Origin of the sequence: Rhodanobacter sp. OR92 (assembly GCF_000427545.1) — a bacterium.
Classification (GTDB): domain Bacteria; phylum Pseudomonadota; class Gammaproteobacteria; order Xanthomonadales; family Rhodanobacteraceae; genus Rhodanobacter; species Rhodanobacter denitrificans.
This window is the reverse complement of sequence record NZ_KE386558.1, coordinates 146441-204111: the sequence shown is the minus strand read 5'-3', so window position 1 is coordinate 204111 and position 57671 is coordinate 146441. Positions and strand designations below refer to the sequence as shown.

Annotated in this window: 47 protein-coding genes and 1 riboswitch (1 of these 48 cut by a window edge); of the genes, 33 read left to right on the top strand and 14 right to left on the bottom strand. The window is 69.6% G+C overall.

The window, feature by feature from the left end; translation table 11 throughout:
* Window positions 1–40: the 3' end of a transcriptional regulator NrdR gene (gene nrdR / locus RHOOR92_RS0117185; protein WP_007507202.1), read on the top strand. It extends 473 nt beyond the left edge of the window; the window shows 40 of its 513 coding nt (coding positions 474–513); the start codon falls outside the window, past its left edge; it ends in the stop codon at window positions 38–40.
* Between the two features lie 91 nt (window positions 41–131).
* Window positions 132–1229, top strand: a complete 1098-nt coding sequence (ribD, locus tag RHOOR92_RS0117180; RefSeq protein WP_338053105.1) for a bifunctional diaminohydroxyphosphoribosylaminopyrimidine deaminase/5-amino-6-(5-phosphoribosylamino)uracil reductase RibD — start codon at window positions 132–134, stop codon at window positions 1227–1229.
* A gap of 71 nt (window positions 1230–1300) precedes the next feature.
* Here ribD and RHOOR92_RS0117175 read toward each other — a convergent pair whose 3' ends face one another.
* Entirely contained in the window at window positions 1301–2311 is a 1011-nt protein-coding gene (locus tag RHOOR92_RS0117175; protein ID WP_027485422.1) for an NAD(P)-dependent alcohol dehydrogenase, read from the bottom strand.
* Window positions 2312–2401: 90 nt separating this feature from the next.
* On the opposite strand from RHOOR92_RS0117175, the gene RHOOR92_RS0117170 reads away from it, so the two are divergent.
* The 8 genes from RHOOR92_RS0117170 to RHOOR92_RS0117135 all read left to right on the top strand — a co-directional run bounded on the left by RHOOR92_RS0117170 (window position 2402) and on the right by RHOOR92_RS0117135 (window position 9176).
* Window positions 2402–3313: a LysR family transcriptional regulator gene (locus RHOOR92_RS0117170; protein ID WP_007507196.1), complete on the top strand. Its 912-nt coding sequence runs from the start codon at window positions 2402–2404 to the stop codon at window positions 3311–3313.
* Window positions 3314–3419: 106 nt separating this feature from the next.
* Window positions 3420–3600: riboswitch (FMN riboswitch) on the top strand.
* A gap of 136 nt (window positions 3601–3736) precedes the next feature.
* Window positions 3737–4378 (top strand): riboflavin synthase, encoded by a 642-nt coding sequence (locus RHOOR92_RS0117165; RefSeq protein ID WP_027485423.1) that lies wholly within the window; start codon window positions 3737–3739, stop codon window positions 4376–4378.
* 144 nt (window positions 4379–4522) lie between these two features.
* Window positions 4523–5614: a 3,4-dihydroxy-2-butanone-4-phosphate synthase gene (gene ribB, locus RHOOR92_RS0117160; protein ID WP_007507190.1), complete on the top strand. Its 1092-nt coding sequence runs from the start codon at window positions 4523–4525 to the stop codon at window positions 5612–5614.
* 83 nt (window positions 5615–5697) lie between these two features.
* Complete coding sequence (gene ldcA / locus RHOOR92_RS0117155) at window positions 5698–6642, top strand: muramoyltetrapeptide carboxypeptidase (protein WP_027490811.1); 945 nt, start codon at window positions 5698–5700, stop codon at window positions 6640–6642.
* A gap of 110 nt (window positions 6643–6752) precedes the next feature.
* On the top strand, window positions 6753–7214 hold the full coding sequence (gene ribE / locus RHOOR92_RS0117150) for a 6,7-dimethyl-8-ribityllumazine synthase (protein WP_007507187.1): 462 nt from the start codon (window positions 6753–6755) through the stop codon (window positions 7212–7214).
* Window positions 7214–7666 carry a transcription antitermination factor NusB gene (gene nusB, locus RHOOR92_RS0117145; RefSeq protein WP_007507185.1) on the top strand — a complete coding sequence of 151 codons (453 nt, stop codon included), beginning with the start codon at window positions 7214–7216 and terminating at the stop codon, window positions 7664–7666. Before ribE ends, nusB begins: the two co-directional genes overlap by 1 nt.
* A gap of 20 nt (window positions 7667–7686) precedes the next feature.
* Window positions 7687–8655 carry a thiamine-phosphate kinase gene (thiL, locus tag RHOOR92_RS0117140; protein WP_027490810.1) on the top strand — a complete coding sequence of 323 codons (969 nt, stop codon included), beginning with the start codon at window positions 7687–7689 and terminating at the stop codon, window positions 8653–8655.
* Window positions 8652–9176 carry a phosphatidylglycerophosphatase A gene (locus tag RHOOR92_RS0117135; protein ID WP_027490809.1) on the top strand — a complete coding sequence of 175 codons (525 nt, stop codon included), beginning with the start codon at window positions 8652–8654 and terminating at the stop codon, window positions 9174–9176. Before thiL ends, RHOOR92_RS0117135 begins: the two co-directional genes overlap by 4 nt.
* Window positions 9177–9217: 41 nt before the next feature.
* Here RHOOR92_RS0117135 and RHOOR92_RS0117130 read toward each other — a convergent pair whose 3' ends face one another.
* Window positions 9218–10168, bottom strand: coding sequence for an NAD-dependent epimerase/dehydratase family protein (locus RHOOR92_RS0117130; protein ID WP_007507178.1), 951 nt, complete (start codon window positions 10166–10168; stop codon window positions 9218–9220).
* Between the two features lie 138 nt (window positions 10169–10306).
* Window positions 10307–11314 (bottom strand): NAD(P)-dependent alcohol dehydrogenase, encoded by a 1008-nt coding sequence (locus RHOOR92_RS0117125; protein ID WP_007507176.1) that lies wholly within the window; start codon window positions 11312–11314, stop codon window positions 10307–10309.
* A gap of 98 nt (window positions 11315–11412) precedes the next feature.
* On the opposite strand from RHOOR92_RS0117125, the gene RHOOR92_RS0117120 reads away from it, so the two are divergent.
* The 3 genes from RHOOR92_RS0117120 (at window position 11413) to RHOOR92_RS0117110 (ending at window position 13324) form a co-directional block, all read left to right on the top strand.
* Window positions 11413–12387: an aldo/keto reductase gene (locus RHOOR92_RS0117120; protein ID WP_007507174.1), complete on the top strand. Its 975-nt coding sequence runs from the start codon at window positions 11413–11415 to the stop codon at window positions 12385–12387.
* Between the two features lie 71 nt (window positions 12388–12458).
* Complete coding sequence (locus RHOOR92_RS0117115) at window positions 12459–12659, top strand: hemin uptake protein HemP (protein WP_007507172.1); 201 nt, start codon at window positions 12459–12461, stop codon at window positions 12657–12659.
* 95 nt (window positions 12660–12754) lie between these two features.
* Window positions 12755–13324 (top strand): hypothetical protein, encoded by a 570-nt coding sequence (locus tag RHOOR92_RS0117110; protein WP_007507170.1) that lies wholly within the window; start codon window positions 12755–12757, stop codon window positions 13322–13324.
* A 28-nt stretch (window positions 13325–13352) separates the two neighbouring features.
* Here the strand turns inward: RHOOR92_RS0117110 and RHOOR92_RS0117105 are convergent, their stop codons facing one another.
* Genes RHOOR92_RS0117105 through RHOOR92_RS0117090 form a run of 4 tightly spaced genes read right to left on the bottom strand, consistent with a single transcriptional unit; the run spans window position 13353 to window position 19149 of the window.
* Entirely contained in the window at window positions 13353–15452 is a 2100-nt protein-coding gene (locus RHOOR92_RS0117105) for an FAD-dependent oxidoreductase (RefSeq protein WP_027490808.1), read from the bottom strand.
* Between the two features lie 4 nt (window positions 15453–15456).
* Window positions 15457–16764, bottom strand: coding sequence for an amino acid permease (locus RHOOR92_RS0117100; protein WP_027490807.1), 1308 nt, complete (start codon window positions 16762–16764; stop codon window positions 15457–15459).
* A gap of 19 nt (window positions 16765–16783) precedes the next feature.
* Entirely contained in the window at window positions 16784–18082 is a 1299-nt protein-coding gene (locus RHOOR92_RS0117095) for an amidohydrolase family protein (protein WP_027490806.1), read from the bottom strand.
* Entirely contained in the window at window positions 18079–19149 is a 1071-nt protein-coding gene (locus RHOOR92_RS0117090; RefSeq protein ID WP_027490805.1) for an SRPBCC family protein, read from the bottom strand. Before RHOOR92_RS0117090 ends, RHOOR92_RS0117095 begins: the two co-directional genes overlap by 4 nt.
* Before the next feature lie 169 nt (window positions 19150–19318).
* Here RHOOR92_RS0117090 and RHOOR92_RS0117085 point away from each other — a divergent pair, with 169 nt between their 5' ends.
* Complete coding sequence (locus RHOOR92_RS0117085) at window positions 19319–20365, top strand: P1 family peptidase (RefSeq protein WP_231378423.1); 1047 nt, start codon at window positions 19319–19321, stop codon at window positions 20363–20365.
* A gap of 11 nt (window positions 20366–20376) precedes the next feature.
* Here the strand turns inward: RHOOR92_RS0117085 and RHOOR92_RS0117080 are convergent, their stop codons facing one another.
* The 7 genes from RHOOR92_RS0117080 to RHOOR92_RS0117050 are packed head-to-tail and all read right to left on the bottom strand — an operon-like array spanning window position 20377 to window position 30847.
* Window positions 20377–22413 (bottom strand): S9 family peptidase, encoded by a 2037-nt coding sequence (locus RHOOR92_RS0117080; protein ID WP_027490803.1) that lies wholly within the window; start codon window positions 22411–22413, stop codon window positions 20377–20379.
* A complete protein-coding gene (locus tag RHOOR92_RS0117075; RefSeq protein ID WP_027490802.1) occupies window positions 22410–24950 on the bottom strand; it encodes a CehA/McbA family metallohydrolase in 2541 nt (846 codons plus the stop codon). Before RHOOR92_RS0117075 ends, RHOOR92_RS0117080 begins: the two co-directional genes overlap by 4 nt.
* A gap of 4 nt (window positions 24951–24954) precedes the next feature.
* Entirely contained in the window at window positions 24955–26289 is a 1335-nt protein-coding gene (locus tag RHOOR92_RS0117070; protein WP_027490801.1) for an acetyl ornithine aminotransferase family protein, read from the bottom strand.
* 5 nt (window positions 26290–26294) lie between these two features.
* Window positions 26295–27089, bottom strand: coding sequence for a 3-oxoadipate--succinyl-CoA transferase subunit B (locus tag RHOOR92_RS0117065; protein WP_007507152.1), 795 nt, complete (start codon window positions 27087–27089; stop codon window positions 26295–26297).
* A complete protein-coding gene (locus tag RHOOR92_RS0117060) occupies window positions 27086–27937 on the bottom strand; it encodes a CoA-transferase (protein ID WP_027490800.1) in 852 nt (283 codons plus the stop codon). The genes RHOOR92_RS0117065 and RHOOR92_RS0117060 overlap by 4 nt, the downstream gene beginning before the upstream one ends.
* Complete coding sequence (locus RHOOR92_RS0117055; protein ID WP_027490799.1) at window positions 27934–29517, bottom strand: aldehyde dehydrogenase family protein; 1584 nt, start codon at window positions 29515–29517, stop codon at window positions 27934–27936. Before RHOOR92_RS0117055 ends, RHOOR92_RS0117060 begins: the two co-directional genes overlap by 4 nt.
* 10 nt (window positions 29518–29527) lie before the next feature.
* Window positions 29528–30847: an aminotransferase class III-fold pyridoxal phosphate-dependent enzyme gene (locus RHOOR92_RS0117050; protein WP_027490798.1), complete on the bottom strand. Its 1320-nt coding sequence runs from the start codon at window positions 30845–30847 to the stop codon at window positions 29528–29530.
* 101 nt (window positions 30848–30948) lie between these two features.
* Here RHOOR92_RS0117050 and RHOOR92_RS0117045 point away from each other — a divergent pair, with 101 nt between their 5' ends.
* The 19 genes from RHOOR92_RS0117045 to RHOOR92_RS0116955 all read left to right on the top strand — a co-directional run bounded on the left by RHOOR92_RS0117045 (window position 30949) and on the right by RHOOR92_RS0116955 (window position 57489).
* Window positions 30949–31767, top strand: a complete 819-nt coding sequence (locus tag RHOOR92_RS0117045) for an IclR family transcriptional regulator C-terminal domain-containing protein (protein ID WP_027490797.1) — start codon at window positions 30949–30951, stop codon at window positions 31765–31767.
* Window positions 31760–32962 (top strand): 3-oxoadipyl-CoA thiolase, encoded by a 1203-nt coding sequence (pcaF, locus tag RHOOR92_RS0117040; protein ID WP_027490796.1) that lies wholly within the window; start codon window positions 31760–31762, stop codon window positions 32960–32962. The genes RHOOR92_RS0117045 and pcaF overlap by 8 nt, the downstream gene beginning before the upstream one ends.
* Window positions 32959–34356 (top strand): M20/M25/M40 family metallo-hydrolase, encoded by a 1398-nt coding sequence (locus tag RHOOR92_RS0117035; RefSeq protein ID WP_027490795.1) that lies wholly within the window; start codon window positions 32959–32961, stop codon window positions 34354–34356. The genes pcaF and RHOOR92_RS0117035 overlap by 4 nt, the downstream gene beginning before the upstream one ends.
* Before the next feature lie 100 nt (window positions 34357–34456).
* Window positions 34457–36496: a tetratricopeptide repeat-containing sulfotransferase family protein gene (locus RHOOR92_RS0117030; RefSeq protein WP_027490794.1), complete on the top strand. Its 2040-nt coding sequence runs from the start codon at window positions 34457–34459 to the stop codon at window positions 36494–36496.
* A gap of 77 nt (window positions 36497–36573) precedes the next feature.
* On the top strand, window positions 36574–39015 hold the full coding sequence (locus RHOOR92_RS0117025; RefSeq protein ID WP_027490793.1) for a TonB-dependent receptor: 2442 nt from the start codon (window positions 36574–36576) through the stop codon (window positions 39013–39015).
* 267 nt (window positions 39016–39282) lie between these two features.
* Window positions 39283–40554: an efflux RND transporter periplasmic adaptor subunit gene (locus tag RHOOR92_RS0117020; protein ID WP_015446963.1), complete on the top strand. Its 1272-nt coding sequence runs from the start codon at window positions 39283–39285 to the stop codon at window positions 40552–40554.
* 177 nt (window positions 40555–40731) lie between these two features.
* Complete coding sequence (locus tag RHOOR92_RS0117015) at window positions 40732–41448, top strand: ABC transporter ATP-binding protein (protein ID WP_015446964.1); 717 nt, start codon at window positions 40732–40734, stop codon at window positions 41446–41448.
* Window positions 41449–41551: 103 nt separating this feature from the next.
* Complete coding sequence (locus RHOOR92_RS0117010; protein WP_027490792.1) at window positions 41552–42862, top strand: ABC transporter permease; 1311 nt, start codon at window positions 41552–41554, stop codon at window positions 42860–42862.
* Between the two features lie 10 nt (window positions 42863–42872).
* Complete coding sequence (locus tag RHOOR92_RS0117005; RefSeq protein ID WP_007507127.1) at window positions 42873–44114, top strand: FtsX-like permease family protein; 1242 nt, start codon at window positions 42873–42875, stop codon at window positions 44112–44114.
* A 135-nt stretch (window positions 44115–44249) separates the two neighbouring features.
* Complete coding sequence (locus RHOOR92_RS0117000; protein ID WP_027490791.1) at window positions 44250–45563, top strand: ABC transporter permease; 1314 nt, start codon at window positions 44250–44252, stop codon at window positions 45561–45563.
* Window positions 45564–45648: 85 nt separating this feature from the next.
* Complete coding sequence (locus RHOOR92_RS0116995) at window positions 45649–46905, top strand: ABC transporter permease (protein ID WP_007507123.1); 1257 nt, start codon at window positions 45649–45651, stop codon at window positions 46903–46905.
* A 117-nt stretch (window positions 46906–47022) separates the two neighbouring features.
* Window positions 47023–48330: an ABC transporter permease gene (locus RHOOR92_RS0116990; RefSeq protein WP_007507121.1), complete on the top strand. Its 1308-nt coding sequence runs from the start codon at window positions 47023–47025 to the stop codon at window positions 48328–48330.
* Window positions 48331–48340: 10 nt separating this feature from the next.
* Complete coding sequence (locus tag RHOOR92_RS0116985) at window positions 48341–49573, top strand: FtsX-like permease family protein (protein ID WP_007507119.1); 1233 nt, start codon at window positions 48341–48343, stop codon at window positions 49571–49573.
* A 145-nt stretch (window positions 49574–49718) separates the two neighbouring features.
* Complete coding sequence (locus tag RHOOR92_RS0116980) at window positions 49719–51041, top strand: ABC transporter permease (RefSeq protein ID WP_007507117.1); 1323 nt, start codon at window positions 49719–49721, stop codon at window positions 51039–51041.
* 77 nt (window positions 51042–51118) lie between these two features.
* The gene (locus RHOOR92_RS0116975; protein WP_027490790.1) at window positions 51119–52333 is read left to right on the top strand and encodes an FtsX-like permease family protein; all 1215 of its coding nucleotides are present in this window, start codon (window positions 51119–51121) and stop codon (window positions 52331–52333) included.
* A gap of 74 nt (window positions 52334–52407) precedes the next feature.
* Window positions 52408–54240: a DUF885 family protein gene (locus RHOOR92_RS0116970; protein ID WP_027490789.1), complete on the top strand. Its 1833-nt coding sequence runs from the start codon at window positions 52408–52410 to the stop codon at window positions 54238–54240.
* A gap of 76 nt (window positions 54241–54316) precedes the next feature.
* Window positions 54317–55666: a sigma-54 dependent transcriptional regulator gene (locus RHOOR92_RS0116965; RefSeq protein ID WP_007507111.1), complete on the top strand. Its 1350-nt coding sequence runs from the start codon at window positions 54317–54319 to the stop codon at window positions 55664–55666.
* Window positions 55667–55745: 79 nt separating this feature from the next.
* The gene (locus tag RHOOR92_RS0116960) at window positions 55746–56072 is read left to right on the top strand and encodes a hypothetical protein (RefSeq protein ID WP_027485715.1); all 327 of its coding nucleotides are present in this window, start codon (window positions 55746–55748) and stop codon (window positions 56070–56072) included.
* Window positions 56073–56103: 31 nt separating this feature from the next.
* The gene (locus RHOOR92_RS0116955; RefSeq protein ID WP_027490788.1) at window positions 56104–57489 is read left to right on the top strand and encodes an ATP-binding protein; all 1386 of its coding nucleotides are present in this window, start codon (window positions 56104–56106) and stop codon (window positions 57487–57489) included.
* The last annotated feature ends 182 nt before the right edge of the window (window positions 57490–57671 follow it).

Genomic DNA, 57671 nt, shown 5'->3' with positions numbered 1-57671 from the left:
GTTGCCCCTGCTCGGCGGCGGCAAGCGGGCAGGCAAATGACGATGGCAGGAGCGCACCCCGTGCGCGATGCTTTCCGTCGCGTGACGAAGAGCCTCACGCACGGGGTGCGCTCCTGCCAAGGCACGGCGGCGTGACCGCCACTTTCTCGGCGACTGATCATCTCCACATGGCGCATGCCTTGCGCCTCGCCGAGCGCGGCCTGTACACCACCCAGCCGAACCCGCGCGTGGGCTGCGTGATCGCGCATGGCGACGCGGTGGTCGGCACCGGCTTTCATCGGCGCGCCGGCGAGCCGCACGCGGAAGTGTTCGCGCTGCGCGAGGCGGGCGAACGGGCGCGCGGCGCCACCGCCTACGTGACGCTGGAGCCGTGCGCGCACCACGGGCGCACGCCGCCGTGCGCCGACGCGCTGATCGCCGCCGGCGTCGGGCGGGTGGTCGTCGCGGCGGAGGACACGTTCCCGCAAGTCGACGGCCGCGGCATCGGCAAGCTGCGCGATGCCGGCATCACGGTCGCATCGGGCCTGATGCGCGAAGCGGCGCGCGCGCTGAACGTCGGTTTCTTCAGCCGGATCGAGCGCGGGCGCCCGTTCGTGCGGCTGAAGCTGGCGATGAGCCTGGACGGCCGCACCGCGCTGGCCAGCGGCGAATCGAAGTGGATCACCGGCGAAGCCGCGCGCGCCGACGTGCAACGCTGGCGTGCGCGTTCAAGTGCCGTCCTCACCGGCAGCGGCACCGTACTGGCCGACAACCCGCACCTCACCGTGCGGTTGCCCGACGGCGAAGAGTTCGCGCCGCCGCTGCGGGTGGTCTTCGACCGCCAGTTGCGCACGCCGGCCGGCAGCCGCGTGCTGGACGGTTCGGCGCCGACGTTGCTGCTGCATGGCGCGGCGGCGACCTGCAGCGACGACCGCTTCGAGCGGGTCGAGCGGGTGGCGCTGCCCACGCCGGGCGATGCGCTCGACCTGCGCACCGTGCTGGCCCTGCTGGGCGGGCGCGGCTGCAACGAGGTTCACGTGGAGGCCGGCCCGACCCTGGGTGGCGCCCTGTTCGCCGCCGGCCTGGTCGACGAACTGCTGCTCTACGTGGCTCCGCTGCTGCTGGGTGATCGAGCGCGGGCACTGCTGCAGCTGCCGCCGCTGGCCGACATGGCTGCGCGCTGGCGCTTGCAGGTGATCGACCAGCGCATGCTGGGCGCGGATATCCGCCTGCGATTGCGCCCGGGCTGATCCGCCGCATCGCTGCCATGCGGGCGCACGCGGCGGCGCAAGCCGCCGGGCAATCGCGCGTGGACGAATGCTCAGCGCGTGAAGTCGATCGCAAGCTTGCCGAAGTGGCGGCCGGCGCCGAGCTGCTCGAAGGCCTCGCGCAGCTGGCCGAAGCCGTAGACGTGGTCGATCACCGGCTCCAGCCCGCCAGCCTCGATGGCGGCCACCATCCGCTCGTGGGCTTCCAGCGATGCCACCGACAGGCCCTGCAGGCGCACGCGCTTGAGCACCATTGGGGTCAGCGGCAGCGTCGCCTCGTTGCCGCCGAGCCAGCCGAGCACGGCGACGACGCCGTGCATGCGCACGGCCTGCAGCGATTGCGCCAGCGTGGCCGCGCCGATCGTCTCGACGACCAGGTCGACTCCCGCGCCGCCGCTCGCCTCGCGTACCAGCGCACCCCACTGCGGGTGCTTCGCGTAGTTGATGCCGACGTTCGCGCCCAGCGCCGTAGCGCGTTCGAGCTTGTCGTCGCTGGACGACAGCACGATCGCCTGTGCGCCCCGCAACCGCGCGAACTGCAGCGCGAACAGCGACACGCCGCCGGTGCCCAGCAGCAGCACGGTCTGCCCACTGGTCACGCGGGCCATCTCCAGCGCCTGCCAGGCGGTGAGCGCGGCGATCGGCAGCGTGGCCGCCTGCACGGCAGAGAACCGGGCAGGCGCACGTGCCAGCGAGTACTCGTCGAAGCAGGCCAGCTCGCGCATCACCCCGGGCTCGGGCCCGCCGATCTCGGCGCCTTCCCATTCCGGCCGCATGGCGCCGGCGATCCAGCGCGACTTGTAGAACGTGGTGACGCGGTCACCGGGCTTGAAGCGGGTCACCGCCTCGCCCACTTCCTGCACCGTGCCGGCACCGTCGGACACCGGCACGATCGGCAGCCGCACGCCACGATAGAGCTGACCGTCGACCAGCATGCGGTCGCGGAAGTTCAGCGAGGCCGCTTCCATGCGCACCAACACCTCCTTCGGGCCGGGGCGCGGGGCGGGCAGGTCGGTCGATTCGAGATGGTCCAGGCCGAAGGCGGAAAGCTGGATGGCGCGCATGGGGGCGACTCCGTGGTGGGAAGGTGGGCATGGTCCCGCCGTCGCCGTTCGGTGATAATCCACACAAATGGATAATCTTCTGTTCGCTGAATGAATCAATCATTCGACCTCACGCCCGCCCGTCTGCGCGAACTGCGCGCGTTTGCGGCGGCCGCGCGACGGCTCAACTTCTCGCGCGCGGCGCTGGAGGTGGGCTGCACGCCGTCGGTACTGAGCCGGCGCATCGCGACACTGGAGGAGGCGGTCGGTGCGCGGCTGTTTTTGCGCACCACCCGGCGCATGGCGCTGACCGCGCGCGGCGAGCAGTTGCTGACGCAATGGCAGCGCATGGAAACGGTGATGGCCGAGTTGGCCGCCGACCTGCGCCCGCCCGATGGCGAACTGGGCGGCCGCCTCTGCGTGCACCTGCCGGCCAGCTTCGGTCGCTATCGCATGGCCCCGCTGCTGGCCGCTTTCATGCGCGAACACCCCGGCGTGCGCATCGACGCGGTATACGACGATACCTACGTCGACATGGTGTCCGGCAGGGTGGATCTGGCCGTGCGGCTGGGGCACCTGGCCGATGTGCAACTGGTGGCGCGCCGGGCCGGCACGATGCGCCTGTATCCCTGCGCCTCGCCCGGTTACCTGGCCTCGGCGCCGCCGCTGCGCGACCCGGCCGACCTCAAGGCGCACCGCTGCATCACCTTCACCGGTTACCGCCGCGGCACGCTGTGGTCGTTCAGCCGGCAGCGCCAGCGGCGCGCGGTACGCATCGAGCCGGTGCTGAGCTGCAACGATGCGCAGGCGATCCGCGACGCGATACTGGCCGGCGTGGGCATCGGCCTGCAGGGTAACTACATGGCCGACGCGCTGGTTGCCGAAGGCCGCATGGTCGAGCTGCTGCCGCGATGGCAGCTGCCGGCGTTCCCGGTGCACCTGCTGTGGCTGCCCGGGGCGGACCGCACGCCGGCGCTGCGGGCCCTGATCGACCACCTGGCCACGGCGCTGACGGTGCAGTGAGGGTGTGGCCGCGATCGTGCACGGGGCGGAACGCTGTTTCCCGTCCTGCCGCCGGCTCCGGCCGGTGATGGTGCTAGACTTCCGGCGCCGGTCAGCCGGCATGACACGACGTCTTCAGGGCGGGGCGAAATTCCCCACCGGCGGTAGGCCCCGGTTTTCACGGTTTGGGGCGAGCCCGCGAGCGCTTCCGGCCACGCCGGAAGGTCAGCAGATCCGGTCGAATGCCGGAGCCGACGGTTGGCAGCGGGTGACCGCTTCCTCACAGTCCGGATAAAGCGAAGACGGTTCGGCGCACGGCCTCGCGGCCCGGCGCCGGGCCTTATGCCTTGAGGCGTTTTTCGCAGCTGCGCCACGCGGGAAACGACGCATGGAATCCATCGCCTTTTTTGCACGGCCCACCGCCTTCCGATCGGAGGTGCGCTGATGTTCACCGGCATCGTCCAGTCCGTGGGCCGCGTCGCGCGGCTCGAACCGCGTGGCGGCGACGTGCGCCTGCACGTCGATACCGCCGACCTCGATCTCGCCGACGTGCAGCCGGGCGACTCGATCGCCGTGTCCGGCGTGTGCCTTACCGCGATCACGCTGGAACCGCGCGGTTTCAGTGCCGACGTTTCCAACGAGACGCTGTCGCTGACCTCGCTGGGCCAGCTCAAGCCGGGCGACCCGGTGAACCTGGAGAAAGCGCTGCGCCTGGCCGACCGGCTCGGCGGGCACCTGGTTTCCGGCCACGTCGACGGCCTCGGCAAGGTGGTGTCGATCGCGCCGGACGGACGCTCGCAGCGCTGGACGTTCGAGGTGCCGGCGGCGATCTCGCGCTACATCGTGGCGAAAGGCTCGGTCTGCATCGACGGCACCAGCCTCACCGTCAACGAGGTCGCCGGGCATCGCTTCGGCGTCAACCTGATCCCGCACACGGTCGAGCACACCGCGTTCCACGCGCGCCGCGTCGGCGACGCGGTGAACATCGAGGTGGATGTGGTGGCCCGCTACATCGAGCGGCTGCTGTCGTGGGGTGAGCCGCCGCGTATCGACGAGGCGTTCCTCAAGCAGCATGGCTTTGCCTGACAGCAAGCCCATCTCCCGCCGGGAGAGGGCTGGGGTGAGGGTCCGCGCGAAGCCACGATACCTCGCTCCGCCCGTACCCTCATCCGCCCCTTCGGGGCACCTTCTCCCAAGGGGGAGAAGGGAACCACCACACGGATACACGCCATGCCATTCAACACCATTCCCGAGATCCTCGACGACATCCGCGCCGGCCGCATGGTGGTGATCCTCGACGACGAGGACCGCGAGAACGAAGGTGACCTGATCATGGCCGCGCAGATGGTGCGGCCGGAGGACGTCAACTTCATGGTGCGCGAGGCGCGCGGCCTGCTGTGCCTCACGCTCACCGAGCAGCGCACGCGCCAGCTCGGCCTGCGCCCGATGGTCAGCGACAACACCTCGGCCTACCACACCAACTTCACCGTCTCGATCGAGGCGGCCGAGGGCGTCACCACCGGCATCTCGGCACACGACCGCGCACGCACCATCCAGGTGGCGGTGAAATCCGATGCGAAGCCGCAGGACCTGTCGCAGCCGGGCCACATCTTCCCGCTGACCGCGCAGCCGGGCGGCGTGCTGACCCGCGCCGGGCACACCGAGGCCGGTTGCGACCTGGCCGCGCTGGCCGGGCTGGAACCGTCGGCGGTGCTGATCGAGATCCTGCACGAGGACGGCTCGATGGCGCGCCGACCGGAGCTGGAGATCTTCGCGCGCAAGCACGGCCTGAAGATCGGCTCCATCGCCGAGCTGATCCGCTACCGCCTGGAAACCGAGAAGACCGTGCAACGCGTGCACGAGGAAGACGTGGATACCGAGTTCGGCCCGTTCCGGCTGGTGGCGTACCGCGACGCGATCCGCCGCGGCCTGCACTACGCGCTGGTGCGCGGCAAGGTCAACGACGGCGCGCCGGCGCTGACCCGCGTGCACGTGCGCAACACCTTGTCCGACGTGCTGCACCTGAAGCGCGATGATCTCGGCCTCACCGTGACCGCGGCACTGCGCCGGATCGCCGACGAGGATCGCGGCGTGCTGCTGGTGCTGTCCGGCGAGGACACCCCCGAGGCGCTGCTAGCCCGGCTCAACCGCCAGCCGGGCAAACTGGCGCCGGAGGAGGCGCAGCAGCAGGAGTGGCGCCAGCTTGGTCTCGGCGCGCAGATCCTGGCCGACCTCGGCGTGCACCGCCTGCGCGTGCTCGGCACCCCGCGCAAGATGGTTGGCCTGGGCGGCTTCGGGCTGGAAGTGGTGGAGTACGTTTGATTCGCCACTCCCGCGCCACCGCGGCGCCATGCGGTGGTGGCTTCATCGCCGCATAATCGGTCTTCATGCCACCGACCCCGCCCATGCCCGACACCCGTATCCGCCTGATCGCCCCCTCCGGCTATCCGCACGATCGCGCCGCGATGGCGCGCGGCGTGGCGCGGCTGCGCGAGGCCGGTTGCGTGTTGAGCGGGCTGGAGGTGCTCGATCGCAGCGAGCAGCGCTACGCCGGCAGCGACGCGCAGCGCGCCGCCGACCTCAATGCGCTGGCCACGGCGGACGCCTTGCCGGACATCGCGTTGGCGATCCGCGGCGGCTACGGCGCCACCCGCCTGCTGGCGCAGCTGCACTATGGCGCCCTGCGCGAACGGCTGAGCGGTAGCCATACCCTGCTGGTCGGCCACAGCGACTTCACGGCGCTGCAGTTGGCGCTGCATGCGCAGAGCGGCCTGTGCACGTTCAGCGGCCCGATGCTGGGCGCCGACTTCGGCGCCGAAACGCTCAGCGAGTTCACCTGGCGGCAGTTCTGGGGCACCGCGCGCTCCCCCTCGGCGCAGGTCGAGTGGGCCACCATGCCCGACGCCGAGCTCGACGTCGCGGGGCCGCTGTGGGGCGGCAACCTGGCGGTGCTGTGCAGCCTGCTCGGCACGCCGTATTTCCCCGGCACCGACGGTCGCGGCATCGACGGCGGCATCCTGTACGTCGAGGACGTCGGCGAGCCGCCGTTCCGGATCGAGCGGATGCTGTACCAGCTGCACCTGTCCGGCGTGCTGGGGCGCCAACGTGCGCTGCTGCTGGGCCACTTCAGCCAGTGCCGGCCCAGCGCCTACGACAACGGCTACGAGCTGGCCGACAGCTTCGCGCAGATCCGCCGGGCCAGCGGCGTGCCGGTGCTCGGCGGCCTGCCGATCGGCCACGAGCCGGACAAGTGCACCCTGCCGTTCGGCGCGCCGGCGCGGCTGCAGGTCGCCGGAGGCAACGCGCAACTGTCTTTCAGTGGCTATCCGCATTTGACGCCCGGCGGCTAAGCGCTGATCCTCCCCCGCGAGCAGGAGAGGGCGTCCGTCAGGCAGGATCTCCGCCAAACCCGTAAAATGCTTGTTCTGCATGGGCCGCGCGCCCACCCAAGGAAACCGCAATGAAGACCATCGAAGGCGACTTCGCCACTCCGAAAGGCCGCTTCGCCATCGTCGCCGGCCGTTTCAACGGCTTCGTCGTGGAACCGCTGGTGGCTGGCGCGCGCGACGCGCTGCTGCGCCACGGCGTGAAGGACGACGCGATCGAGCTGGTGCGCGTGCCGGGTGCATGGGAGATCGCGCTGGCCGCGCACAAGCTGGCCGGTTCCGGCAAGTACGTGGCGGTGATCGCGCTGGGCGCGGTGATCCGCGGCGCCACCCCGCACTTCGATTTCGTCGCCGGCGAATGCGCCAAGGGCCTGGCCAAGGCCGCGCTGGATGCCGGCGTGCCGGTGGCGTTCGGCGTGCTGACCACCGACAGCATCGAGCAGGCGATCGAGCGCGCCGGCACCAAGGCCGGCAACAAGGGCGCCGACGCCGCCATGGCCGCACTGGAAATGGTCAACCTGTACGGGAAGCTGTGATGCAGCACGCCCCGCAAGGCATCGACCTGGCCGCGCGCTCGCGCGCCCGCCGCCGCGCGCTGCAGGCGCTGTATGCGTGGCAGCTCAGCGGCAGCCACATGAACGCGGTGATCGAGCAGTTCCGCCACGAGCAGGACATGGAAGTGGCCGACCTGGACTACTTCGAGGACCTGCTGCACGGCGTGGAGAAGAACCTCGATGTGCTGGACGGGGCGCTGCGTCCGCACCTCGACCGCGAGGTGGCGCAGGTCGACCCGATCGAACGTGCCGCGCTGCGGCTGGCGGCGTACGAGCTGAAGTTCCGCCCCGACGTGCCGTACCGCGTGGTGATCAACGAGGCGATCGAGGTCACCAAGCGCTTCGGTGCCGACCACGGCCACAGCTACGTCAACGGCGTGCTGGACAAGCTGGCCGGCGACTTGCGCGCGGTCGAGAAGCAGCACGGCCGCTGAGCAGCGGACCGCTTCCGTCCATGGAATTCCGCCTGATCGAGCGCATCCGCGAACTTACCGCGCAGGCGCGCGAGGACGTGCGCCTGGGCATCGGCGACGACGCCGCGGTGCTGGCGCCGCCGCCGGGGAAAGAACTTGTGGTGGCGATCGACACCCTGGTCGAGGGCGTGCATTTCCCGCGCGGCACCGCGCCGGCCGACATCGGCTGGAAGGCGCTGGCGGTGAACCTGTCCGACCTCGCCGCGATGGGTGCCAGCCCGGCCTGGGCGCTGCTGGCGCTGACCTTGCCAAACGCGGACGCGGCCTTCGTCGAGGGTTTTGCCGAAGGCTTCGCGCAGCTGGCGCGGCCGCAGCGGCTGGCCCTGGTCGGCGGCGACACCACCTGCGGGCCGTTGACGATCAGCGTGGCCGTGCACGGTTTCGTGCCGCCGGGTCAGGCGCTCACCCGCGCCGGCGCACGGGTCGGCGACGCGGTGCTGGTCACCGGTACGCTGGGCGACGCTGCCGCCGGCCTGCATGCCTTGCAGCATCCGCCGCGCGACGACGACGGCCGCGCTGGATTGCGCGGCTTCCTGATCGAGCGGCTGAACCGGCCGACGCCGCGGCTCGCCACCGGCACCGCGTTGCGCGGGCAGGCCACGGCCTGCATCGACGTCTCCGACGGCCTGCTCGCCGACCTCGGCCATATCTGCACCGCCAGCGGGGTCGGCGCGGAGATCGAGGCGGCCTGGCTGCCGCGCTCGTCGGCCTTGCTGGAACTGCACGACGACACCACCGCGCTGCACTTCGCGCTGAGTGGTGGCGACGACTACGAATTGTGCTTCACCGTGCCGGCCGCTCGCGTGGCCGAGTTGCAGGCCGGCCTGGCCCGGCTCGGCTGCGGCGCGACGAAGATCGGCCGCATCGTGGAAGGCGAAGGCGTGCGCGTGCGTGCCGCCGATGGCTCGTGGCTGGCGGTGGATCGACCGGGCTGGGAGCATTTCGCGTGAGTGCGAAGAAGAGCTTGAGCGGGGAACAGCGGCGCGCGCTGCTGGCCACGCCGGCCGGCTGGCTGGCCTGCGGCTTCGGTTCGGGCCTGGCGCCGGTGGCGCAGGGCACGTTCGGTTCGCTGGCTGCGCTGCTGCCGTGGCTGCTGCTGCGCCAGTTGTCGCTGCCGATCTATCTGCTCGTGTTGCTTGGCGGTTTCGCCATCGGCGTATGGGCCTGCAACGTGGCCGGCCGTGCGCTCGGTGTCGACGACCACCGCAGCCTGGTGTGGGACGAATTCATCGGGCAGTGGATCGCGCTGCTGCCGTTGCTGGTTCCCGCGCTGCTGCCGCCCAGCGGATTCGCATGGTGGATGGTGCTGGCCGGCTTCGTGCTGTTCCGCCTGTTCGACGTGTGGAAGCCGTGGCCGATCCGCTGGCTGGACCGGCGCGTGAAGGGCGGCATGGGCGTGATGATCGACGATGTGGTCGCCGGCGTGTTCGCCGCGATTGTGCTGGCGCTGGGGCTGTACCTGCAGCGCTGACGGTCGTGTCAGTGCCCGGGGTGGGGCGGCTTGGCTGCGGCTCAGTCCAGGCAACCCAACCCGCGCAGTGTCGCCTCGACCGCCTGGTCCAGATCCGTATGGGGTTCCGCTCCGAGCAGCGCCACCAGCTTGCGGTTGTCCAGTTGCAGCGGCAGTTGCCACAGATAACGCATCTCGCGCAGCTCGCGGAACAGTGCGACGAACGGTGCGGCCAGCGTGACCAGCCACCACGGGAAAGCGCGCAGCGGCAGCTCCGGATGGTCGGTGGCACGCCGGATCGCGTCGGCCATGGCGTTGCCGTCGACCCAGTGGCCGCCGAAATGGAAGCACTCGAACGCGGCCAGTTCGCTCTCCCGTTCCAGCAGGCGCGCCACGGTCTCGCCGACGTCGGGCAGGTAGGCCCAGGCATGGCGCAGCCCGTGTTCGCCTGGGTAATTCACCGCACGCACCGGCCGTCCCGGTTTCACCATCGCCGCGAACCAGTTGTTGCTGGCGCGGGGGCCGAAGAAATCGCCGCAGCGCAGGATCAGCGCGCGCACACCCTCGGCTGTCGCCTGTTGCAGGCGGCGTTCCATGGCCACCCGGATCGCGCCCTTGCGGGTCAGCGGTCGCTGTGGCGAATCCTCGTGCAGCAGCGGCAGTGCGTCCGGTCCGTAGTTGTAGACGTTGCCGGGCAGCACGATGCGCGCGCCGGTGGCGCGCGCGGCAGCGAGGGTGTGCTCGAGCATCGGCAGGGACAACTTGTGCCAGTTGCGGTAGCCCGGCGGATTGACCGCGTGGACGATCGCCTCGACGCCATGCGCCGCCTGCGCCACGTCGGCAGCGTGCATGGCGTCGCCGGCGTGCCATTCGATCTGCGCCGGCAGCCCCGGCCGGGAAGCGTCCCGGATCAGGGCGCGCACCTGCCAGCCGCGGCGTAGCAGCGCCGCCGCGATCTCGCCGCCGGCACCGCCGGTGGCGCCCAGTACCAGGGCCTTGCGTGGCGTGTTCATCGCGTGCTCCTTGAAAGTGACCCGGCATGAGTGCCCCGGGCACGAAGGATAATCCGCGATGGTTGCGCTTTCCCTGCAGGAGCGCGTGGCCGTCGGCGAGCGGCGGGCGCCGTTCGCCGCAGGAAGAGGTTCGGCCGGCTACGCCTGCAGCACAATGCGGTAGCGCGCCTTGCCGTCCGCAAGGTGCTGCAGCGCCTCGTTGACCTGCGCCATCGGGAGCATCTCCACCTGCGGGCGGATGTCGTGGCGGGCGGCGAAGTCCAGCATGCGGGCGATGTCGACCGGCGAGCCGGTGGGCGAGCCGGAGACTTCGCGCTGCTTGCCGATCAGGCTGAATGCCGGCACCGGGATCGGTTCCAGCACCGCGCCGACCACGTGCATGCGGCCCTTCGGCGCGAGCGTGCCGAGCAACGCGTTCCAGTCCATCGCCACGTTGACGGTGACCAGCAGCAGGTCGAGCGAGCCGGCGATCGCCTTGATCGCGTCGCTGTCGCGGCTGGCGACCACGTGGTGCGCGCCGAAGCCGCGTGCCTCGTCGGCCTTGGCCAGGGTGGAGGTGAACGCGGTGACCTCGCAGCCCCACGCCGCGGCGAACTTCACCGCCATGTGGCCGAGCCCGCCGATGCCGACCACGCCGACCCGCGCGGTCGGCTTGATGTCGTAGGCCAGGAACGGCTTCAGCACGGTGATGCCGCCGCACAGCAGCGGGCCGGCGCTGGCCAGGTCGATGCCCTCGGGCAGCGGAATCGTCCACGCCCAGTGCGCGCGCAGCTTGTCAGCGAAGCCGCCGTGGTGGCCGCCGATGGTCGCCACCGATTGCGCGCACAGGTTGTGGTCGCCGGACAGGCACGGCCGGCAGTGCATGCAGCTTTCCGCGGTCCAGCCGATGCCGACACGCTGGCCGATCGACAGCCCCTTCGCCTGCGCGCCCAGCGCGACGACCCGGCCGACCACTTCGTGCCCGGGGATGAACGGGTAGCGCGAGCCGCCCCATTCATTGCCGATCATCGACAGGTCGGAATGGCAGATGCCGCAGTAGTCGACCGCCACCTCGACTTCCTCGGCGCCCAGTTCGCCCACGTCGAACGTGGTCAGCTTCAGCGGTTGGCCGGCCGCGCTGGCGGCCCAGCCCGTGATCGAGGACATGGCGAACTCCTGTAGTGGGGGGAAACCCAAGACTACGCCGTTGTGCCGCACGCGTGGATTGGCCATGCTGGCGGTCTTTCCCGTCAAGGAGCAGCCCCATGCTTTACCGTCGCCTCGGCACCTCCGGCCTGCAACTTTCCGCGTTGTCGTTCGGCGCCTGGGTCACCTTCGGCCGGCAGGTGGGGCGTGGCGAGGCGCGCGAGCTGCTGGCGCTGGCGCACGACCGCGGGGTGAACTACTTCGACAACGCCGAGACCTACAACAACGGCGTGGCCGAGCAGCTGATGGGCGACGTGCTGGCCGACCTGCGCTTTCCGCGCGACAGTTATTGCGTGTCCAGCAAGGTATTCTTCGGCGCGGTCGACAAGCCGCTGCCGACCCAGCGCGGGCTGTCGCGCAAGCACGTGATGGAAGCCTGCCACCAGGCGTTGCAGCGCCTGCGCATGGACTACCTGGACCTGTACTTCTGCCATCGTCCCGATCCGGACACGCCGATCGCCGAAACCGTGGCGGCGATGGATACCCTCGTGCGCCAGGGCAAGGTGCTGTACTGGGGCACCAGCGAATGGCCGGCCGAGGCGATCCACGAGGCGCACCGGGTCGCCCGCGAGAATCATCTTTACGCACCGGCGATGGAGCAGCCGCAGTACAACCTGCTGCACCGCGAGCGGGTGGAACTGGAGTACGCGCCGCTGTACGAGGCCTATGGCATGGGCACCACGATCTGGTCGCCGCTGGCCTCGGGTCTGCTCAGCGGCAAGTACAACGACGGCGTGCCGGCCGATTCGCGCCTGGCCCAGCCCGGTTACGAGTGGCTGCGCGAGAGCGTGCTCGGCCATGGCGACGAACGCCTCGGCAAGGTGCGCGCGCTGCAGCCGATCGCCGCCGAGCTGGGTACCAGCCTGGCGCAGCTGGCGATCGCCTGGTGCCTGCTCAACCCGCACGTCTCCACCGTGATGCTCGGCGCCAGCAAGCGCGAGCAGCTGGCGCAGAACCTCGATGCGTTGGCACTGCTGCCGCGGCTGGATGCGGCGCTGGCGCAGCGGATCCGGCAGGTCGTCGAGGCGGGCTGAGCGGGGGGTGGTTGACAGTCAAATGAGAATCATTATCATCAAAGACGTCACCGCTTCCGCTGGATGTCCCGATGCCTGTCCTGTCCCTGCGCCAACCGCTGTCGTCCCGTTCACTCCCGCGGCCGGCCTTGCCACCGCCGATGCCGGCCCCGGCCCGGTATGTCTCCAGTCATGCGCTGCTGGCCGGTGAGCGCGAGCTGGTGATCCGGCACCAAGGCAGCGAGTACCACCTGCGCCTCACCCGCAACGACAAACTGATCCTGACCAAGTAGCGGGGGCGGTCGGTTTCCCTGGCGCGCGGGCGGGAGTCCGCGCGTTTTCCTCGGGCCCCGTGCTTCTCGCCGGTGCGTGTTGCTGGAGGCGTGCGATGTTCATTCCCTGGTCGCGACAACGGCAGGCCCGATGCCTGCAGGCTTCCGATACGGGCGCCTGCCGGCGCTGGCTGCGAACGGCGCCGGCGCCGCTGCTGGCGGCACTGCCGGCGCTCGACCGCGTGCTGTACATGCCGCTGGCGGCGTGCGGGCCGGAGCTGTCGGCCTTGCCGGGCGGGCTGCTGGTGGAAACGCCGGCGCTGGCCCTGCTGCTGCGCGTGCGCTGGCTGATGGCGGTCAGCGTGATCGCGGTGGACGGGCCGCGCGAATGGGTCGACGGCCTGGATCGATCCGGCCGCCCCTGCGTGCGCCTGCATCTGCTGCCGGACACCGACTACCTGGGCTGGGATCGGCTGCTGGCCAGCGGCGAGCCGGCGCCGGCGATGCCGGATACGCCGCACTTGCCGGCACTCGACGCATGCCCGCTGCGTTTCCATCGACGCCGGCTGGCCGGCCTCGACGTGCTCCGTGGCGAAACGGTCGACGGGCTGTCGCCGCTGGGTCGGCAACTGGCCGGGCAGATCGCCCATGCGCACACCGGCCAGCGCGAACGGCAGTTCCGCTAGCCGCGGCCGGCGCCGCGCGTGGCGGTGCTCACCGAGCCTGCTGCACCGGTGTCTCGCGCAGCAGGTCGCCGGCGTCGGCGGTGTGGAAGTGCCGCTTGAACGCGACCTCGCCGACGGCCGGTTCCTCCAGCTCGCGCGCGTAGCGGTGGCCGGCGTAGACCGCGTGCGCGATCAAGCCCGGCGCTTCGGCGTCGCCGATGCAGCGCACGCTGCGGATGCCGGCATCCGTCCACTCGGCCTCGCGGCGGCAAAGGTCCTGGTACAGCGCATCGTCAGGCAGGCGCGCGGTGACGGTGAGCACGGCGTCGCAGGTCAGTTCCCGCTGGCGGTGGGTCCAGACGTCCTCGACGGCAAGCGTGGTGCCGGCATAGCCGACGATGTCGTGCGAGACCAGCGCCTCGATGCCGAGTGCGGCCATCCGCTTGCGCATATGCCGGTAGTCCAGCGTGTTCAGCGTCCACGGCGCGAGGCTGTCCTCGGGCGTCAGGTGGATCACTTCGCCGCCGCGCCGGCGCAGCAGCTCGGCCGCCACGCTGGCGTGGTAGTAGCCGTCGTCGTCGAACACCACCACCTTGCCTTCCGGCAGGCGGCCGCCCATCAGGTCGTCCACGGTGAACACCCGCGGGTTGCCGGCGAAGCCGTCGATGGTGCTGCCGTGGCTGCGGCCGCCGCCATCGCGGCGCCAGTGGCAGCCGGTGGCCAGCACCACGTGTTCGGCGCCGAAGTCCAGCACGTCCTGTGCGCCGAGCGGCGAATCGAGATAGACGGCCACGTTCGCCAGCTTGTGGATCTGGCCCACGCGCCAGTCGCGCACGCGCGCCCACTCGGCCAGCCCCGGCAGGCGCGATTCACGGCTCACGCGGCCGCCGAGCTCCTTGCGTGCCTCGGCCAGACTTACCTCGTAACCGCGCTGGCCCAGCGCGCGCGCGGCTTCCAGCCCGGCGGGGCCGGCGCCCACCACCAGCACGCGCGCGGCGCTGCGTTTCGGCGCGATGCGCTCCGGGTGCCAGCCCTTGCGCCATTCCTCGCCCATGGTCGGGTTCTGCGTGCAGCGGATCGGCGAGATGGTCATGTCGCCGGAGACGCAGACGTTGCAGCCGATGCATTCGCGGATGTCGTCGCTGCGGCCTTGCTCGATCTTCTGCGGCAGGAACGGGTCGGCGATCGACGGGCGCGCGCAGCCGATCAGGTCCAGCACGCCGCGCTTCAGCTGCGCCACCATGGTGTCGGGCGAGGTGAAGCGGCCCACGCCCACCACCGGCTTGCTGGTGGCTTGCTTGACGAAGGCGATGAACGGCTCCTGCGCGCCTTCGCCGGCGAAGCGCGAGGGCACCGAGTCGTTGTACCAGGCGGCGAGGTTCACGTCCCACAAGTCGGGCAGCTCGGCCAGCATGCCGACGATCTCCTTCGCCTCGGCCAGCTCCACGCCGCCGGGCCCCAGCCCTTCCTCGACCGCGAAGCGCAGCGCCACCGCGCAGGTGTCGCCGACCGCCTCCTTCGTGTCCTGCAGCACCTCGCGCAGCAGGCGCACGCGGTTCTCCAGCGAGCCGCCGTATTCGTCGCCGCGCTGGTTGCGCCGGCGCTGCAGGAAATGCATCGCCAGCGACAGGTCGTGCGCCGCGTAGACGTAGATGATGTCCATCCCCGCGCGCTTGCCGCGGATCGCCGCCTCACGATGCCAGCGCCGGTATTCGCGGATGTCGTGCTTCGTCATCGCCCGCGCCTGGTGCGGGTAGCCGTACTTGGTCGGCTGGTGCGAGGGCGCGATCAGCACCTCGCGCGAATACAGGTTCGAGGCCGTCGGGCCGTTGTGCGACAGCTCCAGCGCGGCCAGCGCGCCGTGCGCGTGCACCTTGTCGCACATCAGCGCCAGCGCGGGAATGTCGCGGTCGTCCCACAGCCGCGCCTCGACGTAGGGGGTGAGGTCGCCGCTGGGATGGATCTCGCATTCCTCGGTGGAGACCACCGCCCAGCCGCCCGCGGCCTTCATCTCGCGCATCGCCGCATGCGCCAGCGGCATCGCGTGGCCCATGCCGTTGCAGTGCGGCACCTGGAAGAAGCGGTTCTTCGCGGTGACCGGGCCGATCTTCACCGGTTCGAACAGGATGTCGTGGCGCGGATCTCTCATCGGCTCAGGCCTTGGCGGGTTGGGCGGCCTTGCGGCGACGCAGGCGCATGAACGCGTACAGCGGCAGGCCCGCGGCGATCAGGCCCAGGCCGAGCACCAGCGGTTCGTGGCCGATGCCGACGAAGGCGAACACCACGTACAGCGCACCGATGATCGCGACCGGCAGCACGGCGTGCCGCGCGGCACCGCGTCGCCACAGCACCGCCAGCGCGAGGGCGCAGCACAGGTACAGCGGCAGGTTCGCCGCGGTCACCACCCGGGTGATGAAGGTGAAGGCCGACACCAGCGACTTGCTGTAGCTCATCCAGACCATCACCGAGGCGAGCGCGCCGGTGACGATCAGCGCCACCGCCGGCGCGTCGCGGCGATTGGTGCGCGCAAACGGCGCCGGCAGCACGCCGTTGACGGCCATCGTGCGGGTCAGCTCGCCCACCAGCAAGGTCCAGCCGTTGAGTGCGCCGAGCCCGCTGACCACCACAAACAGCGCCAGCCAGCGCCCGGAGCCGGCACTGCCGAAGCGCTCCATCAGCAGCGAGAACGGCGCGCTCGCATTGGCCAGTTCCTGCTGCCGGATCAGCAGCAGGGGCACGGTGGAAACGATGATGTAGATGATCGCGGTCAGCACCGTGCCGGTCATCGTCGCGCGTGGAATCGTGCGCCCCGGGTTTTCCACCCGCGCCGCCGGCACGCTGGCCGATTCGATGCCGAGCATTGCGAACAGCGCGATCGTCGATGCCGCCATCACGTCGTGCAGGGTGACCGGCGTGGCCGGCGGATGCGCGACATAGCTGGCCGGGGAGGTGAGCAGCACCCAGCCGCCGAGCAGCGCGATGGCGAGCATCGGCAGCAGTTTCAGCGCGGTGGTGACGATCTGCACGCTGCCGCCGGTGCGTACGCCGAACAGGTTGATGATCACCAGCGACCACAGCAGGCCCAGCGCGAACAGCGCCGGCTGGATCACGTTCAGGGCCGGGAACACGACCGTGATGTAGCCGACCACGCCGGTCGCCAGTGCGGCATTGGTGAGCCACAGCGACACCCAGTACGCCCACAGCGCCATGTACGCCGGCAGCTCGCCGAGGGTGCTGCGGATATAGCCGTACGGGCCTTCGGCGTTCGGCAACGCGTGCGCGAGATGCGAGAACACGCGGGCCAGGGTCAGGCAGCCGAGCAGGGTGATCGTCCAGCCGATCAGCGCGTTGAACCCATACGGCGCGAGCGATGCGGGCAGCAGGAAAATGCCGATGCCGATGACGTTGCCCACGACCAGGGCGGTGCAGGTCCAGAAGCCGATCTTCTTGCTGTCGTTCATGTCCGCACCCGGTGGGGTTCTAGTCGAGGGGAACCGGCTGGCCGGCCTTGATCACGCCGCGCACCTGGCGCAGGCATTCGATGTCGTGCAGCGGATCGCAGGCCAGCGCGACCAGGTCGGCGGCCTTGCCGGGCGCGATCGAGCCGAGCTCGCGTTCCTTGCCGAGCAGGCGCGCGGCGTCGATGGTGGCCGAACGGATCGCCTGCAGCGGAGTCATCCCGTAGCGCACCATGTAGGCGAACTGGCGCGCATCGTCGCCGTACGGGTAGACGCCGGCATCGGTGCCGAACGCCAGATGCACGCCGGCCTTGACCGCCTTGCGGAAACCCTCGCGCTGCGCCTCGGTGGTCTCGATGTTCTTGCGCAGGATTTCCGCCGACCAGCCTGCCGCGCGGCCGACGCTGTCGATGTAGTCGCCGTCGTAGATGTCCATCACCAGCCAGGTACCATGCTGCTTCGCCAGCGCGATGCCTTCGTCGTCGATCAGCGAGGCGTGTTCGACCGAGCGCACGCCCGCGCGTATCGCGCGCTTGATGCCTTCGGCGCCATGCGCGTGCGCGGCAACGAAGGCGCCGCGCTTCGCGGCTTCCGCCACCGCGGCATGGATCTCGGCTTCGCTGTATTCGGATTGCCCGGGTTCGGTGCCGGCGGTCAGCACGGCGCCGGTGGCGATGACCTTGATCAGGTCGGCGCCGCCATCGAGCACGATGTCGACATGCCGGCGCACGTCGTCCACGCCCCTGGAGACGCCGCGGCGGAATACGTCCGGCACGACGGTGCCCGGCGGTAGGCCGGTGATCTCGCCGCCGCCACCGGGCACGGTGATGTAGGCGCCGGCGACGAACATGCGCGGTCCGGGCACGTAGCCGGCGTTGATCGCGTCGCGCAGGGCGACGTCGGCGAAGCCGCGGTAGGCGCCCACGTCGCGCACGGTGGTGAAACCGGCGCGCACGGTGTCGCGTGCGTTCTTCGCGCCGATGAAGGCGTCGCGTGCGGGGTTGCTCTTCAGCGGCGCGCCGGGGTCGGCCATCTGGCCTTCGTCGGCGAGATGGGTATGCATGTCCATCAGGCCCGGCACCACGGTCCAGGCCGACCAGTCGAGCACGTGCGTGCCCGCGGCGGCAGGCGTCCACGGCGCGACCGCGACGACGCGGCCGTGCTCGATGGTCACCGCCTGGTCGGCGAGCAGGCGGCCGCTGTCGACGTCGAGCAGGTGGCCGGCGCGCACCACGGTGCGCTGCGCATCCTGGGCGTGGGCGAACGGCGCGGTGGCCAGCGCCGCGAGCGCGAAGCACAGGCCGTACAGTCTCGTGCTCATGCGGATTCCCCGGTGTCATGGGCATAGGCGGCGCGCAGCAGGTTCTGGAAATGCCAGACGCCGCCTTCGCGCTTCGGGCATAGCCGCCCGGCGCTGTAGAAACCGGACGCCAGGCCCTTCTGCACCGCTTCGCAGATCGTGATGTCCTCGGCCTGCACCTCGTCGCTGAACGACTGGTCGGCGGCGATGCGCGCCTGCGCCTGCTCGTCCTGCGCGTAGTAGTAGTCGAACTCCACCCGGCAGCGGCCCGGCCCGAGCGGCAGGATGCGGTTGGTCTGCATGCGGCCGGGCATGATGTTGAGCATCACGTTGGGATAGATGAAGTAGTAGAACGCCTGGCCGTCGCCGTAGATGTCGCCGCTGTTGCGCAGCGGCGAGGACTGCAGCGAATGCCATGCGAACAGCTCGGTGTCGTAGGCGCGGTAGTCGAGCACGCGGGACAGGCCCGGGTGCACGTGCGGCAGGTGGTAACCCTCGAGGAAGTTGTCGACGTAGACCTTCCAGTTGCACTCGAGTTCGTAGCTGTCGCGGCGCAGGTAGCGCATCGCGGCCAGGTCGATCGGTGCGATGCGTTCGGCGATGCCGGCGTAGACCTCGTCGAACGCCGGCACGTCGTCGCTTAGCGCCACGAACACCAGGCCCTGCCATTCGTGCACGCGCAGCGGCGGCAGGCGGATGTCCTCGACCTTGAAATCGCGGGCGTCCTGCATCTCCGGTGCGCTGCGCAGCTGGCCGGCGAGGGTGTAGGTCCAGCCGTGGTACTTGCAGTGCAGCGCCTTGGCGCCCTTGCCGTTGCACAGCGCCAGCGGCCCGGCGCGGTGGCGGCAGACATTCGGGAACGCGCGCAGCACGCCGTCCTGGCCACGCACCAGCAGCACCGGCACGCCGGCGATCTGCTCGACCGCGTGGTCGCCCGGTTCGGCCAGCAAACCCTGGTGCGCCACCAGCTGCCAGCTGCGTGCGAACACCGCACGCTGCTCCATCGCCAGCATCGCGTCGCCGAAGTAGTAGTTGGGGGAAAGGGCGCGCGCGCGGTCGAGATCGTCGGGCAGGGTGTCAGCTTGCATGGTGGGCTCCACTCTCGGGATAGACTGGTGCGACGAACGGCCATCCATCGGAGTCTGCATGCCCCGCTTCCGTCTCGCACTGGCATTGTGTGTCCTGTGCGGCGTCGTGTCTGCAGCCGAACCGCGAGCGCGCGATCTTGGCGTGCCGTTCGACGGAACGCCGGGACCCTTGAATGCGATCACCGACGTCGCTGGGGTCGCGGTCGGCCAGGTCACCCTGATCGAGGATCTCGCCAACGGCCGCAAGGTGCGCACCGGCGTCACCGCGATCCTGCCACGCGGGCACGCCAGCTACGAACTGCCGGCATTCGGTGCGTGGTTCGCGCTCAACGGCAACGGCGAAATGACCGGCACCGCGTGGCTGGAGGAATCCGGCCAGCTGGAAGGCCCGGTGATGCTGACCAACACCCACAGCGTCGGCGTGGTGCGCGATGCGGTGATCGCCGAGCGGGTGCGCGCGGGCGGCGCCGACGCGTCGGGCTACTGGTGGTCGCTGCCGGTGGTGGCCGAAACCTGGGACGGCGAGCTCAACGACATCAACGGCTTCCACGTGCATCCCGAGGATGCCGCGCGGGCGCTGCACGAGGCGAAAGGCGGGCCGGTCGCCGAGGGCAACGTCGGTGGTGGCACCGGCATGATCTGCCACGAGTTCAAGTGCGGCATCGGCACCGCCTCGCGGCGCGTGCGCGTCGGCGCGCGCGACTACACGATCGGCGTGCTGGTGCAGGCCAACTACGGCCTGCGCGACAGCCTGCGCATTGCCGGCGTACCGGTGGGCCAGTACCTGCGCGACGACCGCATCTACAGCGCGCCGAATCCCGCCGCGGGCGACACCGGCTCGATCATCATCGTGGTCGCCACCGACGCGCCGCTGCTGCCGCAACAGCTGAAGCGCATCGCCAAGCGCGCCGGCATGGGCCTGGCGCGGATGGGCAGTTATGCCGGCAGCGGCTCCGGCGACATCTTCGTGGCGTTCTCCACCGCCAACGCCGAGGCGCTGCGCGACCAGCCGCTGCAACAGGCCAGCTTCATCGGCAACGACCATCTCGACGGCCTGTTCGAGGCGACCGCGCAGGCGGCCGAGGAAGCGATCGTCAACGCGATGGTCGCTGCGCGCGACATGCAGGGCGACGGTGGGCACTACGCCAGGGCGATCCCGCATGCGGCGCTGGTCAAGCTGCTCAAGCGCTTCAACCGCTACCGTCCGCCGCACTGACGCCGTGCGGTTCACGGGCCGCTGCCAGCAGGCTTCAGGAAACGGTCGTACCAGGCCAGGTTGCGCTGCATGCGGTCGCGCAGGTAGCCCGGCACGCTGATCTCGTGGTGCTGGCCAGGGTAGACCACCAGCTGCGTCGGCACGCTGCGCGAACGCAGCGCCTGGTACATCTGCTCGGCGCCGATGCACGGCACGTTGAAGTCGATCTGGCCGCACTGGAACAGGGTCGGGGTGGTGATCTTGTCCGCGTGCAGGAACGGGTAGCTGGCGCGGTCGTACGCGGCGCGGTTGGCCCAGGGCGTGCCCAGTTCCAGCTCGTACTCGCGGGTGTACTCGTCGTCGCCGTACATGCCGTAGGTGTTGCCGGTGCCGGCGCCGCTGATCGCCGCCTTGAAGCGCGTGGTGCGGGCGATCACCTGGTCGGTGAGGATGGCGCCGTAGCTCCAGCCGCCGATGCCCAGGCGATCCGGGTCGGCGATCCCGAGCTGCACCGCGTGGTCCACGCCGGCGAGCAGGTCCTGCGTGTCCTTGTTGCCCCAGTCGGCGTAGATGGCGCGTGCGAAGTCGAAGCCGCGGCCGGAGCTGCCGCGCGGGTTCACCGCCAGCACGGCGAAGCCGTTCGCCGCATAGACCTGCCAGTCCTCCATGAACTCATGGCTGAACTGGTACACCGGGCCGCCGTGCACGCGCAGGATGGTGGGGTAGCGCCGGCCCTGCACGTAGCCGATCGGCTTCACCAGCAGGGCGTCGAGTTTGGTGCCGTCGGCGCTGGTGAAGTGCAGGGTCTCGGTGCTTGCCAGCTGCTTGCCGGCCAGCCATTCGTTGTGGTCGGCCAGCGGGCGCAGGTGGTCGCCGTCGAGCGCGGCGAGGTTGTACGGATGCAGGTCGTCGCCGCCGAGCACGGCGATGCGGCCGTTGCGCGACACCGACAGATCGACATCGAAACGATCGCCGTGAGTCAGCTCGGTCACCTTGCCGCTGGCCACGTCGATGCGCGCCAGGTGGGTGATCTCGGCCTGCTCGATCAGCGCGTAGACGCTGCGCCCGTCCGGCGACCAGTGCGGATGGGTGAAGCAGCGGTCGATCGGCGCGGGGATCATCGTCTTGCCGCTGGCCACGTCGATCACCGCCAGCTGCCAGGGCGCGTAGTAGATCCACTTGTCCTCGCCGCTTTGCAGGTAGGCGATGCGCTTGCCGTCCGGCGACCAGGCCGGGCGCGAGGCCCAGTACGGATCGAGGTCGGAGCCGGGGAAGGTGGTGAGCTGGCGCTCTTGCGCACCGGCGCGGGCGTCGATGACGTAGATGTCGAAGTTGAGGGTGCGGTCCGGGTCGGCGCCGCGCCGGGTGACGTAGGCGATCTGCCGGCTGTCCGGCGACCATACGGGCAATTGCTCGTCGTGCATGCCGGGGGTGAGCTCGGCGGCGGCGCCGCTGGCAAGGTCGACCAGGTACAGGTGCTTGTGGCGCGCGCCCAGCCAGCCGGAGTCGTCGTCCTTGAACTGGAAGCGGTCGGTGACGATCGGCGGCGGGTTCTTCGGCTTCGACGTGCCGGCGGGACGCTCGGGATCGAAGGCGATCACCGCCAGCTGCCTGCCATCCGGCGACAGCGCGAACTCTTCCACGCCGGCGGGAAGACGCGTCACTTGCCGCGCCTCGCCGCCGTCGGCGGGCATCGTCCACACCTGCGTGCCGTTGTCGTTGTCGTCCTTGCCGTCACCGGGCTTGCGGTCGGAGAGGAAGGCGATGAAGCGGCCGTCGCCGGACCACTGCGCCTGCGATTCGTCGGTGTCGGGCGTGTGGGTGAGCTCGGTGCGCGCGCGGCCGTCGAAGCCCACCCGCCACAGGTCCGACTGCGGCTGGTCGCGTTCGGCATTCGTGGTGGTGACGGTGTAGACCAGCCAGTGGCCGTCGGGCGACAGCGCCGGGTCGGCGAGCACGGCGAGGCGGTTTATGTCGACCGGGGTGAACGGTGTCTTGTCGGCGGCGAAGGTGGCCAGCGGCAGCAGCGCCAGCGCGAGCAGGGCCAGATGCTGCAGGCGGCGGATCATCGGCCGGCCTCTGCCGTCGACGGCGCCTTGCCGGCGGCCAGGGCGCGATAGGCCTCGCGGGCCTTGCCCAGGTAGTCCAGCGTCATGCGCTTCTCCGCCGCGGTGTTGTAGTCGTCGCGCGCGGCGGCGGCCTCGATGGTGCGGTCCATCCACCTGGCGAACCACGCGGCATCGTCGCGCGCACTGGCGGCGAGCACGTGGTCGCCCAGCCATACCGGGTTGGTGGTGGCGTAGGGGTAGAGGTCGAGCACTTGCGGGTCCGCGCCGTCGTTCCACGCGCGCAGCAGCACCCAGCCGCCGTCGAGGTCGAGATCGCCCTCGGCGTCGAGATGGCGGCGGTCGCCGCCGAGCGTGAAGGTCTTCACCACCTGGCCGTTGTGCACCAGCTCCAGGTGATCCACGGCCACCGGCGAGCGCAGCGCCACGCGGTAGTGGTGGCGCCCCGGGGCGAGCTGCGTGCCCGGGCGGGCGCCGTCGAGCAGGAGGCCGAGCAGCGGGCCGTTGCTGGCGAAGCCGTGACCGGCCTTCAGCGCATCGAGCGCGCTGGCCGCGTCGCGCTTGCCGCCGGTGTCGAGGAACACGCGGTTCATGCCGACCGGGCCGCGCAGCGAGGCGTAGTTGGCCATCGCGTCGGTGCCCGCGCCGGTGGGCAGGCGGAAGCCGAGGTTGAGCAGGCGGTACCACACGGTGGCGGTGGCCTTGTGGTCGGAGAAGCCGATCACCTCGATGTAGTCGACCTTGCCTTCAATGACGTCGGCGGGCAGCTCGTTGCTGAGCACCGGGTCGTGCGCCGGGTCGGGCAGCACGTCGAACGGATGCACGTAGCCGATCAGGGCGCCCTGCGCGTGGGCGAGGTCGGCCACGGCGGCGTTGGTCGGCCACGGGCTGGCCATCGCGGTGTGGCGGTAGGCCGAGTAGCCCTGGGTGATGTAGTGGTCGTCGAGGTGCAGCAGACCGAGGTGGCCCCAGAAACTGGTGTGGTACTCCTGCCCGTGCAGCACCAGGGTCTGCGCGGTGCTGGCCGGGTCGGCGTCGGTGCGGAAGCTGGCGATGTCGGGCATGCGCTCCTCCTTGTTCACCACCAGGTCCCAGGCGATGTCGAGATCCTCGGCGCGCGCCTGCAGCGCGAGGTGCGCGGGCGTGTTGCGGTAGTGGCCGCCGTAGTTCATGTGGATGTGCAGATCAGCGCTGACGAAGTGGCCGTAGGTGGCCGGCAGCGCGTCTGGCACCAGCGTGGCGGTGAGTTGCGTGGCGTGGCCGTTCGACAGCTCCACCGTGCGGCGCCACGGTGCGTAGGCGAAGCCATGCTGCACCCAGATCGCGGCCTGGCCGGCCGGCAGGTCCAGCGCGCACGGCGGCGCGCAGTGGAAGTAGTGCGTCTCGCTGCGCTGCAGGGCGCGGTCGAAGCCGTCGTCGGCCGAGACCCAGGCGTGCGGCGGCGCATAGGCGCGGCCATCGCTGGCCACGATCGCCACCCGCGCCGGCGTGCGCTGGCCGTGCTCGTCGACGATGTCGAGGGTGAGTTTCGCCTGCGGCGACCGGTAGTGGCGTTGCGTCGCCACGACATCCTGGCTGGCGCCGCCCAGCGTCTCGATCACGCGCAGCGCGGTGTCGCCATCGCGGTTGTCGATGACGGCAATGCGCGAGCCGTCCGGCGACCAGCGCGCGTTGCGGCGGTCGAACGCGCCGAAGCTCAGCGGCAGCGGCGCGGCGCCGTCGGCGGTGGTCAGCCACAGCTGCTGGTGCTGGCGGCCGTGGTAGCTGGCGTAGAGCAGGCGCTTGCCGTCAGGTGCCAGTTCGGGCCGCGCGCTCCAGCTGGTTTCCTCGCTCAGCACGCGGCGACGCTGCGCGGGGTGGTCGACATCCACGGCGAAGATGTCGCCGGTGCCCCAGCCGATCTCCGGGTTGCTGACGTAGTAGATCGTCTTGCCGTCCGGCGACCAGGACGGATTGATGGCGTGGTCGAAGGCCGAGTAGTAGTAGCGGTCCAGCGTGCTCTTGCGCTCGCCCAGCAGCAGGTGCGGGTGGTGCAGGCCGGCGGCGTCGATGTCCGCGAGGAACAGGTTGAAGTGGCCGGTGCCTTCAGTTGATACCCAGGCGAGCCGCTTGCCGTCGGGCGACAGTCGCGGTTCCACGTTCACCGCGCCCTGGTCGGTGAGGCGCTGCTCGCGGCCGCTGGCCAGATCCAGCCGCCACAGCTCCAGCGCGTTGCCGTCGTAGCGGGTGAATACCACGCTGCGGCCGTCGTGCGACGCATCGGGCTGGTAGTCGTAGGCGGCCTTGGGATGAGTCAGTTCGGTGGTGCTGGCGTCGCCGATGCGCTGGCGCCAGAGCGAGCCGCCCATGCTGTAGATGAGCGTGTCGCCGTCGGGCAGGAAGCTGGCCGAGGACGGGCCGCTGGTGAACTGCGGTAGGTACAGCTCGCGCCAGTAGTAGCTGTGCGGCAGGTCGACCTGCTTCAGCACGGGCTCGCGCGCGGCCTGCGCCGCGCCCGCGAGGAGGAACAGGGCGAGCAGGGCGGTCAGGCGGCGCGACATGGCGTCAGCTCCCCGTCAGTGCTTGATCGAGGCTGCTACGCAGCAGGGCGATCGCCTCGTCGACCTCGCCGACGCTGACGTTCAGCGGCGGCATGAAGCGCACCGTGCTGGTGCCGCAGGAAAGCAGCAGCAGGCCGTTGTGGAAGGCCCGCTGGACCACCGCCTCGCACAGCGCCGTGGCCGGCGTCTTCTTGCCGTCGTCCTCGATCAGCTCCATGCCGATCCACAGGCCCTTGCCGCGCACCTCGCCGATGCAGGGATAGTCGCGCTGCAGTTCGCGCAGGCGCGCCATGAAGTGGTCGCCGACCCTCGCGGCGTTGTCCATCAGGCCGCCGCGTACCAGGTCGAGCGTGGCGTTGGCGGCGGCGCAGGTGACCGGGTTGCCGCCGTAGGTGTTGCCGTGCGCGCCGCGCTTCCACTGCGACATGATGGATTTCTTCGCGATCACCGCGCCGATCGGCAGGCCCGAGCCCAGACCCTTGGCCGAGGTGATGATGTCCGGCTGCACGCCCCAGTGCTCGCAGGCGAACATCCTGCCGGTGCGGCCGATGCCCGACTGCACCTCGTCGAAGATCAGCAAAATGCCGTGCTCGTCGCACAGCGCGCGCAGGCCGGCGAGGAAGCCGTCCGGCGGGGTGAGATAGCCGCCTTCGCCCTGCATCGGCTCGATCAGGATCGCCGCCACTTCGCTCGGCGGCACGCTGCGCTGGAACAGCATGCGGATGTAATCGAGCACCGCCGCGCCCTGGTCGTCGCCGGCGAACAGCGGCCGGTACGGGTTCGGATACGGCACGTGGGTGACGCCGGCCAGCGTGGGCGAGAAGCCCTTCTGCTGGGTGTACTTGCTGGAGGTGAACGACAGCGAGCCGAAGGTGCGGCCGTGGAAGCCGCCGAGGAAGCCGATGAAGCGCGGCCGCCCGGTGACGTAGCGCGCCAGCTTCAGCGCGCCTTCCACCGCCTCGGTGCCGGACTGGCAGATGAAGCTCATCGCCGGCGCGCCCAGCGGCGCGACCGCGGCCAGGCGCTCGCCCAGGCCGGTCATTTCCTCGTGCCAGTAGTCGCTGGAGATGTGCAGGAACTTCGCCGCCGCGTCCTGCACCGCCTTGACCACCTGCGGATGCGCGTGGCCGGTGGCGCACACCGCGATGCCGGCCATGAAGTCGAGGAAGCGGTTGCCGTCGACGTCCCAGACCTCGGTGCCGCGGCCGTGCGACATCACGAACGGGTAGTCGCGCGGGTACGAGGGCGAGATCACCTCGGCATCGCGGGCGATCATCGCCTGCGCCTTCGGGCCGGGCAGGGTGGTCTTGATGTGGGTCGGGTTCGGCGTGGCGTTCATCGGGATCATCCGTTCTGAAGGGGGATGCGCACGGGGCGCGCATGCGCCTCGCGCGTGCGGGCATGCAGCGCGCGCAGGGTGTCGAGTTCGTGCGCGCTCGGCGGCGCGATGGTGTCGATGCGATCGGCCAGCTGCAGCGGCCAGCCGATCGCGGCGCGGGCCTCCTCGACGGTGGCGCCCTCGAACAGCGCCACCAGCTGCAGTTCCTCGCTTTCCGGATGCGGCGCCAGCATGCCGAAGTCGGTGATCACCGCGCGCGGGCCGCCGCCGGCGGCACCGCTGCGTGCGCGGGCGCCGTGGCCGTCGAGGTAGCCGGCGCTGCTGCGGAAGGCGAGCCGCTCGACGAAGCTGCGTTTGGACGCCCGCAGCATCACGAACACCTGCCTGGCGTGCTGGGCGATCTCCGGCGCGCCGCCGGCGCCGGGCAGTCGCGTGGACGGCGTCTCGTAGGGCCCGATCACGGTGCTGTTGAGGTTGCCGTGGCGGTCGATCTGCGCGGCGCCGAGAAAGCCGATGTCGACGCGGCCGGCCTGCAGGTAATAGCTGAAGATTTCCGGCAGCGGCACCACGCAGGCCGCGGTCTGCGCCAGCTCGCCGTCGCCGATCGACAGCGGCATCACGTCCGGGCGCGTGCCGATGGTGCCCGACTCGTAGATCAGCACGATCTGCGGCGCGTGGGTGAGCCGGGCCAGGTTGCAGGCGGCGCTGGGCAGGCCGATGCCGACGAAGCAGATGTCGCGGTTCTTCAGCAGGCGCGCCGCGGCGACGGTCATCCACTCGTCGCGGGTGCAGGCGCTCATGCGGCCTCCTGCGGCAGGCTGGCGAGAAAGGCGCGATGGTCGCCGGTGGCGAGCACGTGCCGGTGCATCCAGGCGAGAAAGCGCGAACGGTCGCGCGCGATCTCGTCCCACTGCTTGTAGAAGGTGTTGTCGCGGGCATAGTGGCCCTGCGCGTACGAGGGGTAGGCGCCGCCGGGGCAGTGCGCCACCGCGGTGATCACCCAGTGCGGCAGCACGATGCCGTTCATCGCCGGCGGCAGCGCCTCGACGATCTCCTCGACCGTGACGATCAACGTCGTGGCCGCCAGCGCCGCCTCGCGCGTCGCGCCGAGGATGCCCTCGATCGCCACGTTGCCGGCGCGGTCGGCGCGCTGCGCGTGCAGGATGGTGACGTCCGGATTCAACGCAGGCACCGCCGCCAGCACCTCGCCGGTGAACGGGCAGGCCACGCGGCGGATGTTCGGGTTGTGCGCAGGCAGGTCGGTGTCCAGATAGCCGCGCAGCACGCCGAACGGCAAGCGCGCCGCGCCGGCGCAGAACGCGGCGGCCATGCCGGCGTGGCTGTGCTCGTCCAGCTCGAGGGCCCGCGGCCAGTGGTTTTCCACCGCGTCACGCAGGCGGTGCAGCGAGCCGACGCCGGGATTGCCGCCCCAGGAAAAGGTGAGCTTGCGCGCGCAGCCGATGCCGATCAGCTGGTCGTAGATCAGGTCGGGCGTCATCCGGATCAGGTGCAGCTCGCGCCGGCGCTGGCGGATGATCTCGTGCCCGGCGGCGAACGGGATCAGGTGGGTGAAGCCTTCGAGCGCGACGCTCGCGCCGTCGCTGACGAAGCGCTCGATCGCGTCGGCAAGCGGCAGGATCATGCTCACTCGACCACCGTGCGCGACTGCTCGCGCAGGTATTGCGCGAGGTAGTGGAACGACGCGATCGCCTTGCCGCTGGAGCCCGAACCCTTCCAGCCGCCGAACGGCTGGTAGCCGGGCCACGCGCCGGTGGTGGCGCCCTGCGGACGGTTGGCGTAGGTCACGCCGGCCTCGATGTGCTCGTGGAACCACGACACCTCGTCGGTGCCGCCGTAGAACCCGGCGGTGAGTCCCATCGGCGAATCGTTGGCCAGCCGCATCGCCTCGTCGCGGTCGCCGTAGCGATGCACGGTGAGGATCGGCAGGAACATCTCGTGCTGCCACAGCGGATGCTGCAGCGGCACCTCGGCCAGCATCGGCTCGACGTAGTAGCCCCGTGCCAGCGCGGTGCGACCGCCGCTGCCCAGCCCGATCCGCGCGCCGCCGCAGAGCACGTTGGCGCCGGCGTCGCGCAAGGCATCCGCGTGGTGCTGGTAGTTCTCGTAGGCGGTGGCGTTGACCACCGGCCCCAGCCAGTTTTCGTGCCGGCGGGGATCGCCGATGCGGATGGCGGTGGCCTGCGCATGCAGGCGCCCGATCAATGCGTCGGCCACGCTTTCATGCACGTACAGGCGCGACAGCGCCGAACATTTCTGCCCGCCCATGCCGTAGGCCGAACGCACGATGCCGGCCGCGGCGCGGTCGAGGTCGGCGCGCTCAGTGACGATGCACGGATTCTTGCCGCCCATCTCGGCGATGCACGGCCGCGGATACGCGCCTCCGGCCATCTGCCGCATCAGGTGCCGGCCCACCGCCACCGAGCCGGTGAAGGTGATGCCGGCGGTGAGCGGGTGCTGCGCCAGCGCCTCGCCGATCTCGCGCCCGGCCCCGGAGAGGTAATTGAACACGCCCGGCGGCAGGCCCGCGTCGCGGATGCAGTCGGCCAGCAACCGGCCCGCCCACGGCGTATCGCTGGCGCCCTTGAGCACCACCGTGTTGCCGGTGACCAGCGCCGCCGCCACCGGGCCGCCGGCCAGCGCCAGCGGAAAGTTGAACGGCGCAATCACCACCCACACGCCGTATGGCCGCATCACGCTGGCATTGTGCGAGGCGAAGCCCGTCACCGGATCGTCCGGCAGCACGTGGTCGTAGCCGGCATGGCTTTCGAAATCGTCCGCATAGCGGTGGAAGAAATCCACCGTCTCCTGCGCTTCGCCGAGCGCTTCCATGCGGTTCTTGCCGACCTCCAGTACCATCGCGGCGGCGATGTCGTAGACACGCTCCTCCAGCAGCTCGCCGACCCGGTGCAACAGGCGCGCGCGCTCGGCCACCGGCATGGCGCGCCACGCGGGGCCGGCTGCCTGCGCCGCGCACATCGCGGTCTGCACGTCGTTGTCGTCGGCCAAGCCGAACTCGCCCAGCCGCAGCTCGCGGTCGAAGGGACTGTGGCGCAGGGCATACCGCGGCGCATCGTGGTCGACGCCGTCGATGAACAGCCGATGCTGCGCGCCGAGCCCGGCTTCCACCCGTGCCAGTGCCGCCTCGAAGCGCTCGTGCATGGCTTCCGGCGGGTTGTACATGGTGGCGTAGGTAAGGCGGAAACTCATCGGCGATTCCTCAGGCAACGGCAGGGAAGAAGTGCGCCAGCAGGCGGTCGAGCAAGCTCAGTGCATCGGCCAGGGCGTGGTTTTCGATCACCAGCGGCGGAGCCAGCAGCAGCAGGTTGCCGCGGCTGGCGAACGACACGCCCTGGGCCATCGCCGCGTCCACCAGCGCGCTCAAGGCCGGCGGCGTCTGCGGCCAGGGTGCCAGCGGTGCCCGGGTGTCGCGGTTTTCGACCAGCTCGACCACCGCGAACAGTCCGTGGCCGCCGCGCACGTCGCCGATCACCGGGTGGCGCGCCTGCAGCGCGCGCAGCTCGGCCAGCATCCATCCGCCCAGGATGCGCGAGCGCGCGATCAGGTCTTCGACTTCATAGGCACGCAGCGCGGCCAGGCCGGCGGCGCACGACAGCGGGTGGCCGCAATAGGTCAGGCCGGTGTACAGCATCTCGTGCTGCAGGCGTGCGGCGACCGGCGCCGACAACACCACCGCGCCGAGCGGCAGGTGCGCGCCGGTCAGTCCCTTGGCGAGGGTCATCAGGTCGGGCTTGCCCGCATCGCCATGGCGCTGCCAGGCGAACCATTCGCCGCAGCGCCCGAAGCCGCTCATCACTTCGTCCGCGATGAGGTACACCCCGCGCTCGCGGGTCAGCTTGCGCAGGCCGGGCCAGTAGTTGTCGGGCGCCACGATGCCGTTGGTGCCGGCGTTGGGTTCCATCAGCACCGCGGCGACCGACGACGCGCCGTGGTGGTCGATCGTCTGCGCCACGGTCGCCACCGCGTGCTCGCCGCAGGCCTGGGCATCCTCGCTGCCGAACGGGCAGCGGTAGGTATCCGGCGGCGGCACGTGCAGCACGCCGAACGCTCCCGGATCGACCTGCGAGCGCGTGCGCGCGTCGCCGGACAGCGCCATGCAGGCGTAGCTGGCGCCATGGTAGGAGCGATCGCGGGTGACGATGTGGCCGCGCGGCTTGCCGCCGGCCTGGCGCGCGAACTTCACCGCGTTCTCGTTGGCATCCGCGCCAGCGAGCGTGAAGAACACGCGGCCGCCGTCGAAGCCGGCCTTCTCCAGCAGCGCATCGGCCAGCTCCGCCCGCGGCTGCGCACCCCACGCCGAGGTGACGAAGCACAACTGCTGCGCCTGCTCGCGGATCGCCGCGACCACCGCCGGATGCTGGTGGCCGAGGTTGCTGCATTCGGCCAGGCTGCTCATGTCCAGGATGCGCCTGCCGTCCTCGAGCTCGAGGTACGCGCCGCGGCCGCCGACCACGGTCGGCGCCTGCCATGCCGCCTGCACACACCAGCTGTGCAGGACGCTGTCGCGTTCGTTTGCCACGGGCTATCCCCGGTCCGCTTGTTCGGTAATCGCACAGTAATTCGTATTGCGAACTCATTTGAAAACTTCTACGCTCGGCCTGTCAATGGAAATCGTGGCGTATGGCATCGACACCCTTCGAGGAAAGCGCGGACTACGTACAGTCACTGGCGCGCGGACTGCGCGTGCTGCGCGCGTTCGACCGTGAGCTCGCCAGTCCCAGCCTGTCCGAATTGGCCGAGCGCACGCAGCTGTCGCGCGCGGTAGTGCGCCGCTCGCTGCTGACCCTGCAGCACCTGGGCTATGTCGGCAGCCGCGGGCGGAGTTTTTTCCTGACTCCGCGCGTGCTGGAGCTGGGCTACAGCTACCTCACCTCGCTGGACCTGACCGAGCTGGCGCAGCAGAGCCTGGAGCAGCTGTCGCAGCGGGTGGGCGAGTCGTGCTCGATGGCGGTGCTGGACGGCAGCGACATCGTCTACGTGCTGCGCGTACCGGTGCGCCGGGTGATGAGCGTGGCGCTGGGCGTGGGTGCGCGGCTGCCCGCGTTCGCCGCCTCGATGGGACGGGTGATCCTGGCCGACCTGCCCGAGGCCGAGCTGGCGGCGTGGCTGCGCGGTCAGAAATTCCGTGCCTACACGCCGCAGACGATCCGCACCGCCAGCGCGCTGAAGGCCGAGCTGCAGCGGGTGCGCGCGCAGGGTTATGCGCTGACCTCGCGCGAGCTGGAGCCGGGGCTGTGCTCGATCGCGGTGCCGATCCGCGCCGGCGACGGCCGCGTGGTGGCCGCGCTGAACATCGGTATGCCGTACAGCGACGAAGCGCCGGCGCGCGCGGTCAAGCAGATGTTGCCGGCGCTGCACGAGGCGCGGCACGCGATCGAACAGGCGATCCGGCACCGGGGCTGGCTGCCGCACATGGCGATGAGGAGCGTTTATGACTAGCGCCTGGCTGGTCGATGCGACGCGTACGCCGTTCGGCCGCCTCGGCGGCGCGCTGGCCGGCGTGCGCGCCGACGACCTGGCCGCGCTGCCGATCGCGGCGCTGATGGCGCGTCATCCCACCTTGGACTGGGCCGCGCTGGACGAGGTGATCCTCGGCTGCGCCAACCAGGCCGGCGAGGACAACCGCAACGTGGCGCGCATGGCGACGCTGCTGGCCGGCTTGCCGCAAAGCGTGCCGGCGGTCACCGTCAACCGGCTGTGCGCGTCGGGGCTGGAGGCGATCGGCCAGGCCGCGCGCGCGATCGCCTGCGGCGAGGCCGAGCTGGTTGTCGCCGGCGGCGTGGAAAGCATGTCGCGCGCGCCCTACGTGCTGGCCAAGGCCGACGTTGCCTACGCCCGCGGGCAGCAGCTCGAGGACACCACGCTGGGCTGGCGCCTGATCAACCCGCGCATGCAGGCCAGCTATGGCGTCGACTCGATGACGCAGACCGCCGAGAACCTCGCGCGCGAGCACGGCATCGACCGCGCCAGCCAGGACGCCTGTGCGCTGCGCAGCCAGCAGCGCGCCGCACACGCGCAAGCGCAGGGCTGGCTGGCGGAGGAAATCACCGCCGTGCATGCGCCGCACGGGAAGGAGTCGCTCGTCGTGCAGGTCGATGAGCATCCGCGCGCCGACACCACGGCGGCGAAGCTGGCCGCGCTCAAGCCGCTACTCGGTGCCGGCACCAGCATCACCGCCGGCAATGCGTCGGGTCTCAACGACGGCGCTGCCGCCGTGCTGCTGGCCTCGGAGGCGGCGCTGGCGCGATACGGCCTGCAGCCGCTGGCGCGCATCGTCGGCATGGCCGCGGCCGGCGTCGCGCCACGGGTGATGGGCATCGGCCCGGTGCCGGCGATCCACAAGCTGCTGGCGCGCACCGGCCTCGGCCTGTCCGACTTCGACCGCATCGAGATCAACGAAGCGTTCGCCGCGCAGGTGCTCGCCTGCACGCGCTCGCTCGGCCTGCCCGACGATGCCGAACACGTCAACGCCAACGGCGGCGCGCTCGCGCTCGGCCACCCGCTCGGCGCCAGCGGCGCGCGCCTGGCGCTGACCGCGGCGTTCGCGCTGCGTCGTCACCACCAGCGCCGCGCGCTGGTCAGCCTGTGCGTCGGCGTCGGCCAGGGGCTGGCCCTGGCACTGGAGCGTCCATGAACCGGAACCTCGTCCTGTCCGCCCTGATCGCCACGGTGGCGCTGCTGCCGCTGGCCGGCCGCGCCGCCGATATCGCGCCCCAGGCCGACCGTGCGCTGGGCCGCGAACTGCTCGCCGAATTGATTGCCGTCGACACCACCTCCGAACACGGCAGCACCACGCTCGCGGCGGAAAAGCTCGCCCGGCGCTTCCTCGACGCCGGCTTCGCGCCGGCGGACGTTCAGGTGGTCGGCGACGATCCGCGCCGGCGCAACCTGGTGGTGCGCCTGCGTGGCCGCGGCGAGCGCGAGCCGATCCTGCTGCTCGCGCACCTCGACGTGGTGGAAGCGCGGCGCGCGGACTGGCACGTCGACCCGTTCGCGCTGACCGAGCGCGACGGCTACTTCTACGGTCGCGGCAGCATGGACATCAAGGGCGCCGGCGCCGGGCTGGTCGAGACGCTGCTGCGCCTGCACCGCGAAGGCTTCGTGCCGAAGGGCGACTACCTCCTCGCGCTCACCGCCGGCGAGGAAGACGGCGTGTCCAACGGCGTGCAGTGGCTGCTGGCGCACCGGCCCGAGCTGATCCGTTCCGCCTATTCGATCAACGTCGACGGTGGCGGGCCGGAGATCCGCGGCGGCAAGCCGGCGGTGCTGTCGGTGGAGACCGCGGAAAAAGTCTTCCTGAGCTACACCCTCACCGTGCGCAACCCCGGCGGGCACAGCTCGCTGCCGACGCCCGACAACGCGATCTATCGGCTTGCGCAGGCGCTGGAGCGGCTGGCGTCGCTGCGCTTCCCGCTGCGCAGCAACGCGGCCACGCGCGGCTACTACGCGACGCTGGCCAGGGACTATTCGGGCGCGCTCGCCGCCGACATGCGCGCGGTGGCCCGCACGCCGTCCGATCCCGCGGCGCTGGCGCGGCTGGCGGCGTCCTCCGTCTACAACAACGCGCAGCTGCGCACGACCTGCGTGCCGACGCTGCTGCAGGGCGGGCAGGCCGAGAACGCCTTGCCGCAGGTCGCGCGGGCCACGATCAACTGCCGCCTGCTGCCGGACGAGGATCCGGACCGCGTGGATGCGGCGCTGCGCCAGGCCGTGGCCGACCCCGGCGTCGAGATCGCCCGCATCGCGCCGCCGCAGCCCAGCCCGCCCAGTCCGGTGGACGAGGCGCTGTTCGCGCGGATCGCCAAGGTGGCGCAAGAGCTGTGGGGACCGATGCCGGTGACGCCGTACATGTCCGCCGGCGCTTCCGACAGCGTGTTCCTGCGCGCGGCGGGGATGCCATCCTATGTCTTCAACGGCATCGCCTACGACGTCGACGACGATCGTTCGCACGGCCAGGACGAACGCATCCTGGTCGATGCCTACTACCGCTCGCTGGAATTTGACTATAGATTGTTAAAGAAGCTTTAAGGAGCCGCTGTCTCCTCATGCAACACGCCGCATTCCTCTTCCCGCACTGCCTGCCCGCCGCCGCGGGCCGGGCCGCCGTGCCGCCACCGGCGTGCCGGCCATGACGAACGCGACCGCCATCGGCACGCTGGAGCAGGCGCTGGCCCATGCGGAGCGCCTGCTGCAGAGCGACCCGGCCCTGGCCGGCGAACAGGCGGCGGAGATCCTCAAGGTGGCCACGAACCACCCCGCCGCGCTGCGGTTGCTGGCGGCGGCGCGGATCGGGCAGGGCGATACGCAAGGCGCGCTCGAGATCCTCGAGCAGTTGGCCCGGAGCCAGCCGAACTGGGCGCTCGCCCAGCTCGACCTCGGCCTGGCGCTGGGCCACGATGGCCGCGGCCAGCAGGCGATCGACGCGCTGCGCCGCGCGGTGGCGCTGAAGCCCGACCTGCCGCAGGCCTGGCGCGCGCTCGGCGACCACCTCATGGCTGCCGGCGAGCAGCACGCCGCCGACGCCGCCTACGCCAACCACGTGCGCCATTCCACCAGCGACCCGCAGCTGCTGGCCGCCGCCGTCGCGCTGGTCGAGAACCGCATTCCCGAGGCCGAGGCGCTGCTGCGCGAACACCTGAAGCAGGCGCCGACCGACGTGGCGGCGATCCGCATGTTCGCCGAGGTCGCCGCCCGGCTGGGCCGCAACGAGGACGCGCTGCACCTGCTCGAGCGCTGCCTGGAGCTGGCGCCCGGTTTCGATGCTGCGCGCCAGAACTACGCCCAGGTCCTGCATCGCAGCAACCGGCCGGAGCAGGCGCTGGCGCAGATCGAGCGCCTGCTGGCGACGGCGCCGACCCATCCCGGCTACCGCAACCTCAAGGCGGTGGTGCTGTGCCGGGTCGGCGACTACGAGCCGGCGATCGCCATCTACGCCGAGCTGCTGGAGCAGTACCCGGACAACCCGAAGGTGTGGATGAGCTACGGCCATGCGCTGAAGACCGCCGGCCACGCCGGGCGTGCGATCGACGCCTACCGCCGCAGCCTGGCGTTGGAGCCGTCCTTCGGCGAAGTCTGGTGGAGCCTGGCCAACCTCAAGACCTTCCGCTTCGGCGCCGACGATCTCGCCACGATGCGCCGTCAGCTGGCGCGCGCCGAGCTGGCTGAGGACGACCGCCTGCACCTGGAGTTCGCCGTCGGCAAGGCGCTGGAGGACGCCGGCGAGTACGAACCCTCGTTCCGGCACTACGCGCAGGGCAACGCGATCCGCCGTGCCCAGCTGCACTACAGCGCCGACGAGACCAGCGCGCGCGTGCGGCACATCCGCCAGCGTTACACCCGCGGATTCTTCGCCGCGCGCGCGGGTTGCGGCAGCCCGGCGCGCGACCCGATCTTCGTGGTCGGCCTGCCGCGCTCCGGTTCCACCCTGATCGAGCAGATCCTGGCCAGCCACAGCCAGGTCGAAGGCACCATGGAGCTGCCCGAGGTCACCTCGATCACGCGCCTGCTGCGCGAGCGCGCCGGCGCCGACGGCGAGATGCCCTACCACGACGCGCTGGCGGCGCTGGACGCCGGCGCGCTGCGCGAGCTGGGCGAGCGCTACCTCGACAACACCCGCATCCAGCGCAAGACCGCCGCGCCGTTGTTCATCGACAAGATGCCGAACAACTTCATGCACGTCGGGCTGATCCACCTGATGCTGCCGAACGCGACCATCATCGATGCGCGGCGGCACCCGCTGGCCTGCTGCTTCTCGGGCTTCAAGCAGCACTTCGCGCGCGGGCAGGGCTTCAGCTACAGCCTCGAGGACCTGGGCCGCTACTACCGCGACTACGTCGCGCTGATGGCGCATTTCGACGCAGTGCTGCCTGGTCGCATCCACCGCGTCTTCTACGAACGCATGGTCGAGGACACCGAGGGGGAGATTCGGCGCCTGCTCGACCATTGCGGCCTGCCGTTCGAGGAATCGTGCCTGCGGTTCTTCCAGAACGAGCGACCCGTCCGCACCGCGAGTTCGGAACAGGTGCGCCGGCCGATCTACCGCGAAGGGGTGGATCACTGGCAAAACTACGCACCATGGCTGGTGCCTTTGGAATCGACACTGGGGCAGGTGTTGCGGCGATACCCCGAGGTGCCGGGATTTGAATCCGATGTGGCAGTTTCCGATTGATCGTCATCAACACTTAGAGAGGGGAGCCAATGTACAGGATTAGGGGTAGACAACCAGCACCAACACGGCGGACGAGCTTGAACCGCCTGCCGCTCGCCGCGGCGATCTGCTTCGCCATGAGCTCGGCGGCGTTCGCGCAGGACGCCGGCCAGACCCAGCCGCCGGCCCAGGCGCCGGCCGCGGGACAGAAGGTGGCGACGCTGAGCACGGTGACCGTGACTGCGCAAAAGCGTACCGAGAACCTGCAGAAGGTGCCGATCAGCATCCAGGTGCTGGGCTCGGAGAAGATCGACCAGCTGCACATCGCCAACTTCGACGACTACGTGAAGTACCTGCCCAGCGTGTCCTACCAGAGCGCAGGCCCGGGTTTTTCCGAGATCTACATGCGTGGCGTGGCCAGCGGCGGTGACGGCAACCATTCCGGTTCGCGGCCGAGCGTCGGCGTGTACCTCGACGAGCAGCCGGTCACCACGGTCACCGGTCCGCTCGACATCCACATGTACGACATCGCCCGTGTCGAGGTGCTGGCCGGGCCGCAGGGCACCCTGTACGGCGCCAGCGCGCAGTCCGGCGCCTTGCGCATCATCACCAACAAGCCCGACGCCAGCGGCTTCGCCGCCAGCTACAGCGCCGGCATCGACTCGGTCGCCCACGGCGGCATCGGGCACGTGGTCGAGGGGATGGTCAACCTGCCGATCTCGAAAAACGCAGCGATCCGCCTCGTCGGCTGGCATGAGCATGACGCCGGCTATATCGACAACAAGGAAGGCACGCGCACTTTCCCGGTATCCGGCATCACCGTCAGCAACGCCAGGAACTGCACGGCGTCGAGCCTGCTGGTCTGCATGCCCGCGGCCAAGAAGAACTACAACGGCAACGACATCGACGGTGCACGCGCGGCGCTGAAGGTCGACCTGAATGACGACTGGTCGATCAACGGGACGTTGATGGGGCAGAACACGGTGGCGCACGGCAACATGGCCACCGATCCGGCGATCGGCGACCTCGCCGTGACCCACTTCTACCCGGAGCGCACTTCCGACCGCTGGTGGCAGGCGGCGCTGACGCTGCAGGGCAAGATCGGCAACTTCGACCTGACCTATGCGTATGCGCACCTCAAGCGGATCCAGGTCGAGCACAACGACTACAGCGACTATTCGTTCTGGTACGACCAGCTGCCCTACGCGTACGGCAACTACATCTCCGACAACAACGGCGCGCTGATCAATCCGTCGCAGTACATCATCGGCAAGGACCGTTACGCCATGGACAGCCATGAGCTGCGCCTGGCGTCGCCGAAGGAGGATCGCCTGCGCGTGGTCGGCGGCGTGTTCTGGGAACGCTCGGTGCACGACATCGAACAGCGCTACATGATCAACGGGTTCGCGGACTCGCTCACCGTGCCGGGCTGGCCGAACACCATCTGGCTGACCGAACAGGTGCGCACCGATCGCGACGAGGCAGTGTTCGGCGAACTGTCCTACGACTTCATCCCCGACACGCTCACCGGCACCATCGGCGGGCGCTACTTCCGCGCCAACAACAGCCTGGGCGGCTTCTACGGTTTCAGCGCCGGCTACTTTCCCGGCTCCAGCTACGGCGTGGCCGGCTGCATCTCGCCACAGCCGTACCGCGGCGCACCGTGCCTGGACTTCGACAAGAACGTGAAGGAAACCGGCTCGCTCGGCAAGGTCAACCTGACCTGGAACATCACGCCGACCAAGATGGTCTATGTCACGCGGTCCGAGGGCTATCGTCCCGGCGGCCTGAACCGCCGCGGCTCGCTGCCGCCGTACAAGTCGGACTACCTGACCAACTACGAGTTCGGCTGGAAGACCACCTGGCTCGACAACCGGTTGTCGTTCAACGGCTCGGTGTTCCAGCAGGACTGGAAGGACTTCCAGTTCAGCATCCTCGGCGCCAACGGCCTGACCGAGATCAAGAACGCCAACCAGGCGCGCATCCGGGGCCTGGAAACGGAGTTGAACTGGGCCGCCACCTACAACCTGCAACTCAGTGCCGGCGCCGCCTTCTACGATGCCAAGCTGACCGCGACCTACTGCGGCTTCACCGACGCCAACGGCACGCCGGTCACCGATTGCCCCGGTGCGGAGCTGGCGCCGAAGGGCACCCAGTTGCCGGTGACGCCGAAGTTCAAGGGCAACCTGGTGGCGCGCTACACCTTCGACCTCGGTGAAAACGAGGCCTACCTGCAAGGTGCGGTGGTGCATGTGGGCGAGCGCAAGTCGGACCTGCGCCTGCTCGAGAACGGCCTGACCGGCAACCTGGCCGCGTACACGACCATGGATGTCTCCGCCGGCTTCCACAAGGGCGGCTGGACGGTGGACATGTACATCAACAACCTGTTCGACAAGCGCGCGCAACTCTACAAGTACGCCGAGTGCGCCGAGGCGGTTTGCGCTGCCCACGGCGTGGTGGCGCAGTATCCCAACGGGCAGGTGTACACCGTCACCAACCAGCCGCGCACCATCGGCTTGCGCTTCACGCAGGAGTTCTAGGCCGGCGAGCTGCCCGCCCGCACGGCGCATGGATGTCCGCGAAAGGCCCCGGTGCGAACCGGGGCCTTTCGCGTTTCAGGGCGGCGTCCGCGGCTGGCCGGCGCGTGTTCGTCCGGTTGTCCGTGCGGTGTCCGCGGACACTCCGGCGGCGCCGTCGGAACCGATCAAGCCGTTGCAGGACAAGCGTTTGCGGCGCCGTGGCCGAGTGGCACGTGGATTGCAACGACCGCTGTGCAACCGCGCTGTACGCGGTCAGGAACGGCATCGATGATCCGCGACACTTCCGCACAGGACCGACTGGTCGAAGTCAAACCCAACCGCAAGCGCCAGCTGATCCTGCTCGGCGCCGGTGCGCTCGTGCTGGCATTGCTGGCCTGGCTGGCGCCTGGCGTCGGCCGGCTGTTCTCGGCGTCCGCCTCGGTCAGCAGTTCGCGGCTGGCCTTCGCCACCGTCGAGCGCGGCCCGTTCGTGCGCGACATCGCCGCCGAGGGCAAGGTGGTGGCGGCGGTCAGCCCCACCCTGTACGCCACCTCCGGCGGCGCGGTGACGCTGAAGGTGCATGCCGGCGATACGGTGAAGGTGGGCCAGGTGCTGGCCACCATCGTCAGCCCGGAGCTCACCAACAAGCTGGCGCAGGAACAGAGCAACGCCGACGCGATGGAAGTGGAATACCGGCGCGCGCAGATCGATGCGCGCAAGCAGCGTTCCGCGCTGCAGGAAACCTACGACAACGCCGTCATCGACCAGACCACCGCCGAGCGCAACCTCGACCGCTACCAGAAGGCGTTCGCCAAGGGCGCGGTGTCCAACATGGACGTGGACAAGGCCAAGGACGCGCTGGACAAGGCGAAGATCGCCACCACGCATGCCAGGGCCAACCTCGGCCTGGACAACGACAGCCTCAACTTCGACATCCAGTCGAAGAAGCTCGCGCACGAGCGCCAGCTGCTGCTGGTCAAGGACCTGCAGCGCCAGGTCGACGACCTCAACGTGAAGTCGCCGGTGGACGGCCAGGTCGGCCAGCTGTTCATCGCCGAGCGCGCCACCGTGGCCAAGGACGCGCAGCTGCTCAGCGTGATCGACCTGTCCGCGCTGCAGGTGGAGATGCAGGTGCCGGAAAGCTTCGCCCGCGACCTCGGCATCGGCATGGCCGGCGAGATCAGCGGCAACGGCCACACCTGGAAGGGCCTGGTCAGCGCGATCTCGCCGGAAGTGGTCAACGGCCAGGTTGCCGCGCGGCTGCGCTTCGAGGGCGACACGCCGAAGCAGCTGCGGCAGAACCAGCGCCTGTCGGTGCGCGTGCTGCTGGACAAGCGCGACAACGTGCTGACCGTGCAGCGCGGCTCCTTCGTCGACGAATCCGGCGGCAGCTACGCCTACCTCGTGAAGGACGGCATCGCCAGCAAGACCCCGATCCGCGTCGGCGTCTCCAGCATCGACAAGGTGGAGATCCTCGACGGCCTGAAGGAAGGCGACCGCATCGTGATCTCCGGCACCGACAGCTTCAAGGGCGCGGCCACGGTCGCGATCAGCAATTGACGAACTTCCTTCTCCCCCCGGGAGAAGGTGCCCGAAGGGCGGATGAGGGTACGGGGCTTGCGCAGACTTTCTCGCGATAACCGAACCCTCTCCCCAACCCCTCTCTCCCACAAGGGGACTTCCTTCGGTCGCCGATGGGAGAGGGGCTCAAGATCACCACCACCAAAGGACGCAACCATGCTGAAGATGACCCACCTGTCCAAGGTCTACCGCACCGAAGTGGTGGAGACCTATGCGCTGCGCGATTTCAACATCGATGTGAAGGAAGGCGAGTTCGTCGCCGTCACCGGCCCGTCCGGCTCCGGCAAGACCACCTTCCTGACCATCGCCGGCTTGCTGGAAACTTTCTCGGGCGGCGAGTACCACCTGGACGGCATCGAGGTGAGCAACCTCAACGACAACGCCCGCTCGAAGATCCGCAACGAGAAGATCGGCTTCATCTTCCAGGCGTTCAACCTGATCCCCGACCTCAACGTGTTCGACAACATCGAGGTGCCGCTGCGCTACCGCGGCATGAAGGCGGCCGAGCGCAAGCAGCGCATCATGGACTCGCTGGAGCGCGTCGGCCTGGCCTCGCGCGCCAAGCACTACCCGGCCGAACTCTCCGGCGGCCAGCAGCAGCGCGTGGCGATCGCCCGCGCGCTGGCCGGCTCGCCGCGCCTGCTGCTGGCGGACGAACCGACCGGCAACCTGGACACCCAGATGGCGCGCGGCGTGATGGAGCTGCTGGAGGACATCCACCGCGAAGGCGCCACCATCGTGATGGTCACGCACGACCCGGAGCTGGCTGCGCGCGCCCAGCGCAACGTGCACATCATCGACGGCCAGGTGGTGGACCTGTCCGAGGATCCGCGCTTCCACACCGTGCACGCCGCCGAAGAAGCCCATGGCTGAGTGGCGGGGATCCGGGATTCGGAACGGGTGACCGGCCGAGGCACGAACCCGCGCGACCGCCACCTTTTCCGAATCCTGCATCCCGCATCACCGGAACCAGAACATGCTCGCCTACTACTTCCAACTTGGCCTGCTCAGCTTGCGCCGCAATCCGGCGCTGACCGCGCTGATGGTGATGGCGATCGGCTTTGGCGTGGCGGCGTCGATGATCACCTGGTCGGTGTTCCGCGCCGTGTCGGGCAACCCGATTCCGGGCAAGTCCGCGCAGCTGTTCACGCCGCAGGTCGACGGCTGGGGGCCGCAGCAGAATCTCGACGGCGAGCCGGCGGAAGCGTTGGCCTATACCGACGCGATCGCGTTGATGCAGGCGCACCAGGCAAAGCGGCAGACCCTGCTGTATCCGGTGCAGCTGTCGGTGATGCCGGGCGGCCAACGCGATCTCCCCTTGAACGTCAACGGCTACGCCGTCACCGCCGATTTCTTCAGCATGTTCGAGGTGCCGTTCCGCTACGGCAGCGGCTGGAGCGTGCGGGACGACGACGCGCGGGCCAGCGACGTGGTCATCAGCAGCGAGCTCAACCAGAAGCTGTTCGGTGGCGCCGACAGCGTGGGGCGCACGCTCGGCCTGGGCGGCCATGATTACCGTATCGTGGGCGTCGCCAGCCACTGGAACCCGCGTCCACGTTTCTACGACCTGTTCAGCACCAGCGGCTTTGCCGACGAGCCGGGCATCTACATGGTGTTCAACCGTGCGCTGGACCTGCAGATGCGTACGGGCGGCCGCAACAGTTGCCGCGGCTCGATCACCTACACGAGCTGGCAAGGCTATCTGCAAAGCAACTGCGTGTGGGTCACGCCGTGGGTGGAGCTGGACAGCCCGGCCGAAGTCGCCGGCTACAAGAGCTTCCTCGCCAACTACGCCGCGGACCAGCAGCGCGCGGGCCGCTTCGGCTGGGCCGCCAACGTGCGTCTGCGCGACGTGGTGCAATGGCTCGACCAGGAGCACGTGGTGCCGCCGGAAAGCCGCATCGCGCTGGCGGTGGCGCTGGGCTTCTTCCTGATCTGCCTGGTCAACACCATCGGCCTGCTGCTGGCGAAGTTCATGCGTCGCGCCGGCGAGATCGGCGTGCGCCGCGCCCTGGGCGCGACGCGGGGCGAGATCTACGCGCAGTACCTGGTCGAGGCCGGCACGGTGGGCCTGGCCGGCGGCGTGCTCGGCCTGCTGCTCACCGCGCTGGGCGTGTCCGGCGTGGGCATCCTGTTCCAGCCGGAGATCGCCAGGCTGGCGCGGCTCGACGTCTCGCTGGTGGGCCTGACCTTCGCCGTGGCGATTCTCGCCACCGTGCTGGCGGCGTTCTACCCGGCGTGGCGCGCGGCGCACGTGCAACCCGCCTGGCAGTTGAAGTCGAGCTGAGGAGAACGCCATGCATATCCAGATCAGGCCTGTCATCACCGCGTTGCGCCGGCACAAGGCGGGCACCTTGCTGATCGCGCTGCAGATCGCGCTGACCCTGGCCATCGTCTGCAACGCGCTGTTCATCATCCACCAGCGACTGGCCAACCTGTCCGCAACCAGTGGCGTGGACGAGGCCAACGTGTTCGTCATCGCCAACATGTGGGCCGACCTCGGCCAGCCAACCGAGCGCATCGACGTGCAGGTGCGCGCCGACCTGCTCGCCCTGCGCCAGCTGCCCGCCGTGCGCGACGCCACGCCCGCCAGCGGTTACCCGCTGCGGGGCGGCGGCTGGGACAACTTCATCACCATGACGCCCGAACAGGTCAAGCCGACCACGGATGCGGCGGTATACACCGGCGACGAACACTTCATCGACGCGCTGGGCCTGAGGCTCGTCGCGGGACGCAACTTCCGCCCCGACGAGGTGATGGTGATGGGCACCCAGCAGGCCATCACGCCGCCGACGGCGATCGTGAGCAAGGCGCTGGCCGACCGCCTGTTCCCGAATGGCAATGCGCTGGGCAAGAGCTTCTACGCGATGGGCGCCACGCCAAGCACCATCGTCGGCATCGTCGATCCGCTGCACCGGCAGGGCGTGGACCAGTGGAGCAACGGCTACGCCGGGCAGGCGCTGCTCTGGCCGTTGCGGGCGGATGATGCGCGCGGCGTCTACTACATCGTGCGCGCCAAGCCCGGCCGGCTTGCCGACGCCATGCGCGAGGCGCCCAAGGCGCTGTACGCGCAAAGCCGCCTGCGCATCATCGACCCCAAGGATGGCGTTCAGGACTACGCCGCCATCCGCCACAAGGTGTACGACCGCGACCGCGGCATGGCGATCCTGATGGGCATCATCTGCGCCGTGCTGCTGGCGATCACCGCCGCGGGCATCGTCGGCCTCACCAGCTTCTGGGTCGGCCAGCGGCGCAAGCAGATCGGCGTGCGCCGCGCGTTGGGCGCCAGGCAGCGCGACATCCTCGCCTACTTCCTCACCGAGAACTTCCTGATCAGTGCGACCGGCGTGCTGCTGGGCGCCGTGCTGGCGATCGCCTTCAACCTGTGGACGGTGACCCGTTTCGAGATGAGCCACATGTCGATGGCCTACGTGGGCATCGGCGTGGTGGTGTTGCTGTTGCTCGGCCAGGCGGCGGTGCTCGCGCCGGCGCTGCGCGCCTCGCGCGTGTCGCCGGTGGAGGCGACGCGTTCGGTGTGACGTTCTTTTCTCCCTCCCCTGCAAAGCAGGGGAGGGCTGGGGAGGGGTGCTTTTGATCTTGACGTCAAAAGCTTTACCCCCTCCCGACCTCCCCCTGCTCTGCAGGGGGAGGAGACAAAACCTGGAGCATTTGGAATGTTCAGCTACTACCTCGAATTGGCCTTGCGCAGCCTGAGGCGCAGTCCCGGCCTGACCGCGCTGATGGTGCTGGCGATCGGCTTCGGCGTGGCCGCGTCGATGACCAGCTGGTCGGTGTTCCGCGCGGTGTCGGGCGACCCGATCCCGTGGAAGTCGTCGCGGCTGTTCGTGCCGCAGATCGACAACTGGGGGCCGAACGGGCGCAGCTCCGACGGCGAGCCGCCGAACGCGATGGACTACGCCGACGCGATGGCGCTGATGCGCGACCATCGCGCCAAGCGGCAGTCGGCGATGTACCAGATCTCGCCGTCGGTGGTGCCGGCGCAGGCCGGCAAGCATCCGCTCAACGTCAGCGGCCACGCGGTCTACAGCGAGTTCTTCCCGATGCTGGACGTACCGTTCAAGTACGGCAGCGGCTGGAGCGCGAGCGACGACCAGGGCCGTGCGCCAGTGGTGGTGATCAGCAGCAAGCTCAACCAGAAGCTGTTCGGCGGCGCCAGCAGCGTGGGCAAGACGGTCAACATCGAGGGCAAGGATTACCGCGTGGTCGGCGTGCTCGACGAGTGGAACCCGCAGCCGCGCTTCTACGACGTGGTCAATACCGGCGGCTTCTCCGTCAACGGCGACGACGTGTTCCTGCCGTTCCTCACCGCCATCCAGGCGGGCCTGTCGAACGACGGCAACACCAACTGCAACGCGGTGCCGAAGGAGTCGGGCTTCGTCGGCCTGCAGCATTCGGAGTGCGTGTGGATCGCCTTCATGGCCGAGCTGGACGCCGGAGCGGAGGCCGCCTACCGCGATTACCTCGAGGGCTACGCGCGCGACCAGCAGCGGGCCGGGCGCTTCGCCTGGGCGCCGAACGGCCGCCTGCGCGACCTGCGCTCGTGGCTGGACAACCAGCATGTGGTACCCAGCGACACCAAGGTCTCGCTGCTGGTGGCGCTGGGCCTGCTGCTGGTATGCCTGGTGAACACGGTGGGCCTGCTGCTGGCGAAGTTCCTGCGCCGCAGCAGCGAGATCGGCGTGCGTCGCGCGTTGGGCGCGCCGCGTGCGGCGATCTACGCGCAGTTCATCACCGAGGCCGGCATCGTCGGCCTGGCCGGCGGCGTGCTGGGCCTGCTGCTCACCGGGGTCGGCGTGGCCAGCGTGGGCTGGGTGCTGCCCAGGGACATCGCCGCGCTGGCGCGGGTGGACGTGTCGCTGCTGCTGCTCACCCTGCTGGTGGCGGTGGTCGCCACCATGCTGGCCGGCCTGTATCCCACTTTCCGTGCCTCGCGCGTACAGCCCGCGTGGCAGCTCAAAAGCAACTAGTGCGCTGTCCCTGCGCAGGAAAGCGGCCATCCATGGCCGCACTTCTCAGGAAAAGCCGGTCCCTTGGATAGCGAAAGGAAACCTCATGAAACTGCATCCCATCCTCGCCGCGCTGCGCAAGCACAAGGCCGGCACCGTGCTGATCGCGCTGCAGATCGCGCTGACCCTGGCGATCGTCTGCAACGCCGTGTTCATCATCGGCCAGCGCATCGAGCGGGTGAACCGGCCCACCGGGCTGGACGAGAGCAACCTGTTCCTGGTCAGCCAGCAATGGGTGGGCGCGCCCAGCGCCGACACGACCGAAGGCGTGGAGAAACTCGACGCGATGCAGCGTGAGGATCTTGCCGCGCTGCGCCAGCTGCCGGACGTGACTTCGGTGGCGCCGATCAACTCGATACCGCTGCTCAACTCCTCCTGGACCGGCTCGGTGTCGCTCAAGCCGGGCGCCCAGCTGGGCGGCAAGGGCAATACCCGCACGGCGTACTACTTCACCGATGAGCAGGCGCTGTCCACGCTGGGGCTGCGCCTGGTGGCCGGCCGCGCCTTCACGGCCGGCGACGTGCAGCATCAGGGCTTCCGCGACCAGCGCGAGCGCCCGGTCGCCATCATCACCAAACAGCTGGCGGACAAGTTGTTCCCGCAGGGCAGCGCGGTCGGCAAGGTGATGTACACCGACGGCAGCAGCGCACCCACCACCGTGGTCGGCGTGGTGGAGCGCCTGCAGATCCCCGCCAGCGGCAGCTGGGGCAACGAGTTCGTGTGGCATTCGACGCTGATCCCGACCCGGCTGGACGCGAACTTCGCGCGCTACGCGGTGCGCACCAAGCCGGGCCGGCTGGATGCGGCGATGCGCGTGGTGGCGCCGACGCTGTACAAGGTGAACCCGCTGCGCGTGCTTGACGACGACAGCGTCAAACCGTTCGACGAGATCCGCGCCAAGGCCTACCAGGCCGACCGCGGCATGGCGGTCCTGATGGGCGTGGTGGCGCTGATCCTGCTCTGCGTCACCGCCGCCGGCATCGTCGGCCTGACCAGCTTCTGGGTCGGCCAGCGCCACCGGCAGATCGGCGTGCGCCGCGCGCTGGGCGCGCGCAAGATCGACATCCTGCGTTATTTCCAGATCGAGAACCTGCTGATCGCCGGTGCCGGCGTGGTGGTCGGCGTGCTGCTGGCGGTAGGCCTGAACCTGTGGCTGATGAGCCACTACGAGATGAGCCGTATCCCGCTGCTTTACGTGCTGACCGGCGTGCTGGCGATGCTGGCGATCGGGCAGGGGGCGGTGTTCGTGCCGGCCCGGCGTGCGTCCAACGTGCCGCCGGTGGAAGCGACGCGGGCGGCGTGACGGGCAAATACCCGCTGGAGCGCACTCTGTACGCGATCGCTCTCGGCATGAAAAGCATTGCGTATGGCGTGCGTTCCCGCGGTCGCGGAAGTGATGGATCCTCACGGAGTGGTACCGATGTTCACCTACTACCTCGACCTGGCCTTGCGCAGCCTGAAACGCAACAGGGCACTCACCGCGCTGATGGTGCTGGCGATCGCGCTGGGAATCGGCGCCAGCATGACCACGCTGACCGTGCTGCACGTGCTGTCTGGCGACCCGCTGCCGGGGCGCAGCGACACGCTGTACTACCCGCAGATCGATGCGCGCGACAACAGCGGCATCATGCCGGGCAAGGAACCGCCGGAGCAGGTTACCGAGATCGACGGCCTCGGCCTGCTGCACGCCGGGCGGGCAGATCGCCAGGCACTGATGACGGGCGGCTCGGTGCCGATCCAGCCGGATTCCGCCGCGATCGATCCGTTCTACGTGGAGGCGCGCTACACCACGGCGGATTTCTTCGCGATGTTCGGCGCGCCGCTTCGTTACGGCCACGGCTGGGACGCGGCCGACGACGTGGCGAAGGCACGCGACGTGGTGATCGGCAGCGAGCTCAACGAGCGCCTGTTCGGTGGCGCCAACAGTGTGGGGCGCACCCTGCATATCGCCGGCAGCCTGTTCCGCATCGTTGGTGTGCTCGGCGACTGGGCACCCAGTCCGCATTTCTACGATCTCAACACCGGTTCCTACGGCTATGCCGAACAGGTGTTCATCCCACTGCAGACGGCGCTGGACCTGCGCGTGGCCCACAACGGCTCCACCGACTGCTGGGGCAACGGCACCGGCGGCGTGGGCAGCATCTACCCGTCGGCGAGTTGCGTGTGGATGCAGTTCTGGGTGCAGCTGGACACGCCGGCCAAGGCGGCCGACTACAAGGAGTTCCTGATCCATTACTCGGAGCAGCAGGAGGCGCTGGGCCGTTTTGTGAAGGCACCGAACGTTCGCCTGCGCAACGTGATGCAGTGGCTGGCTTACCAGCAGGTGGTGCCCGACGACGTACGCCTGCAGACCGGGCTGGCCTTCGGCTTCCTGCTGGTGTGCCTGGTCAACACGGTGGGCCTGATGCTGGCGAAGTTCCTGCGCCGCACCAGTGAGCTCAGCGTGCGGCGCGCGCTGGGTGCCTCGCGCCGCGCGCTGTTCGCGCAGTTGCTGATCGAGTCGGGCGTGGTGGGCCTGGTGGGCGGCGTGGGCGGCCTGCTGCTGGCCTTGCTCGGCCTGTGGGTGGTGCGGCACCGGCCTTCCGACTATGCCGCGCTGGCGCATCTCGACCCCGCCATGCTGCTGACCACCTTCCTGCTGGCACTGGGCGCGAGCCTGCTGGCCGGGCTGCTGCCTGCCTGGCGCGCCTGCCAGGTGGCGCCCGCGCTCCAGCTCAAGAGCAATTGAGGGCACGACGATGGAACTGCGACCGATACTTTCCACGCTGCGACGGCACAAGACCACCGCGGCCTTGCTGATCCTGGAGATCGCGCTGACCTGCGCGATCGTCTGCAACGCGGTGTTCATGATCGGTCACCGGCTGCAGCACATGCGCATGTCCACCGGCATCGACGAGCACGCGCTGGTGCAGGTCCAGCTGGCCGAGATCGCACCGACGCCCGACATCTACGCGCGCGCGCGGGAGGACCTCGCCGTGCTGAAGCAGGTGCCCGGCGTGCAGGCGGTGGCGCTGACCAACCAGTTGCCGCTGCAAGGTTCCTCATCGAACGCCAGCATCAAGCTCGACCCTGCGCAACGCGCGCCCACGCTCAGCGTCGGCACCTACTTCGGCGAAGACATTCCGCAGACCATGGGCACGCGGCTGGTGGCGGGTCGCAACTTGCGGCCGGACGAGACCACCAACGCGGACTTGGTGGTCAAGGCGCTGGCCAGCGGCAACACGAAGGGCTTGCCCGCGGTCACGGTGATCACGCAGGAGCTGGCGCAGCGGCTGTGGCCGGGGCAGAACCCGCTTGGCAAGTCGATCTATGTCACCGACCAGGTGAGCGTGCGGGTGGTCGGCGTACTGGCCGACCTGGTGCGCGCCAACGCCTACAACGATGCCACCGCGCATTACTCGGTCGTCCTGCCGCTATTCATGGGCGCTGGCAAGGACCAGAGCTACGTCATCCGTACCCGTCCGCAGGACCGCGCAACCGTGCTTAAGGTCGCCGTGGCCGCGCTGAAGAAGGCCGATCCGGAGCGGGTGGTGACCACGCAGCGCAGCTACGACGAACTGCGCCAGAAATTCTTCGCCAACGACCGTGCGATGGCCGGCGTCCTGGTCGGCGTGATCCTGGCCCTGCTCACGGTGACCGCGCTGGGTATCGTCGGCCTGGCCAGCTTCTGGGTGGCGCAGCGGCGCCGCACCATCGGCGTGCGCCGCGCGCTGGGCGCCACCCGCGCCGACATCCTGCGTTACTTCCAGACCGAGAACTTCCTGCTCGCCAGCATCGGCATCGCGCTGGGCATGCTGCTGGCCTACGGCATCAACCTGTTCCTGATGCTGCACTACGAATTGCCGCGGCTGCCGGCCATCTATTTCCCGATCGGCGCGGTGACGCTGTGGCTGATCGGGCAGGTGGCGGTGCTGGGCCCGGCGCTGCGTGCGGCGGCGGTGCCGCCGGTGGTGGCGACGCGGAGCGTGTGATGGATCAGGCCTCCCGCAACCGCAGGAGCCTGCTTGCGGGCGATGCTTCTGGTTCGATCCACGCTGCGCATCAGAGCAGGAGCATCGCCCGCGAGCGGGCTCCTGCAAAGGGCGCGGCGATGTTGCCATCTGCAGGAGAGACTTGATGCTCGGTTACTACCTCGACCTCGCGCTGCGCAGCCTGAAGCGCAACAAGGTGCTCACCGCACTGATGGTGCTGGCCATCGCGGTGGGCATCGGCGCCAGCATGACCACGCTGACGGTGATGCATCTGCTCTCGGGCGATCCGCTGCCGGGGCGCAGCGGCACGTTGTTCTATCCGCAGGTGGATCCGGACCCCGACCCGTCGCCCAACCACCAGCCCTACGACATGATGGATTACCGTTCCGCGCAGGAACTGTGGAGTGCCCATCGTGCCGATCGCGAGGCGATGGTGACCAGCAGTCAGCTGCGGCTGACCGTGCCCCAAGTGAACCTGCCGCCGCTGATGGCGCAGATGCTGTCCACGACCAGCGATTTCTTCCCGATGTTCAATGTGCCGTTCCGTTATGGCAGCGGCTGGACCGCACAGGATGATCACAGCCGCGCACGGGTCGCGGTGATCTCCTCGGATCTCAACGACAAGTTGTTCAACGGCGCCGACAGCGTGGGGCGCACGCTGCGGCTGAAGGACTCGGACGTGCGCATCGTCGGCGTGCTGGCGCCGTGGCGGCCCTCGCCGCAGTTCTACGCCGTGGCGGGCGGGCGCTTCTCCAACGGCGACACCGCTGGCTTCTACAACCGGCCCGAGGATGTCTTCGTTCCCTTCCAGAGTTCGCTGGAGATCAACGCCGGTGGCTTCCAGCCGTTCACCTGCTGGAGCATGCCGGGCGATCCGGCGCACCTGCAGACCTCGCCTTGCGTGTGGGTGGCGTTGTGGGCGCAGTTGGACAGTGCTGCCAAGGTCGCCGACTACCGCCGGTTCGTGGCTGGCTACGCGGCGCAGCAGAAGGCGATGGGACGCTTCGCGCATGCAGACAACACGCAGTTACGCAGCCTGATGGGGTGGCTCGACTTCAACCAGGTGGTGCCCAGCGATGTACGCCTGCAGACCTGGCTTGCGCTCGCCTTCCTGCTGATCTGCCTGTTCAACACGGTGGGCCTGCTGCTGGCGAAGTTCCTGCGTCGGGCGGGCGAGATCGGTGTGCGCCGCGCGTTGGGTGCAAGCCGGGCGGCGGTGTTTGCACAATGCCTGGTCGAGGCCGGCCTGATCGGCCTGCTCGGCGGCGTCGGCGGCCTGCTGCTGACCCTGTTCGGCCTGTGGCTGGTGCGCCGCCAGCCGGTGGAGTACGCCGACCTGGTGCATCTGGATACAACGATGTTCCTTACTACCTTCGCACTGGCCATCGCCGCCAGCCTGTTGGCCGGCGTGTTGCCAGCGCTGCGCGCCAGCCGCATGCCGCCCAGCCTGCAACTGAAGACGCTTTAGTGCGCTATCCCTGCGCGTGAAAGCGGCCATCCATGGCCGCACTCGTCACAAGAGCACTCGATCCCGGACACTTAATCATGCAGATTCAGCCCGTCCTTGCCGCACTGCGCAAGCATCGCCTCGCCACCATGTTGATCGCGCTGGAGATCGCGCTGGCCTGCGCGGTGCTGTGCAACGCCTGCTTCCTGATCGTCAGCCGCGTGCAGCAAACGCAGGTGAACAGCGGCGTCGACGAGAATGCCCTGGCCGCCCTGAAGTTGACCGGCTATGACCCGGCGCGGGGTGTCGACCTCAACGCGCGCGTGCTCAGCGGCCTAGCCAAGCTTCCCGGCGTGCAGTCGGTGAGCGCAATCAACCAGGTGCCGTTCGGCGACCACGCCGGCACCGCTGGCATCACCACCGATCCGGAGGGCAAGCGCTTCGGCGGCGTGGTGGATTTCTATGTCGGCGGCAGAGGCAGCTTCGAGGCGCTCGGCGTGAGGGTGGTTGCCGGCCGGCTGCCGCAGGCCGACGACTACAAGCCCGTCGATTTCTTCGTGCCGGACGACTCCGTCGTATGGGTGACCCGCGCGCTGGCCGAGCACCTGTGGCCGGGCGCCGACCCGCTCGGCAAGGAGTTCTGGACCGGCAAATTCCACTTTCGGGTGGCCGGCGTGTTGGCGCACTTGGTGCGCCCCTACGGCGGTGAGGGCGGCCCGGGCACGATCGAATGGTCGGTGTACGTGCCCGCGCAGCCGGCCGCCAACCTTGCAGCCGTCTACCTGCTGCGCGCCGACCCAGCCCAGTTGCCGCGGGTGCTGCGCGACGCCCGTGCCGCGATCGCCACCGTCGCGCCCGATGCGGTGCTGGACAGCAAGGCAAGCCAGACCATTGGCAGCCTGCGTGAGAATTACTTCCGGCAGGACCGCGTGATGGCCGGCATCCTGGTCGGCGTGATCGCTGCGCTGCTGCTGGTCACCGCACTGGGCATCGTCGGCCTGGCCAGCTTCTGGGTGCAGCAGCGGCGCCGCCAGATCGGCGTGCGCCGCGCGCTGGGCGCCACCCGCGGCGACATCCTGCGCTACTTCCAGACCGAGAACTTCCTGATCGTCAGCGGCGGCATTGTGCTGGGCATGGCGCTGGCGTTCGTGCTGAACGTGGTGCTGATGCAGCACTACGAATTGCCGCGGCTGCCGATGTACTACCTGCCGATCAGCGCGCTGGCGCTGTGGGCGCTGGGCCAGCTCGCCGTGCTCGGCCCGGCGCTACGCGCGGCGGCGGTGCCGCCGGTGGTGGCGACGCGGTCGGTGTGAGGCCGTGCTGTCTGGCACAGGAGAAAGTCCGGTGCGACGTCCACAATCGCCATGACCAACCTGGAGAAGAGACCATGAAGATCTTGTCGCTGCTGATCTGCACGAGCCTGCTCGGCCCGGCCGCCATCGCTTCGCCGGCCCCGGCAGCTCCGGCGGCGCAAGTGGCGACGGCCGACGTGGCCGCGCGGGTGAAGGCGCTGAACGCGCTGCTGGCCGAGCAGTGGCAGCACACCCTGCGCAATGCGCCAGAGTTCGCCACCATCCTCGGCGACCTGCGCTACAACGACCGCTGGAGCGATGCCTCGCTCGAACACGCGAGGGCCGAATACAAGGTCAACCAGGACTTCCTGCGGCGTTTCGAGGCGATCGACACCCGCGGCTTCCCCGACAGCGACAAGCTCAACCAGCAACTGATGGTGCGCCAGCTGAAGGATGGCCTGCGCGCCTACGATCTGAAACTCAACGAGATGCCGCTGGAGCAGATGAGCGGCGCGCACCTGCAGCTGGCCGGCTTCGTCAGCTCGATCCCGTTCAACAGCACCAGGGAATACGAGGACTACCTGGCGCGCCTGCATGCGATCCCGAAGCTGCTCGACCAGGTCACCGCGGTCGCGCGGCAGGGCCTGCGCGACGGCATGATGCCGCCGCGCTACCTGCTGGAGAAAGTGGTCACGCAGATCGACAGCATCGCCAAACCGGCCGGCGTGGACAGCGCGTTCGGCCAGCCGCTCAAGCATTTTCCGGCCAGCGTGGCGCCGGCCGACCGGCAGCGCCTGCGCGAGGCGATCGTGGCCGCGATCGACCACGAGGTACGCCCGGCCTACCGCAAGCTCGGTCAGTTCGTGGCGAAGGACTACGCGCCGCACGGGCGCAGCCAGCCCGGCGTGTGGCAGCTGCCGAACGGCGAGGCGATCTACCGCTACCAGGTGGAGCAGATGACCACCACGCGGGAAAGCCCGCAGCACATCCACGAGCTGGGCCTGGCCGAGGTCAAGCGCATCGAGGCGGAAATGACCGCGATCGCGAAGGCCCAGGGCTACAAGGACCTGGCCAGTTTCCGCGCGGCGCTGAGGAAGGATCCGAACGTGCATCCGACCTCGCGCGAGGACATCCTGAACCGTTATCGCGGCTTCATCGCGCAGATGCAGCCGCAGCTGCCGAAGCTGTTCGGCCTGCTGCCGAAGACCCGGGTCGAGGTACTGCCGGTGGAGGCCTATCGGGAGAAGGAGGCGCCCGGCGCCGAATACCACCAGGGCACGCCGGACGGTTCGCGGCCGGGGCAGGTCTACGTCAACACCGGCGACTATGCGAACCGCACCACCTTGTCGATCGAGTCGACCGCCTATCACGAGGCGATCCCCGGCCATCACATGCAGATCTCGATCGCGCAGACGCTGCCGGCGCTGCCGCCGTTCCGCCAGCAGGCCGGCTACACCGCCTATATCGAGGGCTGGGCGCTGTACGCCGAACGCCTGGGCAAGGACATCGGCTTTTACAAGGATCCGCTCTCCGACTACGGCCGCCTTGCCGACGAGCTGCTGCGCGCCGATCGCCTCGTGCTCGACACCGGCGTGCACTACAAGCACTGGACGCGCCAGCAGATGGTGGATTTCTTCCGCGCCCATTCCAGCGAGGACGAGCCCAGCATCCAGGCCGAGACCGACCGCTATGTCACCTGGCCGGGCCAGGCGCTGGCCTACAAGATGGGCCAGTTGAAGATCCTCGCGCTGCGCGAGCGGGCGAAGCAGGAACTGGGCGACCGCTTCGACATCCGCGCGTTCCATGACGAGATCCTTGGCGGCGGCGCGCTGCCGCTGGACGTGCTGGAGGTACGCACGGATGCCTGGATCGCGGCGGTGAAGGCCGGCAAGGCGCCGGCGCGCCCGGCGCCGGTGGCGGCAGGATAAGCGCTCGCCATGGCCCGTTAGTCATGGCAACCTTCCGGCAGGGAGCGGCATCCATGACCGCATGTGCAGAAAGAAGATGACCCGTACTGTCCTGATCATCGACGACAACCCGGCCGTGGGCGAGGCGCTGTCGCTGGCGCTGTCGCTGCACGAGATCCGTGCGCTGGTCGCGCTGACCCCCGACGCAGGGCTGGCGCTGCTGCAGCGCGAGGCGGTGGACGTGGTGATCCAGGACATGAACTTCACTGCCGACACCACCTCGGGCGAGGAGGGCGTGGCGCTGTTCCGGGCGATCCGCGAGCGCCATCCGGACCTGCCGGTGATCCTGCTGACCGCATGGACGCACCTGGAAACCGCGGTGGAGCTGGTCAAGGCCGGCGCCGCCGACTACCTGGCCAAGCCGTGGGACGACAACAAGCTGCTGGCCACGGTGGAGAACCTGCTGGAGCTGTCCGAATCCACCCGCGAGGTCAGCCGCAGCCGGCGCGAGCGGCGCCAGCGGCGCGAGCAGCTGCAGCGCAAGTACGAACTGGACGGCCTGGTGTTCGCCTCCGAGGCGATGGCGCGCACGCTGGACCTGGCCTGCCAGATCGCCCGCTCCGACGTGCCCGTGCTGATCACCGGCCCGAACGGCACCGGCAAGGAGCGCATCGCGGCGATCGTGCACGCGAACTCGGCGGTGAAGCGCGGCCCGTTCGTGGCGGTGAACTGCGGCGCGCTGCCGGGCGAGTTGATCGAGGCCGAGCTGTTCGGCGCCGAGGCCGGCGCGTACACCGGCGCGAACAAGGCGCGCGAGGGCCGCTTCGAGCTGGCCGACGGCGGCACGCTGTTCCTGGACGAGATCGGCAACCTGCCGCTGCCCGGCCAGATGAAGCTGCTGCGGGTGCTGGAGACCGGCCAATTCGAGCGCCTGGGCTCGGGCAAGACGCGCCAGGCGAAGGTGCGCGTATTGAGCGCGACCAATGCCGACCTCAAGGCGATGATCCAGGCCGGCACCTTCCGCGAGGACCTGTACTACCGGCTCAACGTGATCGAGGTGAACCTGCCGCCGCTGGCCGAGCGCAACGACGACATCCTGCCGCTGGCCGAGTTCTTCCTGGACGGCCGCGCCGAACTCGGCGACGCCGCGCGCGAGGCGCTGCTGGCCTACCCGTGGCCGGGCAACGTGCGCGAGCTGAAGAATGCGATCGAACGCGCCGCGCTGCTGGCCGGCGGCCAGCCGATCACCCCCGAGCTGCTGAACCTGCCGCAGCACGCGGCGGCCGCGCCGGCGGCGCGCAACCTGGACGAGCCCAGCCGCGAGGCGGTGGAGAGCGCGTTGCACAAGGCTGACGGCGTGGTCAGCCGCGCCGCGCAAAGCCTGGGCCTGTCGCGCCAGGCGCTGTACCGGCGGATGGAGCGCTACGGCCTGGTCACCACGGCGTGAGCGAACTGTGACGGCGATGCTTGTCCCCGACCCCGAAGGCGTAGAAAGATGAGTGCATGCATCCAGCAGGGGAGGTGCCATGCGATATCGCCGGATCATGCTTGTTGCCGCCTGGCTGACAGCCGGGCCGGCGCTGGCGCAGGCACCGTCGGACGCCCGCGAGGCGTGGGCATGGCGGCCTCCCGCCGCCGCTGCGGTCGAGTACCGGCTCGGTTCGCCGACCGTGCTGGCGAACGCGGGGAGCAGCCCGTTCCGCTTCAGCGATGGCCGCGAGCGCGACTTGGTGAACAAGCCGCCGCCGCGTCCGATGGACCGGGCTGCCGTGCTCGGCACCGAGCGCGGCTGGGTCGGCGGGCGCCCGCCGCTCGATTGCGCGATGACCCCGCTGGACGCCAGGTGCCACTGAGCCGGCTTTTTCCCGCCGGGGAGAACAGCCGATGTGGCGTCGCCTGAATTCGCTGCAGGGGCGCCTGACCTTTTTGCTGGCGGTGGCCGGCCTGGCCGGCGCGCTGGTCTATGCCGGCGTCACCCAGTGGCCGCTGCCGCAGTTGCTGCTGTGGCTGCGCAAGGACCTGGCGCTGTCGATCCGCGCGCCGATGCAGCTGGGCATCTACGGCGGCCTGCTGGCCAGCGTGGTGGTCCTGCTGCCGCTGTCGTTCTGGCTGGCCGGCCGGGTGATGGCGCCGGTGAGCCGGCTGCTGCGCGCGCTGGAAGGCGCGGTGGCCAGCTACCGCGACGGCGATTTCAGCTTCTCGATCGCGGTCGACCGGCGCGACGAGCTGGGCGAGCTGATCCGCATGCACAACGCGCTGGGGCATACCTTGCGCGAGCAACGCCAGCATCTGGTGCAGCGCGAGCTGCTGCTGGACACGGTGGTGCAGAACACTCCGGTGGCGCTGGTGCTGACCGATGCGATCGGCAAGGTGGCTTATGCCAACATCGCTTCACGGCACCTGTTCAACGAGGGCCGCAGCCTGGTCGGGCTGGATTTTGCCGAGCTGCTGGCCGAGGCGCCCGAGGCGCTGCGCAAGGCGGTGGAGAGCGGCGAGGATGCCCTGCTCAGCGTGGAGATGGACGGCAGCGAGGAAACCTTCCACCTGTCGCAGCGCGCGTTCCGCCTGCAGGGCCGGCCACACCGGCTGCACCTGTTCCGGCGCATGACGCGCGAGCTGTCGCGGCAGGAGGTGGCGACCTGGAAGCGGGTGATCCGGGTGATCAGCCACGAGCTCAACAACTCGCTGGCGCCGATCACCTCGCTGGCGCACTCCGGCGCGGAACTGGCCCGCCGCGGCCAGCTGGATCGGCTGCCCGGCGTGTTCGCCACCATCGGCGAGCGCGCGCTGCACCTGCACCGCTTCATCGCCGGCTATGCCAGCTTCGCCAAGCTGCCCACGCCGCAACCGGTGGACGTCGCATGGCAGCCGTTCCTGGACGGCCTGGCGCTGCATTGCCAGTACCGCCTGGCGACGCCGATGCCGGATCGACCGGGGCATTTCGATGCGGTGCAGATCGAGCAGGTGCTGATCAACCTGATCAAGAACGCGCACGAGTCGGGCGGCCCGGACGACGAGGTTACGTTGTCGATCCTGGAAGTCGGCAGCGAACTGCGCATCGAGGTGGCCGACCGCGGCCCCGGCATGAGCGAGACGGTGCTGGCCCAGGCACTGCTGCCGTTCTATTCGACCAAGCGCTCCGGCACCGGGCTGGGGCTGGCATTGGCGCGCGAGATCACCGAGGCGCACGGCGGCCGCGTGCTGCTGGCCAACCGCGAAGGCGGCGGCCTGCGGGTGAGCCTGCGCCTGCCGCAGACGGCGGCGCGCTAGGGAAGGTCTGAACAAGCCGTCATCCCAGCGAAAGCTGGGAACCAGCGCCTCAGCAACTCCGTGAAGACACTGGATTCCAGCTTTCGCTGGAATGACGAGCAAAGGCTTGTTCAAGCATTTCCTGGCGCTCGAAGCGGCACGGCCTCGCCTATACTCAAGTCTTCTTCAGGACAAGGGGTGGG

Excerpts from the sequence above, each read along its gene's own strand:
- RHOOR92_RS0117175 (WP_027485422.1), bottom strand. The coding sequence starts at position 2,311 with ATGCGCGCCATCCAGCTTTCCGCCTTCGGCCTGGACCATCTCGAATCG.
- RHOOR92_RS0117170 (WP_007507196.1), top strand. The coding sequence starts at position 2,402 with ATGAATCAATCATTCGACCTCACGCCCGCCCGTCTGCGCGAACTGCGC.
- RHOOR92_RS0117165 (WP_027485423.1), top strand. The coding sequence starts at position 3,737 with ATGTTCACCGGCATCGTCCAGTCCGTGGGCCGCGTCGCGCGGCTCGAA.
- ribB (WP_007507190.1), top strand. The coding sequence starts at position 4,523 with ATGCCATTCAACACCATTCCCGAGATCCTCGACGACATCCGCGCCGGC.
- ldcA (WP_027490811.1), top strand. The coding sequence starts at position 5,698 with ATGCCCGACACCCGTATCCGCCTGATCGCCCCCTCCGGCTATCCGCAC.
- ribE (WP_007507187.1), top strand. The coding sequence starts at position 6,753 with ATGAAGACCATCGAAGGCGACTTCGCCACTCCGAAAGGCCGCTTCGCC.
- nusB (WP_007507185.1), top strand. The coding sequence starts at position 7,214 with ATGCAGCACGCCCCGCAAGGCATCGACCTGGCCGCGCGCTCGCGCGCC.
- thiL (WP_027490810.1), top strand. The coding sequence starts at position 7,687 with ATGGAATTCCGCCTGATCGAGCGCATCCGCGAACTTACCGCGCAGGCG.
- RHOOR92_RS0117130 (WP_007507178.1), bottom strand. The coding sequence starts at position 10,168 with ATGAACACGCCACGCAAGGCCCTGGTACTGGGCGCCACCGGCGGTGCC.
- RHOOR92_RS0117125 (WP_007507176.1), bottom strand. The coding sequence starts at position 11,314 with ATGTCCTCGATCACGGGCTGGGCCGCCAGCGCGGCCGGCCAACCGCTG.
- RHOOR92_RS0117120 (WP_007507174.1), top strand. The coding sequence starts at position 11,413 with ATGCTTTACCGTCGCCTCGGCACCTCCGGCCTGCAACTTTCCGCGTTG.
- RHOOR92_RS0117115 (WP_007507172.1), top strand. The coding sequence starts at position 12,459 with ATGCCTGTCCTGTCCCTGCGCCAACCGCTGTCGTCCCGTTCACTCCCG.
- RHOOR92_RS0117110 (WP_007507170.1), top strand. The coding sequence starts at position 12,755 with ATGTTCATTCCCTGGTCGCGACAACGGCAGGCCCGATGCCTGCAGGCT.
- RHOOR92_RS0117105 (WP_027490808.1), bottom strand. The coding sequence starts at position 15,452 with ATGAGAGATCCGCGCCACGACATCCTGTTCGAACCGGTGAAGATCGGC.
- RHOOR92_RS0117100 (WP_027490807.1), bottom strand. The coding sequence starts at position 16,764 with ATGAACGACAGCAAGAAGATCGGCTTCTGGACCTGCACCGCCCTGGTC.
- RHOOR92_RS0117095 (WP_027490806.1), bottom strand. The coding sequence starts at position 18,082 with ATGAGCACGAGACTGTACGGCCTGTGCTTCGCGCTCGCGGCGCTGGCC.
- RHOOR92_RS0117090 (WP_027490805.1), bottom strand. The coding sequence starts at position 19,149 with ATGCAAGCTGACACCCTGCCCGACGATCTCGACCGCGCGCGCGCCCTT.
- RHOOR92_RS0117080 (WP_027490803.1), bottom strand. The coding sequence starts at position 22,413 with ATGATCCGCCGCCTGCAGCATCTGGCCCTGCTCGCGCTGGCGCTGCTG.
- RHOOR92_RS0117075 (WP_027490802.1), bottom strand. The coding sequence starts at position 24,950 with ATGTCGCGCCGCCTGACCGCCCTGCTCGCCCTGTTCCTCCTCGCGGGC.
- RHOOR92_RS0117070 (WP_027490801.1), bottom strand. The coding sequence starts at position 26,289 with ATGAACGCCACGCCGAACCCGACCCACATCAAGACCACCCTGCCCGGC.
- RHOOR92_RS0117065 (WP_007507152.1), bottom strand. The coding sequence starts at position 27,089 with ATGAGCGCCTGCACCCGCGACGAGTGGATGACCGTCGCCGCGGCGCGC.
- RHOOR92_RS0117055 (WP_027490799.1), bottom strand. The coding sequence starts at position 29,517 with ATGAGTTTCCGCCTTACCTACGCCACCATGTACAACCCGCCGGAAGCC.
- RHOOR92_RS0117045 (WP_027490797.1), top strand. The coding sequence starts at position 30,949 with ATGGCATCGACACCCTTCGAGGAAAGCGCGGACTACGTACAGTCACTG.
- pcaF (WP_027490796.1), top strand. The coding sequence starts at position 31,760 with ATGACTAGCGCCTGGCTGGTCGATGCGACGCGTACGCCGTTCGGCCGC.
- RHOOR92_RS0117035 (WP_027490795.1), top strand. The coding sequence starts at position 32,959 with ATGAACCGGAACCTCGTCCTGTCCGCCCTGATCGCCACGGTGGCGCTG.
- RHOOR92_RS0117030 (WP_027490794.1), top strand. The coding sequence starts at position 34,457 with ATGACGAACGCGACCGCCATCGGCACGCTGGAGCAGGCGCTGGCCCAT.
- RHOOR92_RS0117020 (WP_015446963.1), top strand. The coding sequence starts at position 39,283 with ATGATCCGCGACACTTCCGCACAGGACCGACTGGTCGAAGTCAAACCC.
- RHOOR92_RS0117015 (WP_015446964.1), top strand. The coding sequence starts at position 40,732 with ATGCTGAAGATGACCCACCTGTCCAAGGTCTACCGCACCGAAGTGGTG.
- RHOOR92_RS0117010 (WP_027490792.1), top strand. The coding sequence starts at position 41,552 with ATGCTCGCCTACTACTTCCAACTTGGCCTGCTCAGCTTGCGCCGCAAT.
- RHOOR92_RS0117005 (WP_007507127.1), top strand. The coding sequence starts at position 42,873 with ATGCATATCCAGATCAGGCCTGTCATCACCGCGTTGCGCCGGCACAAG.
- RHOOR92_RS0117000 (WP_027490791.1), top strand. The coding sequence starts at position 44,250 with ATGTTCAGCTACTACCTCGAATTGGCCTTGCGCAGCCTGAGGCGCAGT.
- RHOOR92_RS0116995 (WP_007507123.1), top strand. The coding sequence starts at position 45,649 with ATGAAACTGCATCCCATCCTCGCCGCGCTGCGCAAGCACAAGGCCGGC.
- RHOOR92_RS0116990 (WP_007507121.1), top strand. The coding sequence starts at position 47,023 with ATGTTCACCTACTACCTCGACCTGGCCTTGCGCAGCCTGAAACGCAAC.
- RHOOR92_RS0116985 (WP_007507119.1), top strand. The coding sequence starts at position 48,341 with ATGGAACTGCGACCGATACTTTCCACGCTGCGACGGCACAAGACCACC.
- RHOOR92_RS0116980 (WP_007507117.1), top strand. The coding sequence starts at position 49,719 with ATGCTCGGTTACTACCTCGACCTCGCGCTGCGCAGCCTGAAGCGCAAC.
- RHOOR92_RS0116975 (WP_027490790.1), top strand. The coding sequence starts at position 51,119 with ATGCAGATTCAGCCCGTCCTTGCCGCACTGCGCAAGCATCGCCTCGCC.
- RHOOR92_RS0116970 (WP_027490789.1), top strand. The coding sequence starts at position 52,408 with ATGAAGATCTTGTCGCTGCTGATCTGCACGAGCCTGCTCGGCCCGGCC.
- RHOOR92_RS0116965 (WP_007507111.1), top strand. The coding sequence starts at position 54,317 with ATGACCCGTACTGTCCTGATCATCGACGACAACCCGGCCGTGGGCGAG.
- RHOOR92_RS0116960 (WP_027485715.1), top strand. The coding sequence starts at position 55,746 with ATGCGATATCGCCGGATCATGCTTGTTGCCGCCTGGCTGACAGCCGGG.
- RHOOR92_RS0116955 (WP_027490788.1), top strand. The coding sequence starts at position 56,104 with ATGTGGCGTCGCCTGAATTCGCTGCAGGGGCGCCTGACCTTTTTGCTG.